55 protein-coding genes and 1 riboswitch (2 of these 56 only partly in view) are annotated in these 56,657 nt (G+C 61.1%); of the genes, 19 read left to right on the top strand and 36 right to left on the bottom strand.

Translation table 11 applies throughout. The features are described 5' to 3' along the window. The 3 genes from QEO92_RS02585 to QEO92_RS02575 all read right to left on the bottom strand — a co-directional run. Positions 1–1,104: the 5' portion of an acyl-CoA dehydrogenase gene (locus QEO92_RS02585; protein ID WP_227702057.1), read on the bottom strand. 702 nt of this gene lie to the left of the window's left edge; only the first 1,104 of its 1,806 coding nucleotides appear in the window; the start codon lies at positions 1,102–1,104; the stop codon falls past the left edge of the window. Positions 1,105–1,189: 85 nt separating this feature from the next. Continuing rightward, positions 1,190–1,513 (bottom strand): type II toxin-antitoxin system PemK/MazF family toxin, encoded by a 324-nt coding sequence (locus QEO92_RS02580; RefSeq protein WP_227702056.1) that lies wholly within the window; start codon positions 1,511–1,513, stop codon positions 1,190–1,192. Then, on the bottom strand, positions 1,513–1,728 hold the full coding sequence (locus QEO92_RS02575) for an antitoxin MazE family protein (protein ID WP_081953014.1): 216 nt from the start codon (positions 1,726–1,728) through the stop codon (positions 1,513–1,515). The genes QEO92_RS02580 and QEO92_RS02575 overlap by 1 nt, the downstream gene beginning before the upstream one ends. 143 nt (positions 1,729–1,871) lie before the next feature. On the opposite strand from QEO92_RS02575, the gene QEO92_RS02570 reads away from it, so the two are divergent. After that, positions 1,872–2,867 carry a transporter gene (locus tag QEO92_RS02570; protein ID WP_037159853.1) on the top strand — a complete coding sequence of 332 codons (996 nt, stop codon included), beginning with the start codon at positions 1,872–1,874 and terminating at the stop codon, positions 2,865–2,867. Positions 2,868–2,936: 69 nt separating this feature from the next. Here the strand turns inward: QEO92_RS02570 and QEO92_RS02565 are convergent, their stop codons facing one another. The 3 genes from QEO92_RS02565 to QEO92_RS02555 form a co-directional block, all read right to left on the bottom strand. After that, on the bottom strand, positions 2,937–3,428 hold the full coding sequence (locus QEO92_RS02565) for a BA14K family protein (RefSeq protein WP_227702055.1): 492 nt from the start codon (positions 3,426–3,428) through the stop codon (positions 2,937–2,939). 191 nt (positions 3,429–3,619) lie between these two features. Next, on the bottom strand, positions 3,620–4,051 hold the full coding sequence (locus QEO92_RS02560) for a BA14K family protein (protein WP_227702054.1): 432 nt from the start codon (positions 4,049–4,051) through the stop codon (positions 3,620–3,622). Between the two features lie 119 nt (positions 4,052–4,170). Then, positions 4,171–5,418 (bottom strand): aromatic ring-hydroxylating oxygenase subunit alpha, encoded by a 1,248-nt coding sequence (locus tag QEO92_RS02555; protein ID WP_227702053.1) that lies wholly within the window; start codon positions 5,416–5,418, stop codon positions 4,171–4,173. Positions 5,419–5,529: 111 nt separating this feature from the next. Next, positions 5,530–5,745: riboswitch (cobalamin riboswitch) on the bottom strand. Positions 5,746–5,890: 145 nt separating this feature from the next. Here QEO92_RS02555 and QEO92_RS02550 point away from each other — a divergent pair. The 4 genes from QEO92_RS02550 to QEO92_RS02535 are packed head-to-tail and all read left to right on the top strand — an operon-like array spanning position 5,891 to position 9,350. After that, a complete protein-coding gene (locus QEO92_RS02550; RefSeq protein WP_227702052.1) occupies positions 5,891–6,508 on the top strand; it encodes a DUF6656 family protein in 618 nt (205 codons plus the stop codon). 32 nt (positions 6,509–6,540) lie between these two features. After that, the gene (locus QEO92_RS02545; protein WP_227702051.1) at positions 6,541–7,518 is read left to right on the top strand and encodes an L-threonylcarbamoyladenylate synthase; all 978 of its coding nucleotides are present in this window, start codon (positions 6,541–6,543) and stop codon (positions 7,516–7,518) included. 12 nt (positions 7,519–7,530) lie between these two features. Beyond that, complete coding sequence (locus QEO92_RS02540) at positions 7,531–8,973, top strand: FAD-binding oxidoreductase (RefSeq protein WP_227702050.1); 1,443 nt, start codon at positions 7,531–7,533, stop codon at positions 8,971–8,973. Next, positions 8,970–9,350, top strand: a complete 381-nt coding sequence (locus tag QEO92_RS02535) for a winged helix-turn-helix domain-containing protein (RefSeq protein WP_037158269.1) — start codon at positions 8,970–8,972, stop codon at positions 9,348–9,350. Before QEO92_RS02540 ends, QEO92_RS02535 begins: the two co-directional genes overlap by 4 nt. A 24-nt stretch (positions 9,351–9,374) precedes the next feature. Here the strand turns inward: QEO92_RS02535 and QEO92_RS02530 are convergent, their stop codons facing one another. Then, on the bottom strand, positions 9,375–11,951 hold the full coding sequence (locus QEO92_RS02530; protein WP_227702049.1) for a DUF1217 domain-containing protein: 2,577 nt from the start codon (positions 11,949–11,951) through the stop codon (positions 9,375–9,377). 298 nt (positions 11,952–12,249) lie between these two features. Here QEO92_RS02530 and QEO92_RS02525 point away from each other — a divergent pair, with 298 nt between their 5' ends. Further along, positions 12,250–12,816 (top strand): DUF6101 family protein, encoded by a 567-nt coding sequence (locus tag QEO92_RS02525; protein ID WP_037158271.1) that lies wholly within the window; start codon positions 12,250–12,252, stop codon positions 12,814–12,816. An 86-nt stretch (positions 12,817–12,902) separates the two neighbouring features. Here the strand turns inward: QEO92_RS02525 and ubiA are convergent, their stop codons facing one another. From ubiA to QEO92_RS02510, 3 genes are all read right to left on the bottom strand, one after another. Beyond that, entirely contained in the window at positions 12,903–13,853 is a 951-nt protein-coding gene (gene ubiA, locus QEO92_RS02520) for a 4-hydroxybenzoate octaprenyltransferase (protein WP_227702048.1), read from the bottom strand. A 68-nt stretch (positions 13,854–13,921) separates the two neighbouring features. Continuing rightward, entirely contained in the window at positions 13,922–15,175 is a 1,254-nt protein-coding gene (locus QEO92_RS02515) for a cyclopropane fatty acid synthase (protein WP_037158274.1), read from the bottom strand. A gap of 170 nt (positions 15,176–15,345) precedes the next feature. Then, on the bottom strand, positions 15,346–17,655 hold the full coding sequence (locus QEO92_RS02510) for a Tex family protein (RefSeq protein WP_227702047.1): 2,310 nt from the start codon (positions 17,653–17,655) through the stop codon (positions 15,346–15,348). Between the two features lie 227 nt (positions 17,656–17,882). Between QEO92_RS02510 and QEO92_RS02505 the strand changes: the two genes are divergently transcribed. From QEO92_RS02505 to QEO92_RS02490, 4 genes are all read left to right on the top strand, one after another. Further along, positions 17,883–18,092, top strand: coding sequence for a hypothetical protein (locus QEO92_RS02505; protein ID WP_037158281.1), 210 nt, complete (start codon positions 17,883–17,885; stop codon positions 18,090–18,092). Between the two features lie 105 nt (positions 18,093–18,197). Then, positions 18,198–19,466 (top strand): phosphoribosylamine--glycine ligase, encoded by a 1,269-nt coding sequence (gene purD, locus QEO92_RS02500; RefSeq protein WP_227702046.1) that lies wholly within the window; start codon positions 18,198–18,200, stop codon positions 19,464–19,466. Between the two features lie 134 nt (positions 19,467–19,600). Next, positions 19,601–20,101, top strand: coding sequence for a plant virulence effector HPE1-like domain-containing protein (locus QEO92_RS02495; RefSeq protein ID WP_227702045.1), 501 nt, complete (start codon positions 19,601–19,603; stop codon positions 20,099–20,101). A gap of 270 nt (positions 20,102–20,371) precedes the next feature. Continuing rightward, positions 20,372–22,204, top strand: coding sequence for a methyl-accepting chemotaxis protein (locus QEO92_RS02490; RefSeq protein ID WP_227702044.1), 1,833 nt, complete (start codon positions 20,372–20,374; stop codon positions 22,202–22,204). 67 nt (positions 22,205–22,271) lie between these two features. Here QEO92_RS02490 and QEO92_RS02485 read toward each other — a convergent pair whose 3' ends face one another. The 10 genes from QEO92_RS02485 to QEO92_RS02440 form a co-directional block, all read right to left on the bottom strand. Then, positions 22,272–22,586, bottom strand: coding sequence for a helix-turn-helix domain-containing transcriptional regulator (locus QEO92_RS02485; RefSeq protein ID WP_227702043.1), 315 nt, complete (start codon positions 22,584–22,586; stop codon positions 22,272–22,274). Between the two features lies 1 nt (position 22,587). After that, positions 22,588–22,908, bottom strand: coding sequence for a type II toxin-antitoxin system RelE/ParE family toxin (locus QEO92_RS02480; RefSeq protein WP_037159860.1), 321 nt, complete (start codon positions 22,906–22,908; stop codon positions 22,588–22,590). A gap of 48 nt (positions 22,909–22,956) precedes the next feature. Then, complete coding sequence (glyS, locus tag QEO92_RS02475; protein ID WP_227702042.1) at positions 22,957–25,260, bottom strand: glycine--tRNA ligase subunit beta; 2,304 nt, start codon at positions 25,258–25,260, stop codon at positions 22,957–22,959. Position 25,261: 1 nt separating this feature from the next. Further along, the gene (locus QEO92_RS02470; RefSeq protein WP_227702041.1) at positions 25,262–25,729 is read right to left on the bottom strand and encodes an endonuclease domain-containing protein; all 468 of its coding nucleotides are present in this window, start codon (positions 25,727–25,729) and stop codon (positions 25,262–25,264) included. A gap of 114 nt (positions 25,730–25,843) precedes the next feature. Next, complete coding sequence (locus tag QEO92_RS02465) at positions 25,844–27,766, bottom strand: DUF2207 domain-containing protein (RefSeq protein ID WP_227702040.1); 1,923 nt, start codon at positions 27,764–27,766, stop codon at positions 25,844–25,846. A 46-nt stretch (positions 27,767–27,812) separates the two neighbouring features. Beyond that, positions 27,813–29,084 (bottom strand): 3-phosphoshikimate 1-carboxyvinyltransferase, encoded by a 1,272-nt coding sequence (locus QEO92_RS02460; protein WP_227702039.1) that lies wholly within the window; start codon positions 29,082–29,084, stop codon positions 27,813–27,815. A gap of 111 nt (positions 29,085–29,195) precedes the next feature. Beyond that, positions 29,196–29,747 (bottom strand): LemA family protein, encoded by a 552-nt coding sequence (locus QEO92_RS02455; protein WP_037158294.1) that lies wholly within the window; start codon positions 29,745–29,747, stop codon positions 29,196–29,198. 102 nt (positions 29,748–29,849) lie between these two features. Beyond that, entirely contained in the window at positions 29,850–30,806 is a 957-nt protein-coding gene (locus QEO92_RS02450) for a glycine--tRNA ligase subunit alpha (RefSeq protein WP_037159864.1), read from the bottom strand. Positions 30,807–30,898: 92 nt separating this feature from the next. Continuing rightward, on the bottom strand, positions 30,899–31,093 hold the full coding sequence (locus QEO92_RS02445) for a hypothetical protein (RefSeq protein ID WP_227702038.1): 195 nt from the start codon (positions 31,091–31,093) through the stop codon (positions 30,899–30,901). A 28-nt stretch (positions 31,094–31,121) separates the two neighbouring features. Next, positions 31,122–31,988 (bottom strand): S49 family peptidase, encoded by an 867-nt coding sequence (locus QEO92_RS02440; RefSeq protein ID WP_210049296.1) that lies wholly within the window; start codon positions 31,986–31,988, stop codon positions 31,122–31,124. Positions 31,989–32,171: 183 nt separating this feature from the next. On the opposite strand from QEO92_RS02440, the gene QEO92_RS02435 reads away from it, so the two are divergent. Beyond that, positions 32,172–33,509, top strand: a complete 1,338-nt coding sequence (locus tag QEO92_RS02435) for an Nramp family divalent metal transporter (protein WP_227702037.1) — start codon at positions 32,172–32,174, stop codon at positions 33,507–33,509. Here the strand turns inward: QEO92_RS02435 and QEO92_RS02430 are convergent. Together QEO92_RS02430 and QEO92_RS02425 are read right to left on the bottom strand one after the other, a co-directional pair. Continuing rightward, entirely contained in the window at positions 33,487–34,275 is a 789-nt protein-coding gene (locus QEO92_RS02430) for a tRNA1(Val) (adenine(37)-N6)-methyltransferase (RefSeq protein ID WP_227702036.1), read from the bottom strand. The genes QEO92_RS02435 and QEO92_RS02430 overlap by 23 nt on opposite strands. Next, on the bottom strand, positions 34,272–34,493 hold the full coding sequence (locus tag QEO92_RS02425; RefSeq protein ID WP_037159866.1) for a putative signal transducing protein: 222 nt from the start codon (positions 34,491–34,493) through the stop codon (positions 34,272–34,274). The genes QEO92_RS02430 and QEO92_RS02425 overlap by 4 nt, the downstream gene beginning before the upstream one ends. A gap of 109 nt (positions 34,494–34,602) precedes the next feature. On the opposite strand from QEO92_RS02425, the gene QEO92_RS02420 reads away from it, so the two are divergent. The 4 genes from QEO92_RS02420 (at position 34,603) to moaB (ending at position 39,091) form a co-directional block, all read left to right on the top strand. Further along, complete coding sequence (locus tag QEO92_RS02420; RefSeq protein WP_227702035.1) at positions 34,603–35,619, top strand: polyprenyl synthetase family protein; 1,017 nt, start codon at positions 34,603–34,605, stop codon at positions 35,617–35,619. Between the two features lie 164 nt (positions 35,620–35,783). Further along, a complete protein-coding gene (locus tag QEO92_RS02415; RefSeq protein WP_227702034.1) occupies positions 35,784–37,619 on the top strand; it encodes a tetratricopeptide repeat protein in 1,836 nt (611 codons plus the stop codon). Between the two features lie 6 nt (positions 37,620–37,625). Then, the gene (locus QEO92_RS02410) at positions 37,626–38,543 is read left to right on the top strand and encodes a 4-(cytidine 5'-diphospho)-2-C-methyl-D-erythritol kinase (protein ID WP_227702033.1); all 918 of its coding nucleotides are present in this window, start codon (positions 37,626–37,628) and stop codon (positions 38,541–38,543) included. Beyond that, complete coding sequence (gene moaB / locus QEO92_RS02405) at positions 38,540–39,091, top strand: molybdenum cofactor biosynthesis protein B (RefSeq protein ID WP_037158304.1); 552 nt, start codon at positions 38,540–38,542, stop codon at positions 39,089–39,091. Before QEO92_RS02410 ends, moaB begins: the two co-directional genes overlap by 4 nt. A 1-nt stretch (position 39,092) precedes the next feature. Here moaB and QEO92_RS02400 read toward each other — a convergent pair whose 3' ends face one another. After that, entirely contained in the window at positions 39,093–39,611 is a 519-nt protein-coding gene (locus tag QEO92_RS02400; protein ID WP_037159870.1) for a glycosyltransferase family 2 protein, read from the bottom strand. A gap of 130 nt (positions 39,612–39,741) precedes the next feature. Here QEO92_RS02400 and QEO92_RS02395 point away from each other — a divergent pair, with 130 nt between their 5' ends. Next, positions 39,742–40,899 carry a PA0069 family radical SAM protein gene (locus tag QEO92_RS02395; RefSeq protein WP_227702032.1) on the top strand — a complete coding sequence of 386 codons (1,158 nt, stop codon included), beginning with the start codon at positions 39,742–39,744 and terminating at the stop codon, positions 40,897–40,899. 169 nt (positions 40,900–41,068) lie between these two features. Then, positions 41,069–41,737 (top strand): ribonuclease HII, encoded by a 669-nt coding sequence (locus QEO92_RS02390; protein WP_227702031.1) that lies wholly within the window; start codon positions 41,069–41,071, stop codon positions 41,735–41,737. A gap of 36 nt (positions 41,738–41,773) precedes the next feature. Here the strand turns inward: QEO92_RS02390 and QEO92_RS02385 are convergent, their stop codons facing one another. The 11 genes from QEO92_RS02385 to QEO92_RS02335 form a co-directional block, all read right to left on the bottom strand. Beyond that, a complete protein-coding gene (locus QEO92_RS02385; protein WP_227702030.1) occupies positions 41,774–42,412 on the bottom strand; it encodes a glutathione S-transferase family protein in 639 nt (212 codons plus the stop codon). A gap of 112 nt (positions 42,413–42,524) precedes the next feature. Next, positions 42,525–43,010, bottom strand: a complete 486-nt coding sequence (locus tag QEO92_RS02380) for a F0F1 ATP synthase subunit B (RefSeq protein WP_037158313.1) — start codon at positions 43,008–43,010, stop codon at positions 42,525–42,527. A gap of 4 nt (positions 43,011–43,014) precedes the next feature. Then, complete coding sequence (locus QEO92_RS02375) at positions 43,015–43,662, bottom strand: F0F1 ATP synthase subunit B (RefSeq protein ID WP_407720743.1); 648 nt, start codon at positions 43,660–43,662, stop codon at positions 43,015–43,017. 82 nt (positions 43,663–43,744) lie between these two features. After that, positions 43,745–43,972, bottom strand: coding sequence for a F0F1 ATP synthase subunit C (locus QEO92_RS02370; RefSeq protein WP_037158317.1), 228 nt, complete (start codon positions 43,970–43,972; stop codon positions 43,745–43,747). A 66-nt stretch (positions 43,973–44,038) separates the two neighbouring features. Then, the gene (locus QEO92_RS02365; protein ID WP_037158319.1) at positions 44,039–44,791 is read right to left on the bottom strand and encodes a F0F1 ATP synthase subunit A; all 753 of its coding nucleotides are present in this window, start codon (positions 44,789–44,791) and stop codon (positions 44,039–44,041) included. 64 nt (positions 44,792–44,855) lie between these two features. Next, positions 44,856–45,206 (bottom strand): AtpZ/AtpI family protein, encoded by a 351-nt coding sequence (locus QEO92_RS02360; protein WP_037158321.1) that lies wholly within the window; start codon positions 45,204–45,206, stop codon positions 44,856–44,858. A gap of 267 nt (positions 45,207–45,473) precedes the next feature. After that, positions 45,474–46,628, bottom strand: a complete 1,155-nt coding sequence (locus tag QEO92_RS02355; protein WP_037159872.1) for a cell wall hydrolase — start codon at positions 46,626–46,628, stop codon at positions 45,474–45,476. 156 nt (positions 46,629–46,784) lie between these two features. Continuing rightward, on the bottom strand, positions 46,785–48,686 hold the full coding sequence (locus QEO92_RS02350) for a potassium transporter Kup (protein WP_037158323.1): 1,902 nt from the start codon (positions 48,684–48,686) through the stop codon (positions 46,785–46,787). A gap of 13 nt (positions 48,687–48,699) precedes the next feature. Then, entirely contained in the window at positions 48,700–49,671 is a 972-nt protein-coding gene (locus QEO92_RS02345) for a magnesium transporter CorA family protein (RefSeq protein ID WP_037159874.1), read from the bottom strand. Between the two features lie 304 nt (positions 49,672–49,975). Beyond that, on the bottom strand, positions 49,976–51,127 hold the full coding sequence (gene apbC, locus QEO92_RS02340) for an iron-sulfur cluster carrier protein ApbC (protein WP_227702028.1): 1,152 nt from the start codon (positions 51,125–51,127) through the stop codon (positions 49,976–49,978). Positions 51,128–51,496: 369 nt separating this feature from the next. Beyond that, entirely contained in the window at positions 51,497–52,231 is a 735-nt protein-coding gene (locus QEO92_RS02335) for a LuxR family transcriptional regulator (RefSeq protein WP_227702027.1), read from the bottom strand. A 387-nt stretch (positions 52,232–52,618) separates the two neighbouring features. Between QEO92_RS02335 and QEO92_RS02330 the strand changes: the two genes are divergently transcribed. Together QEO92_RS02330 and QEO92_RS02325 are read left to right on the top strand one after the other, a co-directional pair. Next, entirely contained in the window at positions 52,619–53,500 is an 882-nt protein-coding gene (locus QEO92_RS02330) for an SMP-30/gluconolactonase/LRE family protein (RefSeq protein ID WP_227702026.1), read from the top strand. 192 nt (positions 53,501–53,692) lie between these two features. Further along, positions 53,693–54,289: a PRC-barrel domain-containing protein gene (locus QEO92_RS02325; protein ID WP_227702025.1), complete on the top strand. Its 597-nt coding sequence runs from the start codon at positions 53,693–53,695 to the stop codon at positions 54,287–54,289. A 71-nt stretch (positions 54,290–54,360) separates the two neighbouring features. On the opposite strand, the gene QEO92_RS02320 is transcribed toward QEO92_RS02325, so the two are convergent. After that, on the bottom strand, positions 54,361–56,406 hold the full coding sequence (locus QEO92_RS02320; protein WP_227702024.1) for an NADH:flavin oxidoreductase: 2,046 nt from the start codon (positions 56,404–56,406) through the stop codon (positions 54,361–54,363). A gap of 106 nt (positions 56,407–56,512) precedes the next feature. Beyond that, positions 56,513–56,657: the end of a putative bifunctional diguanylate cyclase/phosphodiesterase gene (locus tag QEO92_RS02315; RefSeq protein WP_227702023.1), read on the bottom strand. 1,211 nt of this gene lie beyond the right edge of the window; the window shows 145 of its 1,356 coding nt (coding positions 1,212–1,356); its start codon lies beyond the right edge, outside the window; its stop codon occupies positions 56,513–56,515.

The following is a 56,657-nucleotide window of genomic DNA, read 5'->3' as shown; positions in this document are numbered from 1 at the left end:
TTGTGTCAGCGCCTTCATGGTGATCAGTGTGCCGGCAATATCGGGATGTTCGATGATCGGGCTCATATCCCCCCGCTTGCCCTCGCCAGTCCAGCCAGGCGCCCTGCCCTGCGTCCGCTCATGGGCATAGGCGACTGCCTTCTGGGTCGCTGCCTCGGCGATTGCAACGCCTTGCATGCCGACCGCAAGGCGAGCGTTGTTCATCATGGTGAACATGCAGGCAAGCCCCTTGTTCTCCTCGCCGATCAGCCAGCCAATCGCGCCCTTCTCTTCGCCGTTTTCCGGGTGGAACCTGCCGTCGCCATAGATCATCGTGCAGGTCGGTGCGCCATGAATGCCGAGCTTGTGCTCGATCGAATGACAGAAGACGTCGTTGCGGGCGCCGAGCGAGCCATCGTCATCGACCAGGAATTTCGGCACGAGGAACAGCGAGATGCCGCGCGTACCAGCCGGCGCATCCGGTAGCCTGGCGAGCACCAGATGGACGATATTGTCGGCGGCGTCGTGCTCGCCCCAGGTGATGAATATCTTCTGGCCGAAGATGCGATAGGTACCGTCACCGCGACGCTCGGCGCGGGTCTTCAAGACGCCGAGATCGGAGCCGGCATGCGGCTCCGTGAGGTTCATGGTGCCGGTCCATTCGCCGGACACCATCTTTTCGAGATATTTCCCCTTGAGGGCATCACTGCCGTGAGCGACCAACGCCTCAATCGCTCCCATGGTGAGCGTCGGAGCCAGCGCGAAGGCCATGGACGCGGAATTCCACATTTCCAGAGCTGCAACGTTCAGCATGTGCGGCAGATGCTGGCCGCCGAAGGCTTCCGGCGCGGTAAGCCCGTTCCAGCCGCCCTCCCGCCAGTGGCGGTAGAGTTCGGGCCAGCCGTCCGGTGTCTTCACCTCACCGTCGATGAGCCGGGCGCCCTGTTTGTCGCCAATTTCGCCGAGCGGCGCTATCTCATTGGTGGCGAACCGTCCCGCTTCGTCCAGAATAGCATTGACCAAGTCGGAACTGAGGTCGCCGAACCGGCCGATCTCCACGGCATCCGCAAGGCCTGCCACATGGTTCAGCGTGAAGGCGATTTCCTCGACCGGTGCCTTATACATGATGCTCCTCCTCGTCGGCGCATTCAGCCAATTTCGGTTATTCCCCTCCTGCTTTTTACGTAAACGTAAATGGAATTGTCAACGCTCACGCGAATCCGAAAAACACAGCAAGTGACCGGGTCACGGAAATCATCGTCTCATCATCAATACGGCCGAAGACTTTTCCCAGTTTATCGCGCCTTACAGTCATCGTCTTGTCGACCATGATCTGCGAAGGCTTGTTAAGCGCATTCGTGGCATCTGGCTGCACTGTAAGGCGAACAAGGGGCGCATTCACCAGCGTGCTGGAAAGCAGCAAAACTGTAAGGGTGTCCGTCTCGTCGAACAGATCAGATTGGACTATGAGCGCGGGGCGCGGCTTGCCGAAATCGCCGGTTAAGGCGACCGTGACGAGATCCCCTCTTTGCATCACGGTTCACCGAGATCTGCCAGAGCCTCATCCAGAAAATTCAGCAGATCGGGATCTGCAGCGTCCGCTGCTGCGACCACTCTCGATTGGCGGCGGCACTCTTCTGCAAAACCTGGACGTCGCGTATCAGGCACCCAAATTTGCAGTGGCCGCAAACCGGCCGCCCGAAGACTTTCGCGACGCTTCCTGACGCGCTCACTTACCGAAGAAGGCATATCACAATACTCCGACAATCCGTTACATGTAACACAAGGCTGCACGTCTTTCAAGGGCCCGATGACCCTTTAGAGAATCTTGTTGAAACCAGCGTTACACAAGGGGCTTAAGGAGATGCCTCATGCCGCCGGATTCATCACCCATGTCGCTCGTTGCTCCTGCCATCCCGGGCCTTGTCTGGGCCTATCACTTTCGTCCTGGCTCAGCCCCCTGCACCCGCCTGCCGATCGATGTGGCGCGCAGCGACCTCGATGTCAGCGAAGGCTTTCTCTGGCTGCATCTCAATCTCGCCGACACGCGAGTCAATGCATTCCTCGAGAACTTTCCGGGCCTGACGCCGCCGGCCTTCACGGCACTTACCACTCATGACACGCATGCGGCGATCACGCTTGACGAGCAGCTCGTCTACGGCACGCTGGTCGATTTCCAGCGGGAATTCGACAGCGAGACCCGCGATATCGGCTGGCTGCACTTCTTCGTCTCCGACAGGGTGATCATCACGACGCGCCTGCAGCCGCTCCGGTCCGTCGATCGGATGCGAGCGGCGATCGAAAAGAATGCCTCCCGCTACAGACGTCCGATCGACGTGTTCGAAACCCTGGTCGCCGAATTCCAGCGCACGCTGATCAGCCTGGTGATGGAGCTCACCGAAGAACTGAACCTCATCGAAGATTTCGTCTACGACAATACGCCGCGCGACGAGCGCCGCCGGCTCGCCCCCGTGCGGCGCACCGTGGTTCGGCTGCACCGGCACCTCAGAACCGTGCTGACGCTGATGCGGCGCGCCGCGGCGGCCGACGACGACGAGATGCCGCCCGGTTTCGACGACGTGGCCTCACGGCTGGTCGGCCGGCTGGAGGCGGTGGATCACGATGTTTACGCACTGCAGGAACGTGCCCGGCTGCTGCATGAGGAAATTGACTCGAAGCTCTCCTCCGAGACGAACCGGCACCTCTACATTCTGTCGCTGATGACGGCATTCCTGCTGCCGCCAACGCTGGTCACCGGCTTCTTCGGGATGAACACCTCGTCCCTTCCTTTCGCAGAAGGCACGAACGGCACCGGCTACGCCCTCAGCCTGATAGGCGTGTCGGTGCTTGCTGCCTGGTGGCTGCTGAGGCGCACCGGTATTCTCTGACCCGATCAAATGAAAAGCCCGCCCGGCTTGTGCCGGACGGGCCTTCAAAGCTACGCCTGATGATAGGCCTCAGTAATAAGGCGAATAGCAGGGCTGACGCGGGCCGTTATAGGGCTGGAACGTGTTGGAATAGGAATCGTAAGAACGATAGCGGGCGGAACACCATTCATAGTGACGCGGATTGAGGCCACCGCTATAGGACGGCGCCGGAGCCACGTAGCGCGGCTGCGAGGCAATGGCACCGCCGATGATTGCGCCGGCGCCAAACGCCGCCAACGGGAACCAATAGCCGTTGTAGTAACGATGGTGTGGCCGGCGGTCGCGATAACCACGATAGCCATTGTAATAACCGTCTCGGTAGCCATTCCTATACGCGTCGCGGCGCCAGTGCCGGCGCTCCCACCGATCATGGCGATCCCGGTATTGTACCTGGGTCACATCCGACCTTTCCGCAACCGCGGCCGGAGCCGCGGGAAGCGGCATAGCCTGAGCCGGCATCAGGGAGCCAGCCAGAACGGCGACGGAAATACCAGCGGCGGCGATCTTCCTGAACAGCGTCATATCAAGTCTCCATACCCTGTTGTTATCTTTTCTTTCAATTCTCTGCGCCAAGCAGCGTCTCTTATATCAGACGGCTGAACTTCACAGCGACCCTAGGGAATTCATCCTGAATGCGCGATTAACGCTTCCGACAGAAAACCCGGCCCGGGCCGCGTGCCCGAACCGGGTTCCATATCCAGCCCCGGAAAGCTTCACCGATATGGCGAAATGCATTGTGCGCGCACGCCAACGCGCGGCACGTAGGTATTGTCGTACGCACGATAGGTGCGATAGCGGCTCTCGCACCAGGCGACATGCCGGCTGGAATAACCGGCGCGATCGTTTGCAATCGCCCCGCCGATGATCGCCCCCGTGGCAAAGGCTGCCAGCGGGAACCAGAAGCCGTTGTGATAGCGATAACCCGGCCGGCGGTCACGATAACCGCGATGGCCGTTGTACCAGCCATAACGGTCGCGGTCACGATGCCAATCGCGACGATCTCGATATTGGACCTGCGTTATGGTGGTCGAGTTTGAAATGCCGGGGATCGGCTGCGTCTGGAAAGACCGAGCGGGCGTAAGGCTCGTGAGCGCTACGGCAAAGGCTGCCGCAACCGTGGTCAAACGCAAACGAATGGCATTCATCCTGATGTTTCCCTGTGGTTAATTTCACCTGGGAACAACGCGGATGCGGAAGCTTGGTTCCTCGGGAACCCGGCCCCGGGCCGATCACGAACGAGCGATCTGCGTCGCCGGCAGGAATGTCACGCCACGATCGAAAGCTTCGCCTGCTCATCCCCCTGCAGGCGGTTGACCATGAAGTTCGAATACCATTCGACGAACTGCATGACACCACCCTCATGGACCGCCGAATAGGGGCCTGGCTCATAGGCCGGCGAGCGGATGCCGAAGGCGTTCTCCTCGACGATCTGGCGATCCTGGTCGTTGGTCATGTTCCACACATGCGTCAACTCTTCGATATCGTAATCGACGCCCTCGACCGCATCCTTGTGGACCAGCCATTTGGTGGTCACCGCCGTTTCCTCCGGGCCGAGCGGCGTGACGCGGAAGGAGATCGCGTGGTCGCCCAGCATATGGTCCCAGGTGGTCGGATAGTGGAAAAGCAACATGGTGCCGATGCCGTCGATCGTCACGCCGTCTGAAAGCTGGCGGACGACGGCCTTCCTCCCCGACATGGTGTAGCTTTCAGCGCCTTCGATCAACGGCATGCGGGCGACGCGGAACTGGCCATCCGGAGATATCCGGAACTCGCTCGGCAGATTGGCCGCCTCGCAGCGCCGCCAGTGTTCGGTGATGACGGGATCGTCAATGGCGCCGGCCACACCGCTGACGGTCGGCGCTTCCGGGAACGTGCGGCAGAGCTCCGGGTGATTGCCGACACAATGATAGCACTCGCGGTTGTTTTCCCAGACGAGTTTCCAGTTGCCCTTTTCGATGATCGTCGACTGATGGGCGACCTTGGCTTCCGAAAGGCGATGCGGCGCCATGTAGGGCTCGATGGCCGCGCGGACGGGTGCGAAGTCCGGCGCCTCGTTGGCGAGGCAGATGAAGATATAGCCAGCAACGCTTTCGCAATGGACCTTCTTCAAGCCGAACTGGCTCTTGTCGAAATCCTGGCCCATCTGGCGGGCGGCCATCAGCGAGCCGTCGAGCTCGTAGGTCCACTGGTGGTAAGGACAGACGAGGCGGACTGCCGAACCGCTCTCCTTGGTGCAGACCCGGCTGCCGCGATGGCGGCAGGTATTGTGGAGCGCCCGGATCCGGCCGTCGCGACCGCGCACGATGACGACCGGATAATCTCCGATCTGCAGCGTGAAATAGCTTCCGGCCTTCGGCAGTTCGCAATCGTGGCCGACAAACAGCCAGTCACGGTACCAGATCATTTCGAGGTCGAGCTTGTAATAGTCCGGGTCGGTATAGAAGGCCTGTTCGAGGCTGAAGCCTTCACGGCGGTTCTTCAATTGCCGCAGGACCTGACTGCGAATTTCCATCTTGCCTTCCTCGTCAATGCTACCTTCAAGCGGCCTGCGGAAAGGACATGGAAAAACCAGCTGGCCTCAGCCTGCCAGTCTCCTTGTCCGAACGCCCGCCGCGATCGGTCAAAATCTCGTTCACTTCAGGCTGGTTTCCGGGCTCAGGAGCTGTCCCTTGCGGGACTGGCCTGGCGCCTTCCCGGGCAGCCTTTGCGGCTCTTTCCCAGTGGCTTCCGCCAGGCCTTCGAGCTCCACCACCGTTGCGGGGGCAGCGCCGGGCTTCGACCGGCTTCCCAATTCTCCGCCCCTCCCTAGCGGGGCGGCACCTTGAGCTTGAGGCGGATATAACCATCCTCCAAACTTGCCGCATAGATGACATTGCGACATCGGCAACCGCATTGACGACGGCCTTTCTCAAGCCTCGCGAAAGGGAAACTCGTCATTAAGAGTTGAATCCTAAAATCCCGGCCTCAATGGGAGCGGCGCCATCGTGCAGGCAAAGGCAAAGATCCGCTACTTCGAAGCTCCTCCGCCGGCTCCTCCTGTTCCGGCGGCGACAAAAACGACCGTGCATTCGGAATTTCTGCGGACCGGGCGCATCACACGCTACAAGCCAATCTGGGCACCGGAGGAACGCCGTTATCTCAGTTACACCGAGGTCGCGGAACGCACAGGCAAGCGATTGGAGGCCGCAGGCGAAAAAAGCCACGAGCGGATCAACGCCTTCCACCGCTCAATCCAGTTCCCTAAGGTCATCTTCCATCGCACGCTCGATGACCGTCCGCATCTCGGCTATTGCCACGTGACGGCCGCCCGGACTCTCCTCGCGTCTCGCGTGCCGGTGCGCTGGTCTTTCTACATCGCCAATTTCTTCTCTGAGATCGGTGAGGAGGAAGAGAAATTCTTCGAGCGCATCAGCCATATGAATGCGCGTATGTATTTCGCGGTCGCGATCGAAAGCGAGCCCGGCCAGCCTTTCCGGATCAACCGCTCGATCCGCAGGAACGGGCTCCTGTTCAGGACCCACGATCCGATGGAAGCGATCAAGAACGTGCTGATGCTCGGTGCTTCAGGCGACGCGCTTCGCGAAATCATCAAAAAGCTTTGACGGCGGACGAGTCCGCGTTATTGACGGCGAACATGACAGCCGAAATCATAGACATCACCACGGATCGCGAAAAGGCGCTCGAGCGCGCCTGTGCCGTCCTGGCAGACGGTTTTCCTGTCGCGATCCCGACTGAGACGGTTTACGGACTTGCGGCAGACGCCACCAATCCCGCCGCCATCACCCGAATCTACGAGACCAAGGGTCGGCCGCGCTTCAACCCGCTGATCTGCCACATGTCCGACCTCGCCATGGCCGAGCGCTATGCGGTCTTCGACCCCGTCTCGAAAAAGCTTGCCGAGACCTTCTGGCCCGGACCGCTGACGCTGATCCTGCCTTTGAGGCCCGAAAGCGGCATCCACTCGCTGGCGACGGCCGGGCTCGACACGGTCGGCATCCGCCTGCCGAAGGGTTTTGCCGCCGACCTCATCCGCGCCTATGGCAAACCGCTCGCCGCCCCCAGCGCCAACACGTCCGGCGGAGTAAGTCCGACGAGCGCCCGGCATGTGGCGGACGACCTGGGCGACAAATTGAAGCTCGTCATTGACGGCGGCGCAGCACCGGTCGGCGTTGAATCGACCATCCTTCGCGTCGAAAGTGGCGCACTCCGGCTGCTGCGGCCCGGCGGGGTTGCCGGAGAGGAAATAGAAACGGCAACGGGGCTGACCGTCATCCGGCCTGAAGGTCCCGCAGCGATCATCGAGGCGCCCGGCATGCTTGCCTCCCACTATGCGCCGGGTGCGAGCGTGCGGCTCAACGCCGATCATGTCGAGCCGGGCGAGGTGTTGATCCGCCTCGGCGCGGTTCCGGTGAAGGGAATCGAACAGGCCGCTGCAATTTTCGACCTCAGTCCCTCCGGCGATCTTGCCGAGGCGGCCGCAAATCTGTTCGATTACCTTAAGCGCGCCGATGCGACCGGTGCCACCCGTATCGCCGTCACACACATTCCGGGTCACGGTCTCGGCGAGGCGATCAACGACCGGCTGGCCCGCGCCGCAGCGCCGCGGAAATAAGAGGAGACGCCGATGGACATTTCGGGACCCAAACCAGAGCTTCTTGACCGCTTTGCGGCGATCGTCGGCGAAAACCATGTGCTGCGCGACCAGCAAGACCTCGCGCCGCATCTCATCGAGGGCCGCGGACTTTACCAAGGCTCCTCGCCAATGCTGCTCAAGCCGGGCTCCACGCAGGAGGTTTCGGCAATTCTCAAGCTTGCAAGCGAAACCGGCACGCCGATCGTGCCGCAGACCGGCAATACCGGCCTTGTCGGCGGCCAGACCCCGCGCACCGGCGGCAATGACCTGATCGTCTCGCTTGAACGCATGAACCGCATCCGCGATGTGGATCCGGTCGCCAATGTGCTTGTTGCCGATGGCGGCGCAATTCTTGCCGATGTGCAGAAGGCGGCAGAAGCGGTCAACCGGCTGTTCCCCTTGTCGCTCGGCTCCGAAGGTTCCTGCCGCATCGGCGGCAACCTTTCCACCAATGCCGGTGGTACGTCCGTGCTCGCCTACGGCAACATGCGCCAGCTCTGCCTCGGCCTCGAGGTGGTGCTCCCGACGGGGGAGATCTGGGACGGCCTGCGACGGCTCAAGAAGGACAATACCGGTTACGACCTGCGTGACATGTTCATTGGTGCTGAGGGAACTCTCGGCATCATCACCGGCGCGGTGCTGAAGCTTTTTCCGCAGCCTGTCGGCCATCAGGTGGCGCTCGCCGGCCTCAACTCGCCCGAGGATGCTCTCAAACTCTTCGAACGGGCCTCGAACCTCTGCGGCACGGCGCTGACCGGCTTCGAACTGATGCCGCGCATCGGCATCGAGTTTACCACCCGCCATATCGAAGGCGTGCGTGACCCTCTTTCGGATCCGCATCCCTGGTACGCCCTGATCGACATCTCCACTTCCGATTCCGCCGAGACGGCGCAGACCATGGTTCAGTCGCTGCTCGAACAGGGATTCGAGGCAGGTCTCATACGCGACGCGGTGATTGCCTCCTCAGTCGCCCAGCAGAGGGCACTCTGGCACATGCGGGAAAGCATGTCGGACGCCCAGAAGCCGGAGGGCGGCTCGATCAAGCACGACGTTTCCGTGCCGGTCTCGAAAATCCCGTCCTTCATGGCGGAGGCGGACAAAGCGGTGGTGGCAGCCGTTCCCGGCGCCCGCATCTGCGCCTTCGGCCATCTCGGTGACGGCAACATCCACTACAACATCTCCCAACCGGTCAGTGCGGACATGAAGGCCGACAAGGCCGCCTTCATCGCCCGCTGGCGGGAAGTCAACGAGATCGTGCATGGTATCGTGCTCGCTGCTGGCGGCTCCATCTCCGCCGAACACGGGATCGGCCAGCTGAAGCGCGACGAACTCGCCCATATCCGATCGCCGATCGAAATGGACCTGATGCGGCGCATCAAGAGGGCTTTCGATCCGGCCGGTATCATGAATCCCGGCAAGGTGCTCGTTCCATGAGCCGGGCGCCGAAGACGACGATCCGCATCGACCTCGACAATGGCGTGCGACTCGGCCCGGGCAAGGCGCAACTCCTCGAACTCATCGCCGAGCACGGTTCGATCCGGGCCGCCGGCGCGGCAATCGGCATGTCCTACCGGCGTGCCTGGCTGCTCGGCGACGAAATCAACCGGATGTTCCGGGAACCGTCGATTTCCACCCGCCACGGAGGAAAAAGCGGTGGTGGGGCCGGTCTCACCGAATTCGGCCGGGAACTGCTCTCCCGTTACCGGCGCATGGAAGAGGCAAGCCGCGACGCGATGCGCGCCGATCTCGACTGGTTGGCGGCCAATACGGATCTGAATTTCGAATCGTCCGACAAGAGCGACGAAACCTGAAACCCGACCAGCCCAACACTCGCCTTAGCCCATCCTGATCTGAGACAGTGCCCAGAGCGTATCGGCACTGATGCCGGCTGAACTGCCGCTGAGAATATCGGCCGCCGACGCGGTCGTCGTGGCATTGCTCTCGATGTCGTACATGACGGTGAACCGCCTGATCAGCTTGTCGAGCTTTTCCGGGTCGGACAAATCCTCGAGATCGAGATTCTTCTCGACCAGTTTCGCCTGCTGATCGACGTCCATATTGCCGATTTCCTCCGGCAGGCTGAACGTGATACGGAAGAACTCCATCAGCGCCTCATCGCCGAGGATGACATAGGGATCGGTGATGGTGTCGGCCATGCGCTGGAAATAGAGTGCCAGGCGGACACCCGCGTTTTCCTCGCCTTCCTGGGTTTCAAGCAGCTGCCGTATATAGTTGCTCTCGGTCGCAGCGATCTCGCCGCCGTTCTGGGCCTTGCCGGCAGCGCTGCGGTCGATGTCACCCTTGGCATCGAAGTTGAAGGTGCCGACGATCTGGGCAAATCTCTTGTCCGTTTGCGTATTGACGAAACTCGCCGGGTCGCTCAGATCGGAATTGAAGGCCTGTTTCAGGAAGTCGTCCGTCACCGTCGAGGGGTCTATCCCTTTCGAGGTCAGGAGGATATCGAGCAGCTTGCGGTCCGCCAGCAATTCATCGCGGCTGTCGATGCGCTGCATGGTTTCGGTATAGTATTTCGTTTCTTCCTCGGCCTTCTTCTTGGCAGCTTCCAGCTCATCGCCCTCAAGGAAGCGGGTCTTGCGCAGGATATAGTCCCTGGCGACATTGGTGATCGCCGCATTGGACTGGGCAAGCACCGGCGCGGTCACATCGCCATCCTTGCCGAAATTGAACAGCTTCGCGAGCGTGATGAAGCGCTCGTCCTTCAGCTGATAGATATAGCTGTCCGGATCGGAGAGGTCGCTCTTCAATGCGTATTTGATCGTCAATTTCGAGACGGAAGAGGGGTCGAGGCCGACTGCCTCCAGGGCGAACTCATAACTGGTCTGCGCGTCGCTGCTCAGGAAATCGTCAAGTGTTTCGATGGCCGCGAGGTCCAGTTTGTAGAACTTGATCGTCTTTGCAAGATCCTCTTCCTGCTTGTCATCCCAGCGGCTGAAATAGTTGCTGCGGGTCTTGCTGGTCTGCTGGGCGGTCTGGGCTTCACCGGCCGCAACCGTGCCGTCCGTATTGAAATTGAAGGCTTTCGCCAGTTCCAGATATTGCGGCCGGTCCTTGCCGTAGACATTGGCGTAGCTGTCGGGATCGTCGAGATCGCTGGTCAGAATCTGGTCGATCGTCGATTTTACGATATAGCTCTCGTTCAAGTCGAAGGCCGATTTTATGTACTGCAGGATACGCGGATCGTCTATCAGATCGGTGACGTTCGTCGCCGTCGCGATCTTCTGCTCGAAGAGTTCCTGATTGAGCATCGCTTCGGCATGCGTCACCTGCGTCTGCTTGTTGAAATAGCCGCCCACGATTTCCTGCAGCTTTTCCGCTGTTACGGCGCCGTCGGCCGGGACGGTACCGTCCGCATTGAACTGGAAATCCTCGGCGAGGGATTTCATCACTTTCAGGTAGGCGGCATCAGACTTTGTACCGCTGATGATCTTCGCCAGTTCGGCGCGCCGCTGGGCCGACTGCTCGACGGGAACCAGCTTGGCATTCAACTCTTCAAGACGGGGTTGCTGCTCTTCGAAACTGGCCTGATCCTTTGCGATCAGCGCCTCCGTCTCGGTCAGTTGCGTCTGCAAAGCGTCGATCTCAGGCTGCAGAACATCGGGATCGCCACCATTGTCCAATTCATCCTGCTTGGCGGCGATCTGGGCCTCAAGATCGGCCTTCAGCTGCTCCCCCAACGCAATCGAGTCCTGAAGTTCGAGAATCCCTTCCCGTTCCTCCAGTTCGGCGTCCTCGGCCACTGCGGCATCGTATTGGTCCAGCCGGCTGCCGTAAGCGGTATTGTAGTAACTGCCCGGATCATCCGGATCGCTGGTCAGCACGCCGCGGATGGCGGTGTAATTGTAGTATTTCCCATCAATGCCATAGGCAGTGAACATATATTCGCGCAGCCGGTCGTTCCTCAGGAATTCATCGACATTGTCGATGTTGCCGGTCGTCCCGAGCATCACCTGGAAGTATCGTGTGTCTTCCTCGATCTTGTCCGACTGCGAGGCGATCGTCTGATCATAGGTATCGAAGAGCTCTTCCATCTGGCCGTCCGATTGGGCGACAGCGACATCCGAGGTGGACGAACCGAAGTTGAATGCAGCGGCGAAATCCTTGTACCGATCATCGGTGAGGCGGTTGGCGAAGCTGTTATCATCGCTGAGATCGCTTTCCAGGACCTGCTTCATGAAGGCCTTGGCATAGATCATCTCATCCAGACCGTAGGCGGTCATGGCGTAGGAATAGAGCCGATAGTTGTCCAGGAATTCGTCGACCGTTTTTATCTTGCCGATGTTTTCCTGGTAATATTTCGAATCGTTGGCGACGGTGGTCTGGTTGGCAACCTGCTTCAGGCTTTTCTGGAGATCGCGATTGACGAGATCGAAAGTCAGATAGGTCGATACCATGGACAGGCCCCGCGAGTCGGAATGATGCTGCCGCAAGCATTGCAGGATAGCCTTGCCCGTGGCTTTTCAAGCTTCGGCCCGACAATCTCTTCTGTCCCGCGCCTGTACAATTTCTGCGATTCACTTTCCGGAAACCCAAAGGGGTGCGCTTTCGCTAACCATTCAGGCAGGCAAAGCTTCCTTAACCGCGATTTTTAAGCAGTCTCGAACATGCCAGCCCTATGCTCCAACTGCAGAGGACAAAAGTCCCGCAGAGAAACCGGCAACGGCTCTCAGGTAAAACAAGGGTAGCATACCGATGACCAACACTGTTCTGAAGCCCATATGGGCAGGGTCGACATTGAGGCTCGATCCGTCTCGTTTCCCGCAGCAGGTTACCTATGCGCTGCGCGAGACATCAGGAGATGTCACTATCACCATCGACGAGCGCGGCGCCGTGCTGCGCAAGATCCTTCCCTCGAGCGGCCTGCCGCTCTCCTTCGCTCTCCCTGCCCGCGCGTTCAAGGGTGTCGCCGCGCGTGCCATCGACCACGGTGACGGCGAAGTGACCGTCACACTGGAACTCCATCACGAAGATCCGGATCTCTGCATCCCGCTTCTGGTCGCCCACGACCTCTGCGACATCGCCGCCGACTGGCGGAGCTGGTCGGATGCGTTCCGCATCCCGATGCTGATGGTGGAAGCCGACGGCATTGCCCGCCCGCTCGAAAACCATATCGGCGATGTGCGCTCGAACGGCACGGCTGCACGCCGCCGCCATTCCTATTTTGCCGGCCGCCGCCCCCGTTTCCTGGTCCGCCGGACCACCGGCAGCCTGGGTGTGACGATGAAGATCGAAGGCAAGGAGATCATTGCGCGCCGCTGAGGCCTTGTTTGTCCCTTTGGCCTCCGCCGCTCGCGATAAGAAAGAAGCCCGACCCTCAGCCGGTCGGGCTTCTTTCCTCTTGAAGACTAAACGGCAAGCGACAGGACAAGGCCCAGGAACAGGGTCGTGCCGACGTGGTGGTTGAACTTGAAAAGTCTCAGGCACTGTTCGGCATTGTCGATGTCGAGGATCAGCACCTGCCAGGCGAACATGATCGCCGCTGCGAGAAGGCCGAGATAGGCGAAGAACCCGACGCCGGCTGCGGCAAAGGCAAAGATCAGGAAGAACAGCGTGAAACCGTAAAGGCCAATCAGCCACCGCTTGGTATCCTCGCCGAAGAGGCGTGCCGTCGAGCGTACGCCGATCAGCGCATCGTCCTCCTTGTCCTGATGAGCATAGATCGTGTCGTAACCGATCGTCCAGGAGATGGCGGCAAGATAAAGCCAGAGAGGCGCCCATGACAGGCTGCCAAAGACGCCGGCCCAACCCATCAGCGCGCCCCAGGAAAAGGCAAGGCCCAGGAAGAATTGCGGCCAGTCGGTGAAGCGCTTGGCGAAGGGATAGACCGCCACCACGCCGAGCGACAGGATGCCAAGCACGATCGTAAAGGCGTTGAACTGGATCAGCACCAGAAGACCGACAAGCGCCTGCACTGCCAGAAACACCTTGGCCTCAAAACGAGACACACGGCCAGACGGCAGAGGGCGCGATCGGGTGCGCGCCACCTCCATATCGATATTGTGATCGACAAGATCGTTATAGGTGCAGCCGGCACCACGCATGGCGACTGCGCCAATAAAGAACAGGATCAGATGGAAAAGAAAAAGCCCGAGGGAAAACATCCCCTCGTCCTGCGCGGCATTGGCCGCGAGCGCCGCCGACCAGAAGCACGGCCACATGAGGAGCTGCCAGCCGATCGGCCGGTCCCAGCGGGCAAGCTGTGCATAGGGCCAGGCCGGCCGCGGCAGAACGCGGTAGACCCAGTTGTCCGAAGGGGCGTCAGCCACGCGGCCCGTAAAATCGTCGGCATTCGTCATGCCGAGGTTCTAGCGCCCGCCGGAGCCGGCGGTCAAGCGGGGCCGAAACGCCCCCGCTTCCCGACCATTCAAACCGCGACCCTGTCGAGCGGCACGCGGCGCTGTTCGAAGGCCTTCAGCTCCGCCTCGCGCTCGTAGATATAGTTCCGGTTGTCGGGAACGGTGGTGCGCTTCTTGACGATCTGCATCTGAAAGATGAAGAAGTTTTCGTGGGTGAAGGCCATTTCCGAACCGGCGAGATAGAACTCCCACATGCGCACGAATCGCTCGTCGTAGATGGCGGCCGCCTTCTCCTTGTTCGCCATGAAGCGCTCGCGCCAGTGGCGCAGCGTATAAGCATAGTGCATCGGCAGGATTTCGATGTCGGAGACGAGCAGGCCCGCCTTTTCGACAGCCGGCATCACCTCGGCGATCGAGGGAATGTAACCGCCCGGGAAGATGTATTTCTCGATCCAGGGATTGTTGTAGATCGCCGGATAGGGCTGGCCGATCGAGTGCAGCACCATGACGCCGTCATCGGCCAGCACGTCATTCACCTTGTTGAAGAACTTGCGGTAGTTCAGCCGGCCCACATGTTCGAACATGCCGACGGAGACAATGCGGTCGTATTGGCGCGGCGGCAGGTAGTAGTAGTCCTGCAATTCGAAGCGGACGCTGTTGGCAAGTCCGCGCTTGGCGGCGCGCTCGCGGGAGATCTTGAGCTGTTCCGTCGACAGCGTGATGCCGGTGACATCGACGCCTGATGATTCGGCGAGATACATGGCCATGCCGCCCCAGCCCGAACCGATTTCCAGCGCCCGCTGGCCGGGCTCGGCAAGCAGTTTCGCAACGATATGGCGCTTCTTGGCTACCTGCGCCTCATCCAGCGAAACGCCCGGCGGATTGAAATAGGCACAGGAATACTGCCAGTCCTCGTCCAGAAACAGCGAGAACAGCCTCTCGTCCAGATCATAATGATGGGCGACGTTCCGCCGGTTGTGGTTGACCGGCACGCGATTGCGGAACTGCGATGCCACCATCCGCGCAACGCCACGCAGGATCATCCCGAAGGTCAGGCCCTCACGCAGCGTATTGTCCTTGATGAGCGCGAGGAACTCGTAGATATCGCCCTCTTCGACGCGTAGCCGGCCATCCATATAGAGTTCGCCGAGCTTGAGTTGCGGATCGCTCACAAGTTCCCGTTCCGCCGCTTCGTCCACAAAGCGGATGGTTACTGCCCTGCCTCCTCCTCCGCCGTAGCGCTGCTCGCCACCCGAGCCGCGAACGGTCAGGGTGCCGGTCTTGATGATTGTATTGAAGAGATTGTGAAGGGACGAGGCCATGGACCCACCTCCATAGATACTAAGGCTGCCTTACTAAATCGAAAATCTAATAATTTCTCTGCGACTTTCAAGCACATTCCCGCCATGAAAATGACACAAAAAAACAAGCCGTCAAACCCATGCCTGACGACCTGCATCTTATGGTAGAAATTTTAAAAAGCAGCCGAAAATTACCTGCGTTTCAAAGCTTCCGCGAGTGCGGCACCGAACGCGCCCTGCGAGGACGGCTTTTCCGTCTTCGCAAACTTCGGGCTGAGCGGCTTGCCGCGGTCTTCGCCGCGCGGCGCCGGCGCCGCCTCGCCGCCGTCCTTGCGCATGGTCAATCCGATTCGCTTGCGCTTCACGTCGACTTCCACGACCCGGACCTTCACTACGTCGCCGGCCTTGACCACTTCATGCGGGTCCTTGACAAACCTGTCCGCGAGTTGGGAGACGTGCACCAGCCCGTCCTGGTGAACGCCGATATCCACGAAGGCGCCGAAAGCGGCCACGTTGGTCACGGTGCCTTCCAGCATCATGCCGGGCCGAAGGTCCCCGATCTCGTTGACCCCTTCCGCGAAGGTGGCCGTCTTGAAGCTCGGGCGCGGGTCCCGGCCCGGCTTTTCGAGCTCGGCAATGATGTCCTTCACCGTCGGCAGACCGAACTGCTCGTCGATGAACCTGCGCGGGTCGAGCCCTTTCAACGTCGCGCTGTCGCCCATCAGGGTGCGCAGGTCGCGGCCGCAGGCGGCTACGATCTTCTTGGCGACGCCATAGGCTTCCGGATGGACGGCGGAAGCATCGAGCGGCTCCTTGCCATTCGGGATGCGCAGGAAGCCCGCCGCCTGCTCGAAGGTGCGGTTGCCGAGGCGGGCGACCTTCAGCAGGTCCTTGCGGCTTCCGAACGGTCCGTTCTGATCGCGGTGCACGACGATCGATTCTGCAATCGAGCGGCTGAGGCCGGAGACACGCGCAAGCAGCGGCGCGGACGCCGTGTTCAAATCGACGCCGACGGCGTTCACCGCGTCTTCGACCACCGCGTCCAGTGAGCGCGACAGCTTCGTCTGGTCGACATCGTGCTGGTACTGGCCGACGCCGATCGATTTCGGTTCGATCTTGACGAGTTCGGCGAGCGGATCCTGAAGGCGGCGGGCGATGGAGACGGCACCGCGCAGGGAGACATCGAGCTGCGGGAATTCGGCGGCAGCTGTCTCGGATGCCGAATAGACCGAAGCGCCGGCTTCCGAGACGATCACCTTGGTCGGCTTGGTTCCCGAGGGAGGCGCCGGCAGGTTCGCCAGCATGTCGGCCACCAGTTTTTCCGTCTCACGGCTGCCGGTGCCGTTGCCGATGGCGATCAGTTCGACATTGTGCTTGCGGATGAGTGCCGCGAGTTCAGCCTGGGTGCCGCGAACATCGTTCTTCGGCGGGAAGGGATAAACGGTCGTCGTGTCCAGCAGTTTGCCGGTGCCGTCGACGATCGCAACCTTGACGCCCGTGCGGATGCCCGGGTCGAGGCCCATCGTGGCGCGAGAGCCGGCGGGGGCGGCAAGCAGCAGGTCCTTGAGGTTTCGGGCGAAGACGTGGATCGCCTCCTCCTCGGCACGCTCGCGCAGTTCCCGCATCAGGTCCAGCGACAGCGAGACCGAAAGCTTGACGCGCCAGGTCCAACCGGCAACATCCATCAGCCAGCGATCCGCCGCCCCCCTTTCACGGATGTCGAAGGCAGCAGCCACGATGCGCTGCGCCGGCTTCACTGGTGACGAGTCGTCCTGATCCACCTCGATCGTCAGCGTCAGCACTTCCTCGTTCCAGCCGCGCAGCATGGCGAGCGCCCGGTGACCCGGCACCATCGCCCAGCGTTCGGAATGGTCGAAATAGTCGGCGAACTTGGCTCCGGCCTCCTGCTTGCCGTCGACCACCTTTGCCTTGAGCACCGCACCGGCACGCATATGCTGGCGCAGCTTGCCGAGCAGGTCGGCATTTTCGGAAATCGTCTCGGCGACGATATCGCGGGCGCCATCCAGTGCCGTCTTCACGTCCGCCACCTCGCCCGTGACATAGGCCTCCGCCAGCCTGGTCGGGTCGGCGGTACGATCGGCCCATATCGCGTCGGCGAGCGGCCCAAGCCCGCGCTCACGAGCGATCTCTGCGCGCGTGCGGCGCTTCGGCTTGTAGGGAAGATAGAGGTCTTCCAGTTCCGCCTTGGTCGTCGCCTTGCCGATCTTCGTCGACAACTCGTCGGTCATCTTGCCCTGAGAATTGATGGAATCGACGATCGTCGCCCGGCGGGCTTCCAACTCGCGCAGATAGACGAGGCGCTCCGACAAATTGCGCAGTTGCGTGTCGTCCAGCCCTCCCGTCACTTCCTTGCGGTAGCGCGCGATGAAGGGCACCGTAGCGCCCTCGTCGATCAACCCGATCGCGGCGGCAGCCTGTTCGGGACGGGCATTGATTTCCGCGGCAATCGCAGCGGCAAGGAAACGGAGATCGGCGGCCATGGGCGTCCTCGTTCAAATCGGGAGGCGCGACCATAGTCCAAGTTTGCGGCAAGGCAACGTTGCTGATGCCTGGGTCCACAGGATGCGGTACAGATCGTGCCGAAACGAGGCAGGCTTCAACGATTGCTAACCACGGATTTGTGGAAAATAGGTGACTACCTCTCATCTTTACAAATCAGTGGCTACGTTTTCCAGGCCGCATGATGCGGTGAGCAATGGAGGTATGAATGCCTATGAAAGCTGCCAGGATGCTGGCACTGGAAACTGCGGTTGCAACCGAAGAGCTGGAATCCATCATTTCGTATCTCGACCAAAAACTGGACGACGCGTCGTCCCGAAACGAGCCGGTACCCTTTCTGGCCTACCGGAACCGGGTGATCTTCCAGACGACGCTGAACATCCGACAGGGCAAGATCTGGAGCCCGTCGCAATATTAGGACTGCCGTCAAAGGTCACGGGATGACGGTATCTCGTGACCTTTTCCCTTGACCTTTCCCGGCCCTCCCCTTAACCGCCCGGGAAAGCACAAGCGAGGATGAGGCATGAAGGTTCTCTTGATCGGTTCGGGCGGACGCGAGCATGCGCTCGCATGGAAGCTTGCCCAGTCGCCGAAACTCGGCAAGCTCTATGCGGCACCCGGCAATCCCGGCATTGCCGAACATGCCGAACTCGTGGGCCTCAACATCGATGATCACCAGGCGGTCGCCGCGTTCTGCCTCGACAAGGCGATCGGCCTCGTCGTGGTCGGGCCGGAAGCGCCGCTGGTCGCCGGCATTGCCGATGATTTGCGCGCAAGGAACATCGCCGTTTTCGGGCCTTCTGCTGCGGCGGCTCAGCTCGAAGGTTCCAAGGGTTTCACCAAGGATCTCTGCGCCCGCTACGATATTCCGACCGGTGCCTATCGCCGCTTTTCCAACGCGGCGGAAGCCAGTGCCTATGTGAGGGAACAGGGTGCGCCGATCGTGGTGAAGGCGGACGGCCTTGCGGCTGGCAAGGGCGTCACCGTCGCCATGACGCTCGAAGAGGCGCTTGCCGCGATCGACGATTGTTTCGACGGCGCTTTCGGCGCAGCCGGTGCGGAAGTGGTGGTGGAAGCCTATCTCGACGGCGAAGAGGCAAGCTTCTTCTGTCTGTCCGACGGCAGGACCGCATTGGCGCTCGCCACCGCCCAGGATCACAAGCGGGTCGGCGACGGCGATACCGGGCCGAATACCGGCGGCATGGGCGCCTATTCGCCGGCGCCGGTGATGACGCCCGACATGGTCTCCCGCACCATGAAGGAGATCATCGAGCCGACCATCCGCGGCATGTCGGACAGCGGCTATCCCTTCACCGGCGTCTTCTTTGCCGGGCTGATGATCACCGCCAAGGGGCCGGAGCTCATCGAATACAACGTCCGCTTCGGCGACCCGGAATGCCAGGTGCTGATGATGCGGCTGAAGAGCGATCTGCTCGACCTGCTTCACGCCGCCGCGACCGGAACGCTCGACCAGGTTTCGGCCGAATGGAGCGACGATGTGGCGCTGACCGTGGTGATGGCTTCGAAGGGCTATCCCGGTTCATACGACAAAGGCACGCCGATCGCGCACCTGCCGGAAACATCGGCTGGCGAGAAGATATTCCATGCCGGCACGGCGATGAAGGATGGCGCGCTCGTGGCAACCGGCGGCCGCGTGCTCAACGTGACGGCCACCGGAAGAACGGTCGCGGAGGCGAAGACCCGGGCCTATGCGCTCATCGACAACGTGAAATGGGAAAACGGCTTCTGCCGCCGCGACATTGGCTGGCGCGCCGTTGCACGCGAGAACTGAGGGGCTGGCGCGCCATCGAGCGCGAACAGAACCAGACGCTGCACCCTCCGATTCATTCAAAATTTACCGACTATCCTGACGGGATGGAAACGAAACGACGCTACCTTTTCCGGACCTAGAAAAGGGTTCCGGTTATGCGTCTCGTTCTGACTACGGCTCTTGTGCTTGCAAGCGGTGCGGCCTTCGCGTCTTCCATCACGACAATCAGCGGAGCAAATCCCTCCGGCGCCAGCATTGTCGAAAAACGGTGCACCGACTGCCCGGTCCCCAAGCCGAGAGCGAACGAATCCACCTACAAGGTGCCGGAATTGGCCAATGGCATCCAGAAGACGGAAATCATCGACATCAACGGTGAGAAAAAGCTCGTCCGCACCGAAGCGTGGTTCGGCGGCTCGCCCGTCATCTACATCAGCAAGCTGCCCGACTGGATGGCCACAGACAGTGCCATTGCCGAACTTCATCCGACGACCGACGGCTCGACAGAGACGGGGCTAGCAACGCTGGATGGCATCGATCTCGATGCCACCACAAGCGCTGTCGCAACCGACGGGACTGCCGAACCGGTTCAAGCCTCCGCCGTATCCGTGGCGGCTGCCTTCAATGAGCTGGAACTGCGGCTGCGGCCGATCGAATAAGCATCCGATAATATTTACAATCTGCGCAACATACGAAGAGTTATAATTCGCGATTAACGCGAATTTAATGCCTCGCTCAAGCCGGTTTGGCTAATTTATTATCATTCTAAGCTGTCAAGCTTCCCATAATTAAATTTTTATTCAAATTTTCGGCATCACTGTCTTTCCGAGCAGTGCATGCAGCACGTTACGGCGCAGGAAGCGCCCTCCCCAAGGTCAACCTCATTTTGCCGGCTCCACCGGGAGATTTCGGCTGCCAAAGAGTGGAACATGAAGAACCTCAAGATATCCCAGCAGCTTTTGCTGCTGATAGTGGCGATCATGGTCGCGTTCGCGGCCGTGACTTATTATCAGGTGCGCACGTCGATCGCATCGATCTACGCCGAGCGCTACGACATGCTTCGCACGCAGGTGGAATCGGCAACCTCGATCCTGCAATCCTATTACGAGCAGGAAAAAGCCGGCAAGCTGACGCATGAAGAGGCACAGCGCCTGGCTTATGCAACCGCAGCAGGAATCAAGTTCGAGCCCGCAGGCTACATCTTCGGCATGAACTACGACACGGTTACGCAGTTTCACTACAACCCGAAACTGGTCGGCGTGAACCAGAAAGGCCAGCCGGACAAGATGGGCAATCTCTTCCGTGAGGAGATCGTCGCCCATGGCCGCGCCGGTGGCGGTATCACCACCTATTATTGGGAAAAACCCGGCAAGCCAGCCAATGAGGTTTACAAGAAGGCAGTCTATTCCAAGGCTTTCGAACCGTGGCAGATCGTCGTTGCGACGGGTGTCTACATCGACGATCTCGACGCGAAGATCAACAAGGCGATCGCCGAAGTTGCCGTCGCGGGGCTTGTCGCCGTCATCATTGCGATGATCCTGGCATTCTTCGTCATCCGCAATATCACTCGCCCGCTAGGCGCGGTTCACGCAGCGCTTGAAGCCGTTGCCGACGAGGACGTCGCCATCAAGGTTCCGCATACGGACATGGCGAATGAAGTCGGCATGATGGCCAAGGCGACGCAGGAGCTTCAGGAGAAGATCCGTGAGCGCCATGCCATGGCCGCGCGCGAGGAGCAGCAAAAGCAGGAACTCGATCGCGAGCGCCAGCAAAACCTCGACATGCAGCAGCAGGAAGCCGTGATGCAGGCCCGCGTCGTCTCCATCATCGGCGAGGCGCTGGAATCGCTTGCCAACGGCGACCTCACCATCCGCTGCGGCGATCTCGGCCCGCGATATGAAACGCTTCGCCACAACTTCAACGAGGCGATCCTGCATCTCGAAGCCGCCATGGCCAAGGTCAATGCCAAGGGCATCGACATCGGCGGATCGAAGGAGGAAATCCGCCGCGCTTCCAACGAACTCTCGCAACGCACCGAACGCCAGGCAGCCAATCTGGAGGAAACCTCGGCCGCACTCGACGAGCTTGCCGTCGCCGTCCGCCAGACCGCCGAAGGCGCCCACGAGGCCGCCCAGCGGGTGACCTCGGTCAGCTCGGAAGCCAACCGTTCCGACCAGATCGTCGCCGAGGCGATCGACGCCATGGGCGGCATCGAGCACTCGTCGGAAGAGATCTCCAAGATCATCGGCGTGATCGACGACATCGCCTTCCAGACCAACCTGCTGGCGCTGAACGCCGGTGTCGAGGCCGCTCGCGCCGGCGATTCCGGCAAGGGGTTTGCCGTCGTCGCCCAGGAAGTGCGCGAACTGGCGCAGCGTTCCGCCGCTGCCGCCAAGGAGATCAAGGACCAGATCTCCCGCTCGTCCGGCCAGGTGCAGAACGGCGTCCGCCTGGTGGGCGAGGCTGGCGAAGCCTTGAAGCGCATCTCCAGCCAGGTGAAGGCCGCCAGCGACATCGTCGGCAAGATCGCCCATTCGGCATCCGAACAGGACACGACGCTGCGCTCGATCTCCTCCTCGCTGAACCAGCTCGACGCTGCGACCCAGCACAATGCCGCCATGGCGGAAGAAACCACGGCTTCGGCAGAAGCGCTGGCCACCGACACGGACGAGCTGCTCAACCTGATCCGCGGCTTCCGCGTCGGTAATGACGGCATCAGCAGCCTGCACCACACCGCGCAGAAGATGCGCAAGGCAGGCTGAGCCGGACCTTCAAGTGGAGGACGAAAGACCGCCGGGCCAAAAGCCCGGCGGTTTTGTTTTAAGGCAATCAGGCCGCAGCCACGGCAAGGTGGATGCCCGCGCTTTCCTGCAGCGCCCGGATGACATTGAACAGGTTGTCCGCGCGCGGATTGCCTTTAGGTCCGAACATGCGCATCAGGCTTTTCGCAGGCATGTCCACCTTCCGTGCGAGCGCTTCAAAACCGATCGTGGCATTGATGAAGTCGCGAAGAACGCTCTTGCCGGTATCGAGATCGCCATCGAGTAGAAGCTCGACAGCATCGGACAGCAATGCAGCGCGAAACGCCGGGTCCTGATCCAGGCGAGCCTTGACAGTTTCCTTGAATTCCCGTGTCAGCGCCATGTCAGCCTCCTTTCCTGGATTTGTAATCCCGCCAATAGGCCTGTGCAGTCTCGATATCGCTCTGCTGGCGTTGCTTCGTCCCGCCTACCAGCAGGACAATCAATTGCCCGCCATCGCGGCCGAAATAAATCCGATAACCGGGTCCGTAATCGATCCGGTATTCCAGCACACCCGAACCGACCGATTTGACGTTCGAAAGATTGTCCTGTCCGACCCGCGCCAATGCGACCGTCACTTTCGAGGCCGCGCGTGCGTCGATTTTCGCGAACCACTGCCCGAACGGGCTCTTTCCATTCCGGTCCAGGTATTCGGTGATCTTCATCGGAACATGGTAACACATATGTCACCACGCACCAATGACTTTGTGGAATCAGCCGGAAATTTTCGAGAAGTCGGCGACTGTACCGGTCGCCTCGCGGATCGCCTTCAGGAGCGCCAGGCGGTTAGCGCGGATCGCGGCATCCTCGTCGTTGACGAGAACTTCCTCGAAGAAGGTGTCGACCGGTGCGCGAAGCTTCGAAAGAGCTTCCATGGCTGATAGGAAGTCCTCCCCGGCGATCGCATCCGCTGCATCTTTCGAAGCGACCTTGATCGCCGCCCAGAGCGCCTTTTCCGCATCGAGCCGCAAAAGCTCGTCAGCGACGCCATCGGCGACGACCGTGCCCTTCTTCTCCTCGGCAGCGAGAAGCTGGACGGCGCGTTTGGTGCCGGCGAGCAGGTTCCTGCCATCCTCCGACGTGATGAAAGCCGTCAGCGCTTCGGCGCGGCGCGCGACTAGCAAGAGGTCGTCGGCGTCCGGCGTCAGCACCGCATCGATGATGTCGTGCCGTGCGCCCATGTCGCGCAGATAGACTTTCAGGCGGTCGTGGAAGAAGGAGAGGAGGTCGATGGCGATGGCCGACAGATCCAGTCTTCTCTGATATGTGCGTTCCATCACCCCCTCAAGAGCTTCGGAATCACCGGCGGCATCAAGACGAAGAGCAGCTTCAAAGTCTTTATCTGCCTCCGGATCGCGGATGTGCTCCTCGACAGTGGCAAGCGCTTCACTAAACGCCTGCAACAGAGGTAGGCGGACTTTCCGTTCCAGCAGCATGCGAACCACACCCAGCGCTGCGCGACGGAGCGCATAAGGGTCCTTGGAGCCGGTCGGCTTTTCGTCGATCGCCCAGAAGCCGACGAGGGTGTCGAGCTTGTCGGCGAGCGCCACGGTGATCGCCACCTTGTCATCGGGTACACGGTCGGACGGGCCCTGCGGCTTGTAGTGGTCCTCGATCGCGGCGGCGACAGAGGCATTCTCGCCCTGCAGCGCTGCGTATTTGCGGCCCATCAGGCCCTGCAGTTCCGGGAATTCGCCGACCGCCTCGGTACGCAGGTCGGCCTTTACCAGCACCGCGGCGCGATCGACCAGCGCGGCATCCGCGCCGACGATCGGAGCGAGCTGAGCGGCAAGATCGCGGATGCGGGCAACGCGCTGCCCTTGAGTGCCGAGCTTGGCATGGAAGGTGACGTTCAGCGCGTCGAGCTTGGCCATGCGCTGGTCGAGCGGCTTCTTCAGGTCGAGGTCGAATTTCCTGGCCGATTCCACCAGCGTATCGAGGTCCGGCATGTCGCCCTGGTCGCGGGTCCAGAAATGCCTTGCGTCCGAAAGACGGGCGCGCACCACCTTGCCATTGCCGTGCATGATTTCCCTGCCGCCGTCCTTCGCCTCGATGTTGGATACGAGGATGAAGCGGTTCGACAGGCTCTCACCACCCTGCGGGCGGGTGACGAAACACTTCTGGTTCGTCTTGATGGTGAGCCGGATGATCTCCGAGGGGATTTCGAGGTATTCGGGCTCGAACTCGCCCATCAGCACATGCGGCCATTCGACGAGGCCGGAGACCTCTTCCAGCAGGCCCTCGTCCTCGACCAGTTCCAGGCCGTTGGCAAAGGCGAGATCGCGTGCATCATGCAGGATCACGTCCTTGCGGCGCTCGGCATCGAGCATGACCTTCGCTTTTTCGAGGCTCGAAACATAATCCTGGAATCGGCGGACGGTAATCGCTTCCGGCGCATGGAAGCGATGGCCATAGGTGACGTTGCCGGCCACGATCCCGTCGATTTCGAACGGGATGACCTGCGTTTCCTCATGCTCCGGGCCGAAGACGCAGACGATCGACTGCAGCGGGCGCACCCAGCGCAGGCTTTCCGAACCCTTCCCCTCGATGCCCGCGTAACGCATGCCCTTCGGCATGGAGGCAGCGCCCCAGCGCATCGACTTCGGCCAAGGGAAATCGCGGATGATGCCGGGCATGACATCGGCGATGATTTCTTCAGCCGGACGGCCGGGCTTGGAGATCACCGCCACATAGAAATCGCCCTTCTTCGGGTCGCTGACGACCTGGGCTTCCGAGACGGACGTGAGGCCGGCGCCGCGCAAAAAGCCTTCGATCGCCTTTTCCGGCGCGTCGGTGCGCGGGCCCTTGCGCTCCTCGCGCTGGTCGGCGGAACGGGCCGTCAGGCCACGGATGTCCAGTGTCAGCCGGCGCGGCGTCCAGTATTCGCGCGCGCCCTCATAGGTCAGACCCGCTTCCACCAGCGCATCGGTGACAAGCTTTTTCAAGTCTCCCGCGGCCTTCCGCTGCATGCGGGCGGGAATTTCTTCGGATCTGAGTTCTAGAAGAAGATCGGGCATATCAGTTTTCCTCACCCTCCCCTTGAGGGGGAGGGTCGGACCGAAGGTCCGGGGTGGGGTGAAAATCGTGTGCCTCTGCTATCAAAGTTAGACGCTCCTGCACAATGGCAAATATCGTATCCAGCACCGCTTCAAGCTCACTCAAAACCTCATGATTCCAGAAGCGGATAACGTGATAGCCTTGCGATGCCAAGTAAACCGTTCGCTCCTCGTCATACCGTCTTGCTGCATTCTCGGTATGCTGGCTGCCATCGAGTTCGATGATCAAGCCGATCTGATGGCAGGCGAAATCTGCAAAATAGCGCCCAATCGGAACCTGACGGCGGAAATGCGTTCCTTCTATGGGAATGCGCCAGAGATGACGCCAGAGCCTGGCTTCGGCATCCGTACTGTCTTTGCGCAGACGGCGCGCATTGGCGATCTTGAAGCGGTCGAGTTTGGACGGTTTATTCTCTTTCCCGGCCATCATGTCACCCCCACCCGCCGCTTCGCGGCGACCTCCCCCCTCAAGGGGGAGGTGACGTTATGCCGAACCGTCACCACCAAGCACTCCGCCGAAACTGCAACACTGGCCAATAGAGGCTCACCACCCTCCCCCGCCGCCACCACCCCCGCCTCCGCCTGAGGAGCCGCCCGAAAAGCCGGATGACGAGGACGAAGATTTCGGAGCGGGAATGGTGGAGGCGATGGTGGATGCCATCGAGGATGAGAAGCCGCCGATGCGGTCGCCGAAGCTCGAATAGGAATCGCCGCTATACCAGCCCGGCGCATAAGAGGCTGCGGCAGCCCCCGCCGCCGTGGCAAGCCAGGCCTCAAAAGCACGGCTCCAGGGCTTTTCGACGCCGAGCGCGACTGCATAGGGAAGCAATGTCTCGAAGTGCTGCGGCGACATGGTCGGCACACCCGCCATGTTCATCCGGTCCTTTTCGGCGAGCGTCAGATAGATACGCAGGCCTTCGATGCCATCCATCAGCTTGCGACCGAGCGGCGTCGGCGCGCCTATCAGGAAGAAGAAGATGACATTGGCAAGCACGATGCCGCCGACCGCCACCATAACCGGCCAATGTTCGCTGCCGGTCATTTCCGAAACGATTGCCACCAGGATTGCCGAGCCGGCCGACAGCGCGACAAAGCCGATGAACCCGAGAACGATGACCGATACGATTTTCGACATGAGCGAGGAGCCCCGGCGCAGACCCTTGCCGAAGCTGACGGCAAACCCGCCGATGAAGACCGCGAAAAAGGCAGGAATGATCAGCATGACGATCATGTCCGGTTCAAGATTGCCGAAGATGATCAGCGCCAGGATGGAGAGCACGCTCAGCGCCACGCCACCCATGACGTAACCCGTATTGGCCTTGTAATACTTGCCGCGGTGTTCCTTTTCCATCGCGTTTCGAAAACTCGCGCCCACGGACTGCACCGTAGTGCCGTGCGCCTCGTCGATGACGAGGCTTCGCCGCGGCGCGCCAATCGAGCCCAGGATGGAGGCCTGGCCGATCGGCAAGGTTCTCGGCGCGGCCTTCTCGGTCCGCCGGATGGTAATCTTCTTCTTGAGGTCTTCCAGTACGACATATCCCTTCACCGCCAGATCGAGTGCGCTGGCGGAAAAGGCGGTCCAGCCGCCACCGGAAAATCCCTTGTTGTCGATATAGTTGACGAGGGCCGGCGAGATGCCGTCAGGGGCATCCCAGCGCGGCACGACGACGCCACGTGCGGGGTCGCGGCCGACGCGGTTCCAGAAGATCACGTAATAGCCAACGACAAGAATGAGCCCGCCGACGCCCAGGAAAAGGTTGAGGCTGTCGCGGAACCACCAACTGCGCTCCTGATCCGCCGAGGGCGGCGCGACCACGCCTTTTGGAAAGCCGGCAACGATGGTGAGGCCTTCCTCTTCGCCCAACGGACGGGTCGTGACGAAATCCGCCTCGTTGCCATTCGCCTGCATGCGAGCATTTCGTGCGGTCGAGCCTAGCGGACCGGTATAAGCTGCCGTCTGCGTCACTCGTCCACCCGGAAGCATCACGCGGGCGGATGCCTTGGCGATGCGAAATTGCCAGCCGTTTCCGGTGACGTTCCAGTAAAGCTCGTCATGGTCGTCGAAATAGCGGATCTGGCGATCCGTCCGATAGGTGAAAACATAGGTGTGCTCGCCATTGCGAAGGAGCACGTCTTCCGATCCCGCATAGATGCGGATGCCTCCGGTCACCGATTCTGTATGATAGGGTTCATCCTGCCCATCCCGGGTGACGGACAGGACATCGAAGCCCACCCGCAGCGTACGGCCGTTTGCATCCACCATGGTCAGCGGAAAATCGCGGAAAATCCCGCGCCTGATCCGGTTGCCCTCGGCATTGACGGTGATCGTCTCGGAAACCGTCAGGTCGCCATTCTGAGCAACCTGAATATCGGAATGGTAGGAACGGATATATTCCTCCGCCCGGGCGGGCAGCGCCGCCAGCGCCAGCAGAAGTAGCAGGCAGCAACCGGAGAACCACCGCATCACGACATCCCTCCCCTTCGGCGCCCTGGCCCGTGTCCTCTTGCCCCGCCTATTCGATATCCGTGTATGCGACACCGAGCGAGGCCAGCACATCCCAATAATCCGGAAAGGTCTTGGCGACGCAATCCGGGTCGAGAATGGTGATGCCGCCGATCTTCAGGCCCGCCAGCGCGAAGCTCATGGCGATGCGGTGATCGGCGAAGGTGTTGATCGCCGCCGGCAGCGTCTGGCCGGCGAGCGACGGATCGGATGCGACAATCAGATCATCGCCTTCTTCCGTCGCCAGACCTTCGCGGATCTCGTTGAGGCCGAGCGACAGCGCCCGCACCCGGTCGCATTCCTTGACGCGCAGGTTGGCAATGCCGGTAAAGCGCACCGGCGTCTCGTTGAAGGCGGCGAGCACGGCAAGCGTCGGCACCGCATCCTGCATCTGCGAACCGTCGATCTCGGACGGCAGATACGGGAATTTCGAAATCACGTCATAAGCCTTGGCATCCGGCTGGGTGAAGGCGCCGTTCGGAACGCCGAGATCGATCGCCCCACCGGTCAGCACTTCCGCGGCCCAGAGATAGGTTGCGGCGGAAGCGTCTGGTTCGATGACGAAATCCGCAGCCCGATAACCGGTCGGCTCGACTTTCCAGCTTGCTGCGTCGATCTGCTCCACCTTGGCGCCGAATGCCTGCATGGCGGCGAGCGTCAGGTCGACATAGCCGCGGGCGCCGATTTCCGCACCGGCAAGCGCCACGGTGACCGGCGCATTGGCGCCTTTCGGAGCAAGCGGCGCCGCCATCAGCAGAGCGGAAACATATTGGCTCGACAGGCCCGCGTCGATCTCCACCCGGCCCGATGCAAAATGGCCGATGCCGTGCACGGTAACCGGTGGGCAGCCGGTCGGCGCCTCGACGTCGATGCCGAGCGATTTCAGGGCCGCCACCAGTGGGGCGATCGGCCGCTTGCGCATGTGCTCGTCGCCATCGACCACGACCGTCCCATCGACCGAAGCAACTGCGGCCGTCAGGAATCGGGTCGCGGTGCCGGCATTGCCGAGGAAAAGCGGTGCGGAAGGCGGCAGGAGCTTGCCCATGCCGGTGACAACGAACGTCGTTTCGTCCGGCTCATCGATTGTCACACCCATTGCCCGCAGGGCATCCGCCATATAACGCGTGTCGTCGCTCCGCAGCGCGCCGGTCAGCCGGCTCGTTCCCCTGGCGAGGCCCGCCAGGAGCAAAGCGCGGTTGGTGATCGACTTGGAGCCCGGCGGCACGGCGCGGCCGACAAGCGGCTTGCCCGGCGGCACTATGGTGAGTTTCACTCTGCCCATGATGATCGTCTCTTCCGTCACTCGCGGCGCTGCCTGCAAGACACGCCATAACTTTTCAACCTTCGACGGCGCTCTTAGAGCGTTTCCGTGCAAAGGTCCAATGACGGTTTCCTAGAATTTGACAGCTGGAACCGCGCGATCCGCCTCGTTGGCGATTTCGAAATATTCGCGCTTGGAAAAGCCGAACTGACCGGCGACCAAGTTGGACGGGAAGCTTTCGACCTTGACGTTCAGATCACGCGCCGCGCCGTTGTAATAGCGCCGCGACATCTGAATCTCGCTTTCGATCGTTTCCAGCGAAGCCTGCAGTTCGGAAAAGTTCTGGTTCGCCTTGAGGTCCGGATAGGCTTCCGCGAGCGCGAAGAGCTTGCCAAGCGCCTGGGACAGCAGGCCCTCCGCCTGGGCACGGGCGGCGACATCGCCGGCCGGCACGGCCTGGGCCTGGTTGCGCAGCTTCACCACTTCTTCGAGGGTGCCCTTCTCATGTGCTGCGTAACCCTTCACTGTCTCGATAAGGTTCGGGATGAGATCGGCGCGGCGCTTCAACTGGACGTCGATGCCGGACCAGGCCTCCTCCGCCATCTGACGGGATCTGACCAGCCCGTTATAGATCATGATGCCGTACAGGACGACGAGAACGACTATGCCGATCAGGATATACATCAGACGAATCCCCCACAGACGCGTAAATCCGAAGCGGAGACTAGGCACACTTCCTGGAAGGCGTCAAACGCACCGCGCGAAAGTCTTTGATAAGGCGGCTGTTTATGCCGCTTCCTTGCCGAAGTTGACGCCACCGGCTTCGGTCAGCAGGAAGGCCTCACCGCAGGCCTTCGCCAGCGTGCGGACGCGCAGGATATAGCTCTGGCGTTCGGTGACGGAGATCACGCCGCGCGCGTCGAGCAGGTTGAAGACGTGCGACGCCTTGATGCACTGGTCATAGGCCGGGAAGACGCATTTGTGCAGCATCTGGTTGGCGCTGCCCCCCGGAGCACCTGCCGCGAGCAGTGCCTGGCATTCCTTTTCGGCGTCGATGAAGTGCCGGTGCAGCATCGCAGTATCGGCGAATTCGAAATTGTGGCGGGAATATTCCTGCTCGGCCTGCAGGAAAACGTCGCCATAGGTGATCTTCTCCTCGCCTTCGCGGCCGTTGAAGTTGAGCTCGTAGATGGAATCCACACCCTGCAGATACGTCGCGAGACGTTCGAGACCATAGGTGAGCTCGCCCGCGACCGGCGCGCATTCGATGCCGCAGACCTGCTGAAAATACGTGAATTGCGAGACCTCCATGCCGTCGCACCAGCATTCCCAGCCGAGGCCCCAGGCGCCGAGCGTCGGGCTTTCCCAGTCATCTTCCACGAAGCGCACGTCATGCAGCAACGGATCGAGGCCGATCGCCTTCAGCGAACCGAGGTAAAGCTCCTGCAGGTTGGACGGGTTCGGCTTCAGAATGACCTGATACTGGTAATAGTGTTGCAGGCGGTTTGGGTTTTCGCCGTAACGGCCATCGGACGGACGGCGGGAAGGCTGCACATAAGCGGCCCTCCATGGCCTCGGGCCAAGCGCACGCAGCGTGGTGGCAGGATGGAACGTGCCGGCGCCGACCTCCATGTCATAGGGCTGCAGGATGGCACAGCCCTTGTCCGCCCAATAGTTCTGGAGCGCCAGGATCAGCCCCTGAAAGGAGCGGGTCGGAGACATGTGGGCGGGCAGATCGGTCATGGCGATAAAACGGTTGTTTATTGAGGATGCGGACGAGTGCCACGCATCGGGGGCACCGGTCAAGGATTTATAGGCCGGCAAACGGTTTCCGGTCACTCCTCGTCATCCCGCTTCACGCGATACTCTCCCGTCACCGGGTCCTTGACGAGCGTGCCCATGGCGCCGGTCTGGCGCTCCTTTTCCCGCTCCTTCGAGCGCTGGGTGAGCTTTTCGGCATCCTTGATGAATTTCTTGTAGAGCATCCAGCCGCCGCCAATCACGATGATCAGAAATATAAGCTGCGCCATCTCCCCCTCGCGCGTTCCTTTCGCCTTTTCAAAGGCCGTACCTTGCCCACAATGCCCTTTCCTCCAGGCTCGCGGCAAGTCCCGTGGCTGCCCCTGCGGCGATTTCGGCGGATTTGCCCTCGCCGAATACGACGCCCGGCACGCGGCGACCGAAGAGCGTGCGGGCGCTGCCGATCAGTTCCAGCTTCGCATCCTTGCCATAGCGGCGCTTGACGACCTCGCGCACTTCGCCCAAACCGTCGATCAGACCGAGGTCGAGGCCGCGCAGGCCGCTCCAGAAGAGACCTGAAAAAATGGTCGCATCATCGGCGAGCCGCTCGCCGCGGCGCATCTTCACCATATCAATGAAGACCTTGTGGATTTCGAGCTGCAGCGATTTCAGATATTCGATATCGCCTTCCTTTTCCGGCTGGAAAGGATCCAGGATCATCTTATTTTCACCAGCGGTATAAACGCGACGCTCGACACCGATCTTGCGGAGCAGTTCCGGAAAACCGAAACCGCCGGAAACGACGCCGATCGAGCCCACGATTGAGGTCGGGTCGGCAAAGATCTCGTCGCCTGCAAGCGCGATCATATAGCCGCCGGAAGCCGCGACATCCTCGATGAACATCAGCACCTTCTTGTCCTTTTCTTCGGCAAGCGCCCGGATGCGCTGGAAGATCAGGCGCGACTGCACCGGCGAACCGCCCGGAGAATTGATGGCGATCGCGACGACTGGCGCCTCCTTATGTGCAAAGGCCTTGTCCAGCATGGGCGCGACGGTGGCCAGATTGAGGGTCTGCTTGAACTGGCTGCCGCCGGCCATGATCGCGCCGTGGAGCCGGACGACGGGAATCGTCACGCCCTTCTTGCGGAACCGCTTCGGCACCAGCCTCTTCCAAAACCCGGCCATTTCTCTTCCTTTTGTTTGTCGTGTTGAGCCTGTCACAGCATGTATGCGCTGGATTTTCAAACACAATGGCTCGCGTCCGGCGAAAGCGGCATTTTGACATCCTTAGATGCGAATGACTTGCATTATCATTCTAAAAGAGGATATCTATGCCAAGCCCGGGTGGGAAACGGAGATATTGCAATCATGGACATGTCGAGATGGGACCAGCCGAACGGCTGGCGGCACCAACCGGGAGAGGCGTCGCTGTCCGACGTTCACCGCAGCATCCATGTGCCGTCGGGATCGAAGCTACGCCGGATCGCCGCGTTTGCCGGGCCGGGTTACATGGTGGCGGTCGGATACATGGATCCCGGCAACTGGGCGACCTCGCTCGCGGGCGGATCGAAGTTCGGCTATGCGCTGCTGGCGGTCGCCCTGCTCTCGAACCTGATGGCGATCGTGCTCCAGTCGCTTTGCGCCCGCCTTGCGATCGCCTCCGGCCGCGACCTGGCGCAAGCCTGCCGTGACGCTTTCCCGAAATGGATTTCAATCCCCCTCTGGGCGCTGGCGGAAATCGCCATCATCGCGACGGACATCGCCGAGGTGATCGGCACCGCGATCGGCCTCAACCTGATCTTCGGCATTCCGCTTGAACTCGGCGTGCTGATCACCGCGCTCGACGTCTTCATCATCCTCTACCTGCAGAAACTCGGTTTCCGCTGGATCGAGGCCTTTATCATCACCATGCTCGGCGTGATCGCCGTCTGTTTCGGGGTGCAGATCTTCCTTGCCGATCCGGACTGGGGCGGCGTGATCAGGGGCTTCTTCCCGACGACCGAAATCGTCCGCAATCCGGAGATGCTCTACCTCGCGCTCGGCATTCTCGGCGCCACCGTCATGCCCCATAACCTCTACCTGCATTCCGGCATCGTGCAGACCCGCGCCTATGGCCATACGCTGCCGGAAAAACGGGAAGCGCTGACCTTTGCGACGATCGATTCCACCGTCGCGCTCTGCTTCGCGCTGCTGATCAATGCCTCGATCCTCATCCTTGCGGCGGCGGCCTTCAATGCTCACGGGCAGACGGATGTCGTCGAACTCGGTGACGCCCATGCGCTGCTGTCGCCGCTTCTCGGGCTTGCGATTGCGCCGATGCTTTTCGGCATCGCGCTGCTCTGTTGCGGGCTGAATTCCACCGTGACGGCAACCCTTGCGGGCCAGATCGTCATGGAAGGCTTTCTGAAAATACGGTTGCAGCCCTGGATTCGCCGCCTCATCACCCGCGCCATTGCGATCGTCCCCGCAGCACTCGTGACGATGTTGTACGGAGACCAGGGCACGGCAGAACTGCTGATCCTGACCCAGGTCGTGCTGAGCCTCCAGCTTTCCTTCGCAGTCTTCCCGCTCGTCATGTTCACGGCCAGCAAGATCAAGATGGGTGCGCTCGTCGCACCGCGCTGGCTGACCGCGATCGCCTATCTGATCGCCATCGTCATCGCCGTCCTGAACGTCAAGCTGCTTATCGATTTCGTCTCGGGCTGAGCCGCGGATAGGCGGTGCGGCCATTGTTCAGATCGTCCGCGAAGGGCGTGAAGGCGTGGCCATCGGCGCCGTGCAAAAAGAGCGGCGCCCGCAGCGCCAGCCGGGCGCGCGAGCCCTTGACGGCCGTTACGAGAATCCGCGTGGCATTCTCGCCTGGCCTCGGATGGATGGGCGTGATCTCCAGTCCCCCGAACCGTTTACCGCAGGCATCGATGATCTCGGCGATCGATTGCGGCCGGGCGATCAGCGACAACTGCCCGCCGGGCTTCATGATCGCGCCGGCTGTACGGACCCATGCTTCGAAAAGGCCCTCTGTCATCGCATGCGCCTCGGCTTTCAGAGCATCCGGCGTCCTGCGGTCGGCCGCATCGTTGAAGGGCGGATTCATGATGACATGGTCGCAGACCTCATCGAGCAACCCCGCAGCAATTCGCGGCTTGCCGGTCAGCGTCACATCGGTCTCCAGCACCTCGACGCGACCGGCCAGAAAGGCGTTTTCGGGAAGCGCCAAAGTCCGGCGGGCGTAATCGGCCATCAGCGGCGATTTCTCCACCAGCAGGATCCTGGCCTGTTCCAGACGTGCGGCCACGGCAAGGCCGGCGGCACCGGCGCCAGCGCCGAGATCCGCCACACGAACCGGCTTGTCGGCCACCACCAGCGAGGCGAGCAGCATGGCGTCGACGCCGGAACGATGTCCCCCACCCTTCGGCTGCGTCACATGGAAGCGACCACGATGGAAGGCGTCGATGGTATGAGTGGAGGTCAAGGCCTCAGCTCCGCCGCCAGGCCCGCATCCTTCAATATCCCTCGCGCCTCGTCTGCCTTCTCCGCCTCGACGAGAAAGCGGCGCGGCAGAAGCCCGAGCGAACCTTCCAGCACGCTCATCGACTGGTCCGCGATCATATAATGGATGCCGGCATCCTTCATCAGGCTTTCCGCCAGCGACAGGATCACGACATCGTTGGTGCGGATGATCTCCAGCATGACGCTTTTTTGAAACCCCATTAAATCCGGCGGGATGCGATTTGCCCTTGCCGCCCTATCCGCCTCTTTCTATGGTCGTTTAAAAGATTTCGATAGGGAGGCCTCATCGTTGGGCGTCGTCATACCGCTTGAAGAAGGTAAAAACAAATCCGCGTCCGTCAAACCTTTGGTGGACCTTACCAAGGCGGACATGGAGCGGGTCAACCAGCTGATCCTGTCCAAAGCCGGCTCCGACGTGCAGATGATCCCGGAAGTCGCCAACCACCTCATCTCATCGGGTGGCAAGCGTTTGAGGCCGATGCTGACGCTCGCATCCGCCTCGCTGTTCGGCTATCGAGGCGACGGACATGTGAAGCTGGCGACCAGCGTCGAATTCATGCATACGGCGACGCTGTTGCATGACGACGTGGTGGACGAAAGCGATCTGCGCCGCGGCAGATCCACGGCACGGATGATCTGGGGCAACCAGGCAAGCGTGCTGGTCGGAGACTTCCTGCTTGGCCAGGCCTTCAAGATGATGGTGGATGCCGGTTCACTCGAAGCGCTCGATGTGCTGTCGACAGCCGCCTGCGTGATTGCCGAGGGCGAGGTGCTGCAGCTTTCCGTCGCCAAGAATATGGAAACGACGGAAGATGATTACCTTTCCGTCATCCGCGCCAAGACGGCGGCACTCTTTGCCGCGGCTGCGGAAGTCGGTCCGATCGTCGCCAATGCAGACAAAGCCGGGCGCGCGGCGATGAGATCCTACGGCATGAATCTCGGCCTTGCCTTCCAGCTCGTCGATGACGCACTCGACTATGGCGGCAAGGCGGCCGATCTCGGCAAGAATGTCGGCGACGATTTCCGCGAGGGCAAGATCACGCTGCCCGTCATCCTTTCCTATCGCCGAGGGACAGAAAGCGAGCGCGCTTTCTGGCGCAAAGCGATCGAGAATGGCGAAAGCAGCGACGAGAACCTCGAAAAGGCGCTCGGTTTCATCAACAAGTACGATGCCCTGAACGACACGATCGCCCGTGCGCTGCATTACGGCACAATTGCCCGCGATGCGTTGGCGCCGTTACCGGCGTCGCCGCTCAAGGCAGCGCTTCTGGAAGTCATCGATTTCTCCATCCAGCGCGTCAATTAACACGCTGGATCACTAACGAAGGTGTGACCGGCACCGCCCGTCTGCGGCGCGGGAGATTTCCTTGCGGACGTGCTTCAAAAAAGCCATTCTGTTGTGAATCAATTGGAGCATGTGTGGCGGCTGATTTCAGCGCCGTACCAGGCTCTACACGAAAGGCACCTTTCATGCGGCGGCAATCCAGCCTTCTTCTGCTCTCCAGCGCGGCGCTTGCGGCCGTGCTTTTCATCGGCCCGGTTGCACGCGCGGCAACCGCGGATCCGAGGCCAACGGCAGAAGACGTGGTGACTTTCGATGCCAGCGATGTGAATTCGTTTTCCGGCGCGTTCCTGGCAGGCCGCACCGCCGACGTGGATCATGACTACCTGACCGCCATCTCGCTTTACCGCAAGGCGCTCGATTTCGATCCGGCCAATCTGGAGATCCGCGAAAGGCTGATGATCTCGCTGCTGCTCAACGGCGATTTCGAGGACGGCCTCAAGGAGGCTGACGCGCTGAAGGAAGATGCGGCCGTCGAGCGGATCACCAAGATCGTCCGCGGCCTCGACGCCCTGCGCGACAAGAAGTTCGACACGGCGAAAAAGGTCCTCGCCTATGACGGGCCGAACGATCTCGACCGGCTGACGCATCAGCTCCTTTCCGCCTGGGCAGATATCGGCGCCGGCAAGGGCAAGCGCGCCATGGCCAATGTTGCCAATCTCAAGGGGCCGGCCTGGTACAAGGTGTTCACCAGCTACCAGCTCGGCGCCATGGCGCTCGTCACCGGCGATATCGGTACGGCACGCCAGCATCTCAACACGGCCGTCACCAACAACGAAGCCGTGGCAACCGCGCCCGATACCTTCATGCGTGCCGTGATGGCGCTTGCACGTCTCGAGGCCGCCGCCGGCAACAAGCAGAAGGCGCTCGATGCAATCGCTGTCGGCGATGGCATGGTGGCCAATTACGCGCCCCTGAAAGCACTCAGGCAGAGCATTGAAAAGGGCGAGAAGCCGCAACAACAGGTAACCAATGCCGCCGAAGGCGCGGCCAGCGTGCTCTTTTCCATCGGCGGTGCGCTCAATCGCCAGGGCGCCGAGGACATGGTGTCGCTCTACCTGCAGATATCCCACGCGCTTGATCCCAAAAGCGCCGATACGCTGATTCTGCTCGGTGGCATTGCCGAAAAGCTTGAACAGCCCGAGCGCGCCATCAAGTTCTATTCGAGCGTGCCGGTCGATTCGCCGATGCGGCGGATTTCCGAACTGCAGCTCGGCGTGACGCTCTCTGAAACCGGCAAGGCGGAGGAAGCCAAACAGCATCTGAAGGCGCTGATCGATTCCGATCCTTCCGACATTCGTAGCTATATCGCCTATGGCAGCGTGCTTTCCGAAGCCAAGGACTACAAGGCCATGGCGGAGACCTACGACAAGGCGGTCGAGGTGATCGGCCCCGTGCCGAAACCCGGCGACTGGTCGGTCTTCTTCCAGCGCGGCATCGCCTTTGAACGGTTGAAGCAGTGGGACAAGGCCGAGCCGAACTTCCGCAAGGCGCTGGAGCTCAATCCCGAGCAGCCGCAGGTGCTGAACTATCTCGGCTACTCGCTGGTCGACATGAGCAAGAACCTCGAAGAGGGCCTCGACATGATCCGCCGCGCCGTCGATGCGCGGCCTGATGATGGCTATATCGTCGATTCGCTTGGCTGGGCCTATTACCGTATGGGCAAGTTTGACGATGCCGTGACGGAACTGGAACGGGCCGTGCAGCTGCGCGCCGGCGATGCCACGATCAACGATCATCTGGGTGACGCCTACTGGCGCGTTGGGCGCAAGCTTGAAGCGGTCTACCAGTGGAACCGGGCGCTCGTTTCCGAAGGCGAGGACATCAACCGCGAGCACATCAAGGAAAAGATCGAGAGGGGCCTCCCACCGCTCGATCCGAACGCGACCACTGCCGACCGCAGCCCGGCGGAGCCTGCCGCCCCGCCGCCGCCCGCACCGGCAAATCCCGACAAGAAATCCTGACGCTTCATGCCGATCGACAACATGTTTCCCGAAAACGGGCCTGCCGGCGAGGCGGGCCTTTTTGAACTGGCTCCTGCCAAGATCAACCTCGCCCTGCACGTGACCGGACAGCGGGCCGACGGCTATCATCTGCTGGAAAGCATCGTGACTTTCGCCGACAGGGGCGACGTGCTGAGCTTTGCCGCGGCGGAAGCCGACGACTTCATCGTCTCGGGCCGGTTCGCCCATTTCGTGCCGGCCGATGCGGCGGAAGGGGACGGGAACCTGGTGCTGCAAGCGCGCGACCTCTTGCGCCGGACGCTTGCAGATCGGGGCATTGCAACGACACCCGTCGCCATCCATCTCGAAAAGAACCTGCCCGTCGCCGCCGGGATCGGCGGCGGCTCGGCAGATGCAGCCGCAACGCTGCGCGGGCTCCTACGCTTTTGGGATGCAAACCTGCTGGAGCCGGAACTTATCGCACTCTGTCTGTTCCTCGGCGCCGACGTGCCCATGTGCCTCAAGGGCGAGGCGCTGATGGCCAGGGGCATCGGTGAAGAACTCGCCACGCTGCCCACCCTGCCCTCGCTGCCACTTGTGCTCGGCAATCCGCTCATTGGCGTTTCGACGCCGGACATCTTCCGGCGTCTGCTTCGCAAGGACAACCCGTCTATCGGCGCACGTGACGACGACTGGGTACCTTTCCTCAAAACGTTACGCAACGACCTCGAACCGCCGGCCCGTTCACTCGTGCGCGAGATCGATCAGATCTCCAACATGATCGGCGCCGAAGGGGCCATGCTGACGCGCATGTCCGGTTCGGGCGCGACCTGTTTCGGGATATTTCCTTCCCTCGAAACAGCCCAAAAAGCAGTGGACAGCCTTAACGAGCAGAAGCCGGACTGGTATTTTCAGGCCGTGCAGACCATCGGTACAGAGCCATGAACCGGATAGACGAAACACGCCATTTCATTCCCGTCGGCATTGCAGTGCTGACCGTTTCCGATACGCGCACGCCGGAGAACGACAAGTCGGGCGACACGCTCGTTGCCAGGATCGCCGAGGCAGGCCACCAGCTCAAGGCCCGCTCCATCGTGTCCGACGACAAGGAACGGATCGCTCAACAGGTTCGGGAATGGACCCTCGATCCGGAGATCGACGTGGTGATCACCACCGGCGGCACAGGCTTCACCGGCCGCGACGTGACGCCGGAAGCGCTCGAACCTCTCTTTGAAAAACGGATGGACGGTTTTTCCGAAGTCTTCCACCGAATCTCCTACGACAAGATCGGCACCTCGACGATCCAGTCGCGGGCGACGGGCGGCGTCGCGAATGCAACCTTCATTTTCGTGCTGCCGGGCTCGCCGGGCGCCTGCAAGGATGCCTGGGACGGCATATTGAAGGCACAGCTCGACTATCGCCACATGCCCTGCAATTTCATCGAAATCATGCCACGGCTCGACGAGCATTTGAAGCGGGGCGCCGGAAAATAAGTCAGCGGGCTGACGCCGCCACCCAGGCAGGGATCATCTCGCTGACGAGCTTCGAGGCCTTCTGCCCCCTGGCGAGCGCTTCCAGGTCCATGCCGGACTTGGCGAGCGCGATCGCCTGTCGTTTCGGCAAAAGCAGGCCGTATTCCAGAGGCGGCACCGCACGCCCGATGCGCTTGAAGAACGGTCGCCGATAGGTTCGCGACGGCGCGAATCGGGCCGGCCGCTTGTTGAGCGCGATATATTCCATCACCTCGTCGATCCAACCGGCCTGCAGCCGCGCGCCCGGCTCCACCAGAAGCAGCCACTCCCCCCGCGCGCCGCGCAGGATGTCCTTGATCTCCCAATGGGTGTGGAAACGGCAGCCGGCCGCATCGGCGACGTGGGAGGTTCCATCCCGCGAGCCGTGATCGAGCACCACCACATCGCTTACAAGCCCTTCCACCGCGGCGGAAACAAGAATGGAGAGCGTCTGCGCCAGCTCCGATTCCTGGTCGCGGCATTCCATGATGACAGTCAGCATTCCTGACATTTACCGCATTGCAACAGGGAATGCCAGAAACCGTTTTCAAAATTTGTTCTTGCAATGTTCTCGTTTTGAGGCTAGGAATTTAATCATCACGAACGGGGAATTTCCCCTTCAGGAGCGTCCGATGAACGAGCTGTCCCATTTGCGGCAGGCTGCCTTTGCGCCTGCCCATACGGCGGATATTGCCGATGCGCTGGTGAAGTCCTCCGGCCTCAGGGTAGAGGTCGACCGTCGGCGCGGACGCGGCGCGGGCTTGAATCCGAGCGGCCGCTTCGAGGAGGAGCGCCGTGAGATTTTCGACGACGGCTGGCAGACGATCGAGGAGCTGGAACCGTTCAAGACCGAGGTGCAGGTGGAAAAGCCGCGTACGGCAATCACCCGCAACGATTCACCCGATCTCTCCTTCGACCGTTCGATCAATCCCTATCGCGGCTGTGAACACGGCTGCATCTATTGTTTCGCACGCCCGACCCACAGCTATATGGGGCTTTCGCCGGGACTCGATTTCGAATCGAAGCTTTTCGCCAAGCCCGACGTGCCGAAGCTGCTCGAAAGGGAACTGAGCAAGCCCGACTACAAGGTGCGGGCGATCGCGATCGGGACGAATACCGATCCCTATCAGCCGATCGAGCGGGAATGGCGCATCATGCGGCAGATTCTCGAAGTGCTGAACAAGGCCAACCATCCCGTCGCTATCGTGACGAAATCGGCGCTGATCACCCGCGATATCGACATCCTTTCCGAAATGGCTTCGAAAGGGCTTGCGAAGGTCGGCATTTCCGTCACGACGCTCGACCGCAAGCTGGCCCGCACCATGGAGCCGCGCGCCTCGACCCCTCCCAAGCGTCTTACCGCTATCAAGGCGCTGACCGGTGCCGGCATTCCGACGGCGGTCATGGTGGCGCCCGTGATCCCGGCGCTTAACGATCACGAGATCGAGCGCATTCTGGAAGCCGGCCATGCGGCAGGAGCAGCCGAGGCAAGCTATGTTCTGCTCCGCCTGCCGCTGGAGGTGAGCCCGCTCTTCCGCGACTGGCTTCTGCAGAACTATCCGAACCGCTACCGGCACGTGATGTCGCTGATCCGCTCGATGCGCGGCGGCAAGGACTATGATGCCGAGTGGGGCAAGCGGATGAAGGGTGCCGGCCCCTATGCATGGCAGATCGGCCGCCGCTTCGAGATGGCGGTGAAGCGGCTCGGCATGGTGCGCCGCGGCCTGCCTTTGCGCGACGACATTTTTATCCGGCCGGACGGCGGAGGCATACAGCTTTCACTGCTTTGAGCACGACAGGCATGAAGCCTGCGATTTTTTGATTTTCTCTTTCCGGCACCTTCCCCGCATCCATTGCGTGCCGGAATCTCCCCGGTTCCACCGCCGCCCCGGTGGATAGCGACGCCGCATCGCTTGTCCGGGGTTGCAGGAGATCGGGTCGGCGTGCGAGGTTGCCGCCATGTTGCCTCGCACGTCACCCGATTCTCCGATGCTTTTCGAAGAAGTGCCGCTCGTTCCGGATTTCAGCCTGGAACTTCTGGCACGCAAGGCCGGCCATTGGCCGGTCGCCGGCACCGACGAGGCCGGGCGCGGGCCGCTAGCCGGCCCCGTCGTTGCGGCTGCCGTAATCCTCGATCCGAACAATATCCCGGATGGTCTCAACGATTCCAAGCAGCTCACCGCCGCCCAGCGGGAAGTGCTGTTCGAGGCGATCATGGCCACATCGGAGGTCTCGATCGCCGCTTCCGGCCCCCGCCATATCGACGAGCGCAATATTCTGCGCGCCAGCCTCGATGCCATGCGTCGGGCCATAGCCGGTCTTGCCATAACCCCGGCCTATGTACTCGCCGATGGCCGCGACGTGCCCGCCGGCCTTTGCTGTCCCGGCAAGGCGGTCATCCAGGGCGATGCACGCTCCGTTTCGATCGCCGCCGCCTCGATCATCGCCAAGGTCACACGGGACCGGATGATGGCTCGCGCCCACCATGTGTTCCCGGCCTACGGCTTTGCCAATCACGCGGGCTATGGCACGCCGCAGCACCGTGCCGGCATCGAGATGCACGGCCCCTGCCGCCTGCACCGGATGAGTTTCCGGCCGCTTCGGAAGGACGATCTGCCGGAGGGTTGACCGCCAAGGCCAGCTTTCGTCCGCCTGCGCCGAACATCAACTCTTCGGGTCCGTCGCTCGCATGCTCGGGCGATCCGCCATCCGTTCCCACCACGCGACGACCGCCGGATTCCCGGCCATCATGTCCGAAGCGACCGGTGCCTTGAGGAAATAGTCGATCATCGGCGCGACATGGAGATCGGCGAGGCTGAGGGCGCTTCCGCATAGCCATGGGCCATTCGCCATCAGATCACTGATCGCCCGCAGGCAGGTCGGCGCCCGATCGAGTGCTGGCTGCAGCTTGGCAATATCCGTCTGCCTGCCGCTCGGAGGCTTCGAGACCTGCTCGACATAGATGCCCCAGACGAGAGTCGAGTAGAGATAACCATCCGCGATGCTGATGATCTGGTTCATCCGCGCCCGGGCGCGGGGATCGCCGGGCTGCAGATCAGGTCCTTCAAACCCCTCGTCCACATATCTGGTGATGGCGCCGGTCTCATAGAGTGCGAAGCCGTCGTGCTCGAAGGAAGGAATACGCCCGAAAGGCTGCCTTTCCAGATAGGTGGCAGGCGGGCCGCCCGCGGCGAAGACGTCGACCGGCACCAGTTCATAGTCAACGCCCTTCTCGAAGAGCGTCAGCCGCGCCGCGCGCACATAGACACTATAATCGGCACCGAACAGTGTTGGCTTCTGCATTGGCCGTCTCCGAACCTTGCCTCGCTTCGCTGCAGCGAACACGATGGCGGCAAAAGAAAAGCCCCCGGAGCTCAACGCTTCGGAGGCTTCAGATGTTCGATGAAAATCGGAATCAGTTCAATCGCGACTGCACCTTGCCGACGGCGTCCTGAAAGAGTGCATCCCGGGTGGCGGCGTCCGCCTTCTTGGCAATGACGCTTTCGGCAGCGGCGATCGCAAGATCGACAGCGGCAGAGCGCACGGCGCCAATCGCTTCCGCCTCGGCCTGCTTGATCTTCTGCTCGGAAAGCGCATTGCGGCGAGTGACGAATTCCTCCGTCTTCTGCTTGGCTTCCGCCGTCAGAGCTGCAGCTTCACGCTCGGCAGCGGCGACGATCTGCGCGGCATCCGCTTCGGCTTCCTTGCGCTTGCGCTGGTATTCGGCAAGCAATAGCTGAGCCTCGTCACGCAGACGCTTTGCCTCGTCGAGTTCCTTGCGGATGTTTTCGGCCCGCTCGTCGAGCGACTTCGCCATCATGCCCGGCACTTTGAGATAGACGATCAGAGCCAGGAAGAGGACGAGACCGACGAACGCAAAAAATGTTGCATCGAATGCCATCGGATCAGGCCTCCGTCTTCACGGCTGCAACCGCAGCCTTGATGTCATCGCCAGTTGCCTTGGCGCCGATCAGCTGATCGACGATGGCAGATGCGGTTTCTTCGGCGATCTGGCCGACATGGGCAAAAGCCTGCGCCTTGATCTCTCCAATGCGGGTTTCGGCCACCGCAAGCTTCTGAGCTAGTTCGGCCTCGATCGCAGCACGGTCGGCGGCAGCCTTCGTCTTGGCGGCTTCGCGGGCGGTTTCGGCAATCGAATGCCCCTTGGAACGGGCGGCGGCCAGTTCCTTTTCATAGGTCTCGACGGCAGCATCCGCTTCCGCCTTCAGGCGGGCGGCCTCGTCGAGGTCCTGGGCGATCCGGTCATGGCGGTGTTCGAGAATGCCGCCGACGCGCGGAACGATGACCTTCTTCATCAGGAGATAGAAGAGGCCGAAGGTGATGACGAGCCAGAGGATCTGCGACGGGAAATAGGTCGCGTCGAAGGGCGGGAAGGTTCCGCCACCGTGCTCGCCTTCATGGGCGACGCCGGTTTCGGTATGCACTTCGCCAGCCGGCGCGGCATGCGTATCGCCCGCAGGGGCGGTGCCCGGTGCTGCAGGCGTTTCAGGAGCGGCCGGCGCGGTCTGCGCATGTGCCGAGGTCACGAACATCATCACCTCCAGGTGTATTCCAAATGCGAAGGATCACGGCGCGCTTTTCCAAGCGGCCGCGATCCCGATCCCTGGCCAGGTATCAGACTGCGTAGAGCAGCAGGAGAGCGATGAGCAGCGAGAAGATGCCCAGAGCTTCCGTAACGGCGAAGCCGAATACCAGACGGCCGAACTGGCTGTCAGCGGCGGACGGGTTGCGCAGGGCGCCCGAGAGGTAGTTGCCGAAGATGTTGCCGAGGCCGAGAGCCGTGCCGGCCATGCCAAAGCAAGCCAGACCTGCACCGATGAACTTTGCTGCTTCCGCTTCCATGAGAAACTCCTTGAAATGGTTGTTGCGGCTGATGACTGACGCCTCAGGACGCCAATGTCGTTATCCTTAGTGCCCGCCGGGATGGATCGCGTCGTTGAGGTACATGCAGGTCAGCACCGCAAAGACGTAAGCCTGGAGGAAGGCGACGAGGAATTCGAGACCGGTCAGGGCGACCGTCATGATGAGGGGAAGGACTGCACCGCCGATGCCGAGTGCGCCGAGGGTTCCAAGCGAGGCGACGAAGCCTGCGAACACTTTCAGCGTGATGTGGCCGGCAAGCATGTTCGCGAAAAGACGAACGGAGAGCGAAACCGGGCGGGAGAGGAACGAGATGATTTCGATCGAGACGACCAGCGGCAGCAGCGCGCCCGGCACACCGCTCGGCACGAAGAGCTGCAGGAAGTGCAGGCCGTGCTTGTAGAAGCCGTAGACGAGGACCGTGCCGATGACCAGAAGCGCAAGCGCGAAGGTGACGATGATCTGGCTGGTAACGGTGAAGAAATAAGGAAACATGCCGAGCAGGTTCGCGGTCAGCACGAACATGAACAGCGAGAAGACCAGCGGGAAGAACTTCATGCCGTGGCTGCCCGCGCCTTCGCGCAGCATTCCGGCGATGAACTCATAGGACATTTCCGCGACCGACTGCGCCCGTCCCGGGATGAGGCCGCGCTGAGACGTCGCAAAATAAAGAAAGCCTGCAGCGCAAGCTATGGTCGCGACCATGAAAAGAGATGCATTTGTGAAGGAGAAGTCGATGCCGCCGATCTCGATCGGAACGATCTTGCTGATCTGAAACTGATGGATCGGATCGTTTGCCACCGTCTACCTCTTTCCTTCGCCGCCGAAGCGACTTTGCTCATTATCGAAGCCGCCGAAGGCCGCTTCATTTCCCATCCTTGTCGTTCCGCTTCTGCATGGACGGTGGCGGAGCCACCATGCCGACGGAGCGGAGCACATTCAAAACACCGGCACAGAAACCGAGGAGAAGCAAAACGATCAGCCCCCACGGCGACGTACCGGCAAAACGGTCGAGCATATAGCCCAGGATGGCGCCAACCGCGACGGCGGAGATGAACTCGGAGGAAAGCTTGAAGCCAAGAGCCATGCCCTTGCGGCTTTCTTCCGATTGCGCGTCCCTCTTCGCCTCTGCCACGTCTTCGGCCTTCCTGTTCGCAAGCTCTGCGGACAGGCGCCTCCGGCGCTCTTCCAGACCATCGTCCCGATCATCCGTCATTCGCGTCCTCCCCTCCTCCGGCTTCCAGACCCAACAGCCTGCATGCCGGCCGGCCATCTATAATGCAGCCAGCGAGGGATTTCGCGCCTTCCGGCCCGTTTTCAAGTCGCGCGCAACATAGTTTTGAGCGCCCATATAGTCAAGGCGTCCAAGGCTGTTAGACTGAGGTAAATTAGCCGAGAAGTTTCATATAGTTACAGGCAATGCAACCTGAGCCGGGTAAAACTGTCGCGGGAATCGCTGCCCATTGTGACGCCGGGGGAAGCCTCAGCTCCAGCCGCCGCCATAGGTGCGATAGAAGACATGCAGGCCGATGCGGCCGACCTTCTTCATCGTGCGCGCCCAAGCCGGCCGTACATAGACGGCATGGTAGTGGGTGGCGGACCCCACTTCCGGCAGCCAGATCTTGCCCGCCGTCACCGCCATTGCCACTTCGCGGGCCATCTTCCAATGATATTGCGAGCGGATGCGGTCCTTGATCCGGTCGCAGGCGAAGGAAAACTGGCAGCGATTGCGCCAATCCTCGTTCTGGTAGACGACGTCGCAAATCGTGCCCGGATAGGCAGGATTGCGGACGCGGTTCAGAATCACCTGAGCAACCGCCGCCTGGCCGCGGGCGGATTCGCTGCGCGCTTCGAAATAGATGCCGGAGGCGAGGCATTGCTGTTCACGGGCGGAGAATGCGGAAGGCGGCAGCGGCGTCGCAGCCCAGGCGTGATCCTTCGGCCCGATCGGCGGAATGAACCGGCCCACATTCGGCTTTTCCTTCAGAATCGCATCGAAGGGCGACTGCTTGGCGAAATCGGGCTCCGGCGGCGCATAGGCGGTCGCGAGCACGTCGGCATGGCTGTTGTTGATGAGGCTTGCGACCATCGGCAGGAGGCCGTCGTCCGGCTTCGGTTCTTCCTTCTTGCGGAAATAGAAGGAGGCGAGTTCGATCTGCTTCTGCGCCTTACCGGGCTTGGCAAAGGCCGTCAGCTCCTTGCGTGTTTCGATCGGCAGCGTAAGCGCGCTGGAGCGTTGCAACACGGAACCCGCAGAAAAGGCCTTGGGCGGCTGCATCGGCTCGACGGCGACGACGCGTCCCTTCTTTGAGGCGCGGTTGACGCGCTCTTCATCCGGGCGCGGATCAGTGGATTTCTTCTCATCGACCAGGGCGATCTTGCGGCCATCCGGAAGAGTGATTCCCGCATTGCCGGAAACGGCGTCTTTCAGGCCCGGGAATGCCAGCGAGGCCTGATGGATCGAGCCTGCCGGGGAATTGGTGAGCACCATGCGCCACTGATCCGCGTTATTGAAACCGGTCAGAAGATCGGCGAGGTCTCCCTGGGCGGGAGAGGATGGAAAAAGCAGCCAGCAGGCGAGGCCGAAGACAGCCGGAGAAGTCCAGGCATCCGGACGGGACGAGGACTTGCGACTCAAAATACGCTTCGAACGCAAAACCGAAAACTCCACAACGGCAACGACGACCCGATGAAGATCGATCATTAACCTTGATGCGCGGTTAACGCGGATGGCCGAAGCGTCCTGAAATCCGGCTTATTTAGCAGATTCACATAAACGTCAGGGTGATGTGTATCAGATGATGACATGCGAGCCGAGCTCCACCACCCGGTTGGCCGGCAGGTGGAAATAGTCGGAAGGATCGGTCGCGGTGTTGGCCATGGCGATGAACAGCCGGTCCTGCCACATCGGCATGCCGGATTCGGCATCCGGCACGAGCTTGCGGCGGCCGAGATAAAAGGAGGTCGACATGATGTCGAACTTGAAGCCAGTTTTCCTCAAATAAGCGAGCGCCTGCGAGACATTGTGCGACTGCATGAAGCCGAAACGCAGTTCGATCAGCGTGAAACGCTCGGAAATCTTCTCGATCTTGAACCGCTCTTCCACGGAGACGCGCGGCTTGTTGACCGTCACGATTGTCAGGATGACGTTCTTCTCGTGCAGAACGTGGTTGTGCTTGATATTGTGCAGCAACGCCGCAGGAGCCGTTTCCGGATCGCTGGTCAGGAAGATCGCCACGCCCGGCACCGAGACCGGTGCATGATCGCTCTTCTTCTCCACCATGGGGACGAAGGTCGCAAGCGGCACGTCTATGCGGCGGGTCTTTTCGAAAAGAATCGCCGCACCGCGCTTCCAGGTCCACATGATGATGGTGAAGATGATTGCCATCGTGATCGGCACCCAGCCTCCGTCGTGGATCTTCAGGAGATTGGCGCCGAGGAAGACCAGTTCCAGCGCAAGCAGCGGCGCCAGCGTGGCGATGGCGAGTGTCTGCGGCCATTTCCATTTCGCCCGCACGAATTCGAAGGCCATCAGCGTGGTGACGACCATGGCGCCGGTCACGGAGATACCATAGGCGGTGGCGAGCGCCTCGGAACTCTCGAAGCCGAGCACCAGCGCAGTCACGCCGACCAGAAGCAGCGTGTTGACCGACGGCAGGAATATCTGGCCGATATTGGTCTCGGAAGTGATGAGTATCTGCATGCGCGGCAGATAACCGAGGTGGATCGCCTGACGCACCAATGAGAACGCGCCGGTAATCACCGCCTGGCTGGCAATGATGGTTGCGGCCGTCGCCAGGATCACCATCGGCAGCAGCGCCCATTGCGGGAACATCAAATAGAAGGGATCGGACATCGCTTCCGGGTGCTTCAGCACGAAGGCGCCCTGCCCCAGGTAATTGAGCGTCAGGGCCGGAAACACCAGCACGAACCAGGCCCACTGGATCGGCCGGCGTCCGAAATGACCGAGGTCGGCATAGAGCGCTTCCGCCCCGGTGACCGTCAGAAAGACCGCGCCGAGCACAACGATGCCGACAAAGCCCTCGTGCAGCATGAACTCCATAGCGTACCACGGATTGAAGGCTGCCAGGATACTGTAGTCATCGGAAATATGAACGACGCCGAAGCCCCCGATGGCGATGAACCAGAGAGCGGTGATCGGCCCAAAGAAGGCCGAAACAAGCCCCGTTCCCTTCGACTGGATGGCAAAAAGCGCGATCAGGATGCCGACCGAAATCGGCAGCACGGCATTCTGCAAGGTCGGCGTCACGAGCTTCAGCCCCTCGACAGCCGACATGACCGAAAGCGCCGGGGTGATCATCGCATCGCCCAGGAAGAGCGCCGCGCCGATAAGGCCAAGCAGCATCAGGAATGCCTTATGGCCATTGGCCGTCTTGGTGAGCATGGCGAGCAAAGAAAGCGTACCACCTTCGCCATCGTTATCGGCGCGCAGCAGGAAGAGCACGTATTTGAACGTCACGATGATCGTCAGCGCCCAGATCATCAGCGAGATAAGGCCGATGATTTCGGTCTGCGTAACGCCGTCATGGGCGACCGGCTTCAGGGCCTCGCGGAACGCGTAGAGCGGGCTCGTGCCGATATCGCCGTAGACGACACCGACGGAGCCAAGCGCAAGCGCGAAAAGGCTCTGCCCCTTCGTTTCTTCGGTGACATGAATTTCAGCGGGTTGACCCATGGCGTGTCTGGCTTCAGAGCCAGCCTTTCCAGCGGAAGACGAAAAAGGGAATAATGGCGGACAGGATCATCGCGACGATTGCGAGCGGATATCCAAAGTGCCAGTCGAGTTCCGGCATGAGATGAAAATTCATGCCGTAGATGGAGGCGACGAGCGTCGGCGGCAGGAAGACGACCGATGCGATCGAGAAGATCTTGATGATGGCGTTCTGTTCGACATTGATGAGACCGAGCGAAGCATCCAGCAGGAAGGCGATATTGCCGGCGATGAAGGCGGCGTGTTCCGACAACGTGTTGACGTCGTGCGCAACCGTGCGACAAAGGCTGGCATCACTCTTGTCGCCCTTGATCAACGGGACGTTCATCAGGAAGGTCAGGAGCCTGGAAAGCGAGCCCAGGCTGTCACGCACCTTGCTGATCAAACGATGATGATCGGCGATGTCCGCAAGCTTGGCTTCCAGGAACCGCGGCGCACGGCGTCTGCCGTGATCACGGAAGATATCGGACGACAGCTTGTCGACACGATCGACCGTGTTTTCGAGAATCTCGGCCGTGCGATCGGCTATCGTCTCCAGCAGTCTCCCGAGCAGCGTCACGCCGTTGCGCATCTCGTCTGGCGCGCGGCCGAGAGCGGCGATGAAGAGCTGAAAACTCTTCGGTTCCGCGTAGCGGACAGTGATCAGCCGGTTGCCCGAGAGGATGAAGGCCACGTCGGTGAGCTGGGGATCCTTGCCATCCGCACGCCAGACCAGAGAAGCGGTCATGAAGACTGCGTCCTTCTCGATGTAGAGGCGGCTCGACGGCTCGATGTCCCTGAGGTCAACTCGGGTCGGGACCTGAATGCCGACAAGCCCCTCCACATAGGCATCTTCCTGCGGTGTGGGGTTTACGAGATCGATCCACGTGACATCGTCTGGAAGCTGCGGCAGCGCCTCTGCCGGCAGAAGCGTCCTCGTCGAGCCATTGGCGCTATAGGCATTGATCAATCTTTGTCTCCGGCCGAAATCCGTCGGCCTTGAACGAGAAGCGGGCTTGCCGGCTCCTTCCAGGGCCATTCGGCCTCCAGCGGGACGCGCCTATAAAGATAGCCATAGTCAAAATCAAGAGGCGTATAAACGTCGCTGTCAGCGCGGCAACATGACTCCGGCCCGCAGGATGTTCAAGAGGGCATGCGGCTGCGAGAGGAATCTCGATCGGCATCAAGGTCTTGGCCGGGAACGCCGGCCTTAGCCACTTCCGACCAAAGTCGAACGGTTCGTTTGCCGCGATGGCATTTCGCTTATACGGATTTTATTCGAAAACGATGGCCGGTGTCTGTCGTGGAGCGCGACCGCCGAGCTCGGCCCAGACCTTTGCGGCGATCTGCCGGTAGATCTCCGCCGTCGCCCCTTGCGGATCGGAAACGACCGCCGGAGTTCCGGCATCGGACCGCTCGCGGATGTCGATCGTCAGCGGCACCTCGCCCAGGAAGGGCACCCCGATCCGCTCTGCCTCGCCGCGTGCGCCGCCGTGGCCGAAGATATCGTAGCGCTTGCCGGTATCCGGGGCGAGGAAATAGCTCATGTTCTCGATGATGCCGAGCAGCGGCACCTCCACCTTGCGGAACATGGCGATCCCCTTGCGGGCGTCGATAAGCGCCAGATCCTGCGGTGTCGAGACGATAACGGCGCCGGCAAGCGGCACCTGCTGCGCCATGGTGAGCTGCGCATCGCCCGTGCCGGGCGGCATGTCGACGACCAGCACGTCGAGCTCGCCCCAGGCCACTTCGCGCAACATCTGCATCAGCGCCGACTGGACCATCGGGCCGCGCCAGATCATTGCCGTCTCCTCATCCACGAGGAAACCCATGGACATGGCCTTCAGGCCATAATTCTCCATCGGCTTTATGATGCGATTCTCGATCTGTTGCGGGCGGCCGGAAATCTTCAGAAGCCGCGGTACGGAAGGGCCGTAGATGTCGGCATCCAGAATGCCGACGCGCAAGCCATTCGCCTGAAGCCCGAGAGCGAGATTGACGGCCGTCGTCGATTTGCCGACGCCGCCCTTGCCCGAGGCCACCGCGATAATCGCGCCCACTCCCGGTACGCCAGCCTTCTCGCGCTGCGGCGGATGAGAATGTCCCGAAGCATGACCATGGGATTGACCGGCAGAGGACGGAGGCTGCGGGCGCGGCGGCGGTGACGAGCCCGCCTTGCGGTCCGCCGTCAGCGTCACCAGCGCACCCTTGACGCCCGGCATCGCCTTGACGCTGCGCTCGGCAGCGATGCGCAACGGCTCCAGTTCCTGCGCACGCTCGGACGGCACGGTGATGGAAAAATAGACCTTGTTGTCGGAAATAAAGACATCCGACACCATGCCACGCGAGACGATGTCGCCTTCCAGATCCGGACCGCGCACCTTCGAAAGCACCGCCAGCACGTCTTCCTTCGTCACGTCGGACATTTTTCAAACTCCCGATTTTTCAAGCATCCTTCCGAAACGAAAGGTCGCTTTCGGCGTATATAGGTGTTCCGCATTGCTGGGAGCAAGAAAGATTAAGCCGCCGCCCGATCGGCAGCCGTATGGCGCACTGATCGAACGACGGCTTTTCTTGGCACGCCTCTTGGGGCGCTTCACAGTCCCCTCTGGACCTGTACCATACAGAAGCACGAAACATGCCAGACGGGAAGATGCTTCCTTTTATTGAGTTTTTTCAACTACTTCTGATGGGAAATACTGCTGCAGCGCAGCAACCTGCCAGATCCGGACGCTTTTTTCGTCGATCTAGCCTTGGGCAGTGATGAATTTGTGTGCAGTGCAGCACGGATTTTTTTACTTTATCAAGCCGATACGGAGTGCCTTGGCCACTGCCTGGGTGCGGTTGACCGTGTCGAGCTTTTTTGCCGCACGGTTCAGGTAGTGATTCACTGTATGCTCCGAGAGACCGAGGATCTCGGCGATTTCCGCGCTGGTCTTACCGGCAGCCGTCCAATTCAGGCAGTCGATTTCGCGGTCCGTCAGCATGTCCGTGACGCGCACGTCGAGATTACGGATTTCAGACAGCCGCTCAAAGACATGGATGGAGATATACATCAGTTCCATCATCTGCTGACGGGTGAAGGGCGGGCCGTCGCCGGCGAAGGAAACCGCGCCGCGGCCGCCGGACATGTCATGCACCGGAAAATAAGCGCCACGGACGATGCCGAACCGCCCAAAAATGCTGCGCACCAGCGGGCCGCGCCGCTCGGGACCGACCGTTTCCAGATCGAAGGTTATCGGCAGGGTCGAAGCGTGGAGCCTGCGAAGGATGGGACTCGTCCGCATCAGTCCTTCGCGATCGAAGTGGGCCATCAACTCGGCCGGCCAGTTCGTGATCACGGTGTTGCTCGACAACTCGAGAGAGGTGGCCGGGGGAAGGTTGAGAACCATGAAGGTTCGGCAGCCGTAATGTTCCATCGCTCGCTTCATGAACCGGAACACGTCGAACTGAGTCCTGAGACCCGCGATCTCTTCGACATTTCCGTCAAAGGCCGGAGTTTTTCCAGCTTTCTCGGTATTGATGGACATCACTTGCTTCTTTGCTCGCCCGCCGCAATCGAGCGACCCATGGCATTTCCCATACATCCGCCTCGAACCGGCCATTCGTTATTTATTCGCAATACCTGCCGCGACGGAAATGCACTGAGGATCTTCTGGATCTCACTGAAGGCATTCCCGCCTGACGCACCCTTGGTCAAGGCTGCCATCTTGAGTTTAAATAAGTGCCAAATTTGTTGCTAATTATCAGTTCCGGCTTGTGATCGTGCCGTTTGCCCATTTTAAAAAATCTTCGCATGCTTCCAATCCTTTGTCAGGAGATAATTGTTGGGGATCAAATCAGCTATGCCGAACATTTGCGAACTCGCGTTTGAATGATACAGATTCGCCTGCCCTGACTGCAATTGGAGATTTTCCGTGACGACCGCTTACAATTTTGAGGGTGCTGTCCTTTCCTCGTCCCTTTGCGAACTTGGAGAAGGCCCCACCTTCGAATCGGAGACCGCAACGCTCTGGTGGTTCGACATCCTTGGAAAGGCATTGCACGAACTGCATATGGCGACCGGTCGCGAAATCGTCCACACATTGCCGGTCATGGGCAGCGCGCTCGCCTCCATCGATTCTACCCGGCAATTGCTGGCGAGCGACAAAGGCCTCTTTGTCCGCGACCGGGCAAGCGGAAGGCTTTCTCCCTATCGTGAACTGGAGCCAGAAAAGCCTGGCAACCGCTCCAACGACGGTCGCGTACATCCCTCGGGCAGCCTCTGGATCGGCACGATGGGCAGGAAAGCCGAAGACGGTGTCGGCGCCATCTATCATGTGGCCCACGGCGTGGTAACGAAGCTCTTCGATCGGATCAGCATCCCGAACTCGATCTGCTTTTCGCCGGACGGGACGATTGGCTATTACGCCGATACGCGGGTCAATCGGCTAATGCGCGTTCCGCTCGATCCCGAGACGGGCCTGCCGGCTGGCGACGCCACCGTGCTTGTCGATGAGAATGGCAAGCCGGGCGGCATCGACGGCTCCATCTGCGCAAGCGACGGGACGATCTGGAACGCACGTTGGGGTCAGGGGGCCGTCGATCACTATGCGGCGGACGGCACGCATCTGTCGCGCCATCTCTTACCGGCGCGCAGGACCACCTGCCCGGCCTTCATTGGCGACGGGAGGCTTGCCGTAACCTCTGCCTGGGAGGGGCTGGATGATGCGGCGCGGGCCGGCGAACCCTTGGCGGGAGCACTTTTTGAGATCGCTGCGCCGATCCAGTGCAATCCTGAACCCGCCTATCGCCCGTAAATTCGAAAGAGGTCCCAAACTGCGAGAACGCCGAAAAGTTCCACCAGAACCGCCTAAAATTTCAGCAATTTGATCCGGAACCAATCGCCTTTCGTGACATTTTCCTCTTGAACTGACGCGGGCAAGGAACCCCCTTCTCGAGGGAAACCGCGTGTTCAAAAAGGAACCCTAGCAGAGGAAGGTAGGATCGTTATGAAGAAGACCCTTAGCACGATGGCGGCCGCAATTCTCCTGGCATCTACAGCCATTGCGCCGGCATTCGCCCAGACCCAGCCGACTCCTCCGGCATCTCCAGCTCCGGCTACGCCTGCCGCTCCATCCGATCCGGCTGCCAAGCCGGCTGACAGCGCGGCAACTCCTGCACCGAATACCGGCTCCGATATGGCTGCCTCTTCCGGCGGGTATTTGACGGAGCAGAGTGAAACCCAGGTCAGTGCCAATGATTACATCGGCAAGCCGATCTATAATGCCGAAGACAAGAGCATCGGCGACGTCAACGACCTGATCATGGAAGAAAACGGCGGTATCGTTGCAGCCGTGGTCGGCGTCGGTGGTTTCCTCGGCATCGGCGAAAAGGATGTCGCCGTTCCGATGGACAAGATCACCATGACCCGGGATGCCGAGGACAACAATGAAGTGCGCCTGACAACGACCGAGACGGCCGAAGCCCTGAAGGCGGCTCCGGAGTTCAAGACGCTGGCGGACCAGCAGGCCGAAACGGATCGGACGACCACTTCATCGACCGGCACACAGATGCCTGCAGGTGGCGGCGCCCCTCCGAAGCAATAAAAGTCCGGAACGGGCGACACGTCGCCAATTCAGAAAAAGGGGCGGCACGCGGCAGTGCCGCCCCCTCTGTTTTACAAGAGCGAGCAGAAACGCAAGGCGTCGTATATCGCCGCATGAATGTTGCGGCTGGCAACGGCATCGCCAATACGGATGAGATCGAAGCGGCTATCTGGCTGCTTCATCGGCAAGGGCGGCTTGCGGGCGATCAGCGCACGGTAGTCCACCGCACCCAGGTTTTTCGACATCGGCTTCAGCGCCAGGTAGAGTTCGGCATTGGCGGCCGTTCCGTGTTCCACCACGACCTGCGCCACCCGCCGCTCCTGCTCTGTTTTGGTCGAAAAATCCGATCCCAGGACGGCCACCAGCGCATTGCCGTCGCGTCGAACCGATTTCAGCCGCGTATTGATGGTGACACGCACCTTCTTCTCCGCGAAGGCTCTGGCATAAGGCACATGGTTCATGCCGCCCATTTCCGGAGCGAAGAAGCGCTCGGGGGACACGACCTCCAGCTCCGCGCCCGTTTCCGCGATCACTTCCGCCGCACTCATGCCCGGATGACCGCCGTTATCGTCGAACAGCAGGACCGGACCAGTCGGTTTCACCGCCCCCGCCAGGATATCCCAGCTCGACGTCAGAAGTTCATCACCGCTTTCCACCTCGGGCATCTGCGCCACACCGCCGGTCGCAACCACGACCAAATCCGGATCGAGAGCCAGCACGTCTTCCGGTTCGGCGTAGACATCGTAATGAATCTCAACGCCGATCCGTTCCAGTTCGGCAAGCCGCCAGTCGATGATGCCGATCATTTCCCTGCGGCGCGGATTGCGGACGAGAAGATTGACCTGCCCGCCGGCTTCGCCCGCCGCCTCCAAGATCGTCACGCGATGGCCGCGCTCGGCAAGAACTCGAGCCGCCTCAAGCCCCGCAGGCCCGGCGCCGACAACCACAGCCCTACGAATAACGTCCGCTTTGAAAATGACATGTGGCATGTCCCCTTCGCGGCCCGTCGCAGCGTTGTGGATGCAAAGCGCCTCGCCCCCCTCATAGATGCGATCAAGACAGTAGGTGGCGCCGACGCAGGGGCGGATGCGTGCTTCCTCGCCTCGCAGCACCTTTTCCGCAATATGCGGATCGGCGATATGGGCCCGGGTCATGCCGACCATGTCGAGTTTTCCGGTCGCAACCGCATGGCGGGCGGTCGCCACATCCGCGATGCGGGCCGCATGAAAGACCGGAAATCTCGTCGCCTCCCGCACCTCTCCGGCGAAATCCAGGTGCGGCGCGGACCGCATGCCCTGGATCGGGATCACCTCGTTCAAAGGGGCATCGTGATCGATATGGCCGCGGATGATATTCAGGAAGTCGATCTTGCCGGAACCCGCCAGGTGACGGGCAATCCCGATGCCCTCCTCCCGCGACAGTCCCTTGTTCCAGTCCTCGTCGGCAACCATGCGGATGCCGACGATGAAATCCGTGCCGACGGCCTTGCGCACTGCGTCGATCACCATCGTGGTGAAACGCAGGCGGTTCTCCAGCGAACCGCCGAATTCGTCCTCGCGGCGGTTGGTGGCCGGCGACCAGAACTGGTCCATCAGATGGCCGTAGGCCTCGAATTCGATGCCGTCGAGCCCGGCTGCCTGCATACGCTGCGCCGCGTCGGCATAATCGGCGACGATGCGCTCGACATCCCAGTCCTCCGCCTCCTTGGGAAAGGCGCGGTGCGCCGGCTCGCGGACCGGCGACGGCGCCAGCACCGGCAGCCAGTCGCCCTTGTTCCAGCCGGTGCGGCGGCCGAGATGGGTGAGCTGGATCATCACCGCCGCACCATGCTCATGACAGTCGTCGGCCAGGCGTTTCAGCCACGGCACGATCTCATCGCGATAGGCATGCAGATTGCCGAAGGCGGGCGGACTGTCGGCGGAGACCACGGCCGACCCGGCCGTCATGGTGAGCGCAATGCCGCCCTTGGCCTTTTCCACATGGTAGAGCCGGTAGCGGTCCTTCGGCAGGCCGCCCTCGGAATAGGCCGGCTCATGCGCGGTCGACATGATGCGGTTCTTCAGCGTCAGGTGCTTGAGCTGAAACGGCTGCAGAAGGGGATCGTTGGAGGTCGACATCGGCTTCCCGGGCGTTGAGGCGATGGGCCATCATCGCCCAAGGCCGCCTACATCGCGAGAACCGTGCGCGGCGCGTTCTGTCCGAAGAGCGTCGTCTTGAGGGAACTCAGCTCCGTTCGATCGTCACGAAATCGCGATAGTGGTCCTGGAGATAGCGCAGCGTCGCGGTGCTGTCAGCGGGTCTGCCGTAGTAGTATCCCTGGCCCATGCCGCAGCCGAGTTCCTTGAGCTTATCGGCATCGGCCTTTTCC

Origin of the sequence: Neorhizobium petrolearium, from assembly GCF_029854435.1 — a bacterium.
Lineage (GTDB): Bacteria > Pseudomonadota > Alphaproteobacteria > Rhizobiales > Rhizobiaceae > Neorhizobium > Neorhizobium petrolearium.
Note: the sequence above shows the minus strand (reverse complement) of the source record. Positions and strands in the feature narration are given on the sequence as shown.

Coding starts and splice junctions, on each gene's coding strand:
- QEO92_RS02580 (WP_227702056.1), bottom strand. CDS start 1,513: ATGCAAAGAGGGGATCTCGTCACGGTCGCCTTAACCGGCGATTTCGGC.
- QEO92_RS02575 (WP_081953014.1), bottom strand. CDS start 1,728: ATGCCTTCTTCGGTAAGTGAGCGCGTCAGGAAGCGTCGCGAAAGTCTT.
- QEO92_RS02570 (WP_037159853.1), top strand. CDS start 1,872: ATGTCGCTCGTTGCTCCTGCCATCCCGGGCCTTGTCTGGGCCTATCAC.
- QEO92_RS02565 (WP_227702055.1), bottom strand. CDS start 3,428: ATGACGCTGTTCAGGAAGATCGCCGCCGCTGGTATTTCCGTCGCCGTT.
- QEO92_RS02560 (WP_227702054.1), bottom strand. CDS start 4,051: ATGAATGCCATTCGTTTGCGTTTGACCACGGTTGCGGCAGCCTTTGCC.
- QEO92_RS02555 (WP_227702053.1), bottom strand. CDS start 5,418: ATGGAAATTCGCAGTCAGGTCCTGCGGCAATTGAAGAACCGCCGTGAA.
- QEO92_RS02545 (WP_227702051.1), top strand. CDS start 6,541: ATGACAGCCGAAATCATAGACATCACCACGGATCGCGAAAAGGCGCTC.
- QEO92_RS02540 (WP_227702050.1), top strand. CDS start 7,531: ATGGACATTTCGGGACCCAAACCAGAGCTTCTTGACCGCTTTGCGGCG.
- QEO92_RS02535 (WP_037158269.1), top strand. CDS start 8,970: ATGAGCCGGGCGCCGAAGACGACGATCCGCATCGACCTCGACAATGGC.
- QEO92_RS02530 (WP_227702049.1), bottom strand. CDS start 11,951: ATGGTATCGACCTATCTGACTTTCGATCTCGTCAATCGCGATCTCCAG.
- QEO92_RS02525 (WP_037158271.1), top strand. CDS start 12,250: ATGACCAACACTGTTCTGAAGCCCATATGGGCAGGGTCGACATTGAGG.
- ubiA (WP_227702048.1), bottom strand. CDS start 13,853: ATGACGAATGCCGACGATTTTACGGGCCGCGTGGCTGACGCCCCTTCG.
- QEO92_RS02515 (WP_037158274.1), bottom strand. CDS start 15,175: ATGGCCTCGTCCCTTCACAATCTCTTCAATACAATCATCAAGACCGGC.
- QEO92_RS02510 (WP_227702047.1), bottom strand. CDS start 17,655: ATGGCCGCCGATCTCCGTTTCCTTGCCGCTGCGATTGCCGCGGAAATC.
- QEO92_RS02505 (WP_037158281.1), top strand. CDS start 17,883: ATGCCTATGAAAGCTGCCAGGATGCTGGCACTGGAAACTGCGGTTGCA.
- purD (WP_227702046.1), top strand. CDS start 18,198: ATGAAGGTTCTCTTGATCGGTTCGGGCGGACGCGAGCATGCGCTCGCA.
- QEO92_RS02495 (WP_227702045.1), top strand. CDS start 19,601: ATGCGTCTCGTTCTGACTACGGCTCTTGTGCTTGCAAGCGGTGCGGCC.
- QEO92_RS02490 (WP_227702044.1), top strand. CDS start 20,372: ATGAAGAACCTCAAGATATCCCAGCAGCTTTTGCTGCTGATAGTGGCG.
- QEO92_RS02485 (WP_227702043.1), bottom strand. CDS start 22,586: ATGGCGCTGACACGGGAATTCAAGGAAACTGTCAAGGCTCGCCTGGAT.
- QEO92_RS02480 (WP_037159860.1), bottom strand. CDS start 22,908: ATGAAGATCACCGAATACCTGGACCGGAATGGAAAGAGCCCGTTCGGG.
- glyS (WP_227702042.1), bottom strand. CDS start 25,260: ATGCCCGATCTTCTTCTAGAACTCAGATCCGAAGAAATTCCCGCCCGC.
- QEO92_RS02470 (WP_227702041.1), bottom strand. CDS start 25,729: ATGATGGCCGGGAAAGAGAATAAACCGTCCAAACTCGACCGCTTCAAG.
- QEO92_RS02460 (WP_227702039.1), bottom strand. CDS start 29,084: ATGGGCAGAGTGAAACTCACCATAGTGCCGCCGGGCAAGCCGCTTGTC.
- QEO92_RS02455 (WP_037158294.1), bottom strand. CDS start 29,747: ATGTATATCCTGATCGGCATAGTCGTTCTCGTCGTCCTGTACGGCATC.
- QEO92_RS02450 (WP_037159864.1), bottom strand. CDS start 30,806: ATGACCGATCTGCCCGCCCACATGTCTCCGACCCGCTCCTTTCAGGGG.
- QEO92_RS02445 (WP_227702038.1), bottom strand. CDS start 31,093: ATGGCGCAGCTTATATTTCTGATCATCGTGATTGGCGGCGGCTGGATG.
- QEO92_RS02440 (WP_210049296.1), bottom strand. CDS start 31,988: ATGGCCGGGTTTTGGAAGAGGCTGGTGCCGAAGCGGTTCCGCAAGAAG.
- QEO92_RS02435 (WP_227702037.1), top strand. CDS start 32,172: ATGGACATGTCGAGATGGGACCAGCCGAACGGCTGGCGGCACCAACCG.
- QEO92_RS02425 (WP_037159866.1), bottom strand. CDS start 34,493: ATGCTGGAGATCATCCGCACCAACGATGTCGTGATCCTGTCGCTGGCG.
- QEO92_RS02415 (WP_227702034.1), top strand. CDS start 35,784: ATGCGGCGGCAATCCAGCCTTCTTCTGCTCTCCAGCGCGGCGCTTGCG.
- QEO92_RS02410 (WP_227702033.1), top strand. CDS start 37,626: ATGCCGATCGACAACATGTTTCCCGAAAACGGGCCTGCCGGCGAGGCG.
- moaB (WP_037158304.1), top strand. CDS start 38,540: ATGAACCGGATAGACGAAACACGCCATTTCATTCCCGTCGGCATTGCA.
- QEO92_RS02400 (WP_037159870.1), bottom strand. CDS start 39,611: ATGCTGACTGTCATCATGGAATGCCGCGACCAGGAATCGGAGCTGGCG.
- QEO92_RS02395 (WP_227702032.1), top strand. CDS start 39,742: ATGAACGAGCTGTCCCATTTGCGGCAGGCTGCCTTTGCGCCTGCCCAT.
- QEO92_RS02390 (WP_227702031.1), top strand. CDS start 41,069: ATGTTGCCTCGCACGTCACCCGATTCTCCGATGCTTTTCGAAGAAGTG.
- QEO92_RS02385 (WP_227702030.1), bottom strand. CDS start 42,412: ATGCAGAAGCCAACACTGTTCGGTGCCGATTATAGTGTCTATGTGCGC.
- QEO92_RS02380 (WP_037158313.1), bottom strand. CDS start 43,010: ATGGCATTCGATGCAACATTTTTTGCGTTCGTCGGTCTCGTCCTCTTC.
- QEO92_RS02375 (WP_407720743.1), bottom strand. CDS start 43,662: ATGTTCGTGACCTCGGCACATGCGCAGACCGCGCCGGCCGCTCCTGAA.
- QEO92_RS02370 (WP_037158317.1), bottom strand. CDS start 43,972: ATGGAAGCGGAAGCAGCAAAGTTCATCGGTGCAGGTCTGGCTTGCTTT.
- QEO92_RS02360 (WP_037158321.1), bottom strand. CDS start 45,206: ATGACGGATGATCGGGACGATGGTCTGGAAGAGCGCCGGAGGCGCCTG.
- QEO92_RS02350 (WP_037158323.1), bottom strand. CDS start 48,686: ATGGGTCAACCCGCTGAAATTCATGTCACCGAAGAAACGAAGGGGCAG.
- apbC (WP_227702028.1), bottom strand. CDS start 51,127: ATGTCCGACGTGACGAAGGAAGACGTGCTGGCGGTGCTTTCGAAGGTG.
- QEO92_RS02335 (WP_227702027.1), bottom strand. CDS start 52,231: ATGTCCATCAATACCGAGAAAGCTGGAAAAACTCCGGCCTTTGACGGA.
- QEO92_RS02325 (WP_227702025.1), top strand. CDS start 53,693: ATGAAGAAGACCCTTAGCACGATGGCGGCCGCAATTCTCCTGGCATCT.
- QEO92_RS02320 (WP_227702024.1), bottom strand. CDS start 56,406: ATGTCGACCTCCAACGATCCCCTTCTGCAGCCGTTTCAGCTCAAGCAC.